49 protein-coding genes and 2 tRNA genes (1 of these 51 only partly in view) are annotated in these 57,498 nt (G+C 61.2%); 38 read left to right on the plus strand and 13 right to left on the minus strand.

Annotation, left to right across the window (positions count from 1 at the left end; genetic code table 11):
* Both AC1DUB_RS19915 and ompR read right to left on the minus strand, forming a co-directional pair.
* On the minus strand, positions 1-180 hold a 180-nt coding region (locus tag AC1DUB_RS19915; RefSeq protein WP_477730949.1), incomplete at its 3' end, for a helix-turn-helix domain-containing protein.
* A gap of 58 nt (positions 181-238) precedes the next feature.
* A complete protein-coding gene (gene ompR, locus AC1DUB_RS19920; RefSeq protein ID WP_011483627.1) occupies positions 239-976 on the minus strand; it encodes an osmolarity response regulator transcription factor OmpR in 738 nt (245 codons plus the stop codon).
* Positions 977-1,350: 374 nt separating this feature from the next.
* Between ompR and AC1DUB_RS19925 the strand changes: the two genes are divergently transcribed.
* Positions 1,351-2,058, plus strand: a complete 708-nt coding sequence (locus tag AC1DUB_RS19925; RefSeq protein WP_477730950.1) for an SIMPL domain-containing protein — start codon at positions 1,351-1,353, stop codon at positions 2,056-2,058.
* 49 nt (positions 2,059-2,107) lie between these two features.
* On the opposite strand, the gene AC1DUB_RS19930 is transcribed toward AC1DUB_RS19925, so the two are convergent.
* A complete protein-coding gene (locus tag AC1DUB_RS19930) occupies positions 2,108-2,551 on the minus strand; it encodes a multidrug/biocide efflux PACE transporter (protein ID WP_477730951.1) in 444 nt (147 codons plus the stop codon).
* A 180-nt stretch (positions 2,552-2,731) separates the two neighbouring features.
* Here AC1DUB_RS19930 and AC1DUB_RS19935 point away from each other — a divergent pair, with 180 nt between their 5' ends.
* Positions 2,732-3,631 (plus strand): LysR family transcriptional regulator, encoded by a 900-nt coding sequence (locus AC1DUB_RS19935; protein WP_477730952.1) that lies wholly within the window; start codon positions 2,732-2,734, stop codon positions 3,629-3,631.
* A gap of 118 nt (positions 3,632-3,749) precedes the next feature.
* On the opposite strand, the gene AC1DUB_RS19940 is transcribed toward AC1DUB_RS19935, so the two are convergent.
* Complete coding sequence (locus AC1DUB_RS19940) at positions 3,750-4,352, minus strand: outer membrane beta-barrel protein (protein ID WP_477730953.1); 603 nt, start codon at positions 4,350-4,352, stop codon at positions 3,750-3,752.
* A gap of 263 nt (positions 4,353-4,615) precedes the next feature.
* Here AC1DUB_RS19940 and AC1DUB_RS19945 point away from each other — a divergent pair, with 263 nt between their 5' ends.
* The 3 genes from AC1DUB_RS19945 (at position 4,616) to AC1DUB_RS19955 (ending at position 7,705) form a co-directional block, all read left to right on the plus strand.
* Positions 4,616-5,461 carry an N-formylglutamate amidohydrolase gene (locus tag AC1DUB_RS19945; RefSeq protein WP_477730954.1) on the plus strand — a complete coding sequence of 282 codons (846 nt, stop codon included), beginning with the start codon at positions 4,616-4,618 and terminating at the stop codon, positions 5,459-5,461.
* Positions 5,462-5,563: 102 nt separating this feature from the next.
* Complete coding sequence (locus tag AC1DUB_RS19950) at positions 5,564-6,610, plus strand: histone deacetylase family protein (protein ID WP_477730955.1); 1,047 nt, start codon at positions 5,564-5,566, stop codon at positions 6,608-6,610.
* On the plus strand, positions 6,611-7,705 hold the full coding sequence (locus AC1DUB_RS19955) for an NAD(P)/FAD-dependent oxidoreductase (protein ID WP_477730956.1): 1,095 nt from the start codon (positions 6,611-6,613) through the stop codon (positions 7,703-7,705). It begins immediately after the preceding gene.
* A gap of 48 nt (positions 7,706-7,753) precedes the next feature.
* On the opposite strand, the gene AC1DUB_RS19960 is transcribed toward AC1DUB_RS19955, so the two are convergent.
* A complete protein-coding gene (locus tag AC1DUB_RS19960; RefSeq protein ID WP_477730957.1) occupies positions 7,754-8,536 on the minus strand; it encodes a 3-hydroxybutyrate dehydrogenase in 783 nt (260 codons plus the stop codon).
* 153 nt (positions 8,537-8,689) lie between these two features.
* Here AC1DUB_RS19960 and AC1DUB_RS19965 point away from each other — a divergent pair, with 153 nt between their 5' ends.
* The 5 genes from AC1DUB_RS19965 to rimO all read left to right on the plus strand — a co-directional run bounded on the left by AC1DUB_RS19965 (position 8,690) and on the right by rimO (position 14,548).
* Positions 8,690-9,619, plus strand: coding sequence for an alpha/beta fold hydrolase (locus tag AC1DUB_RS19965; RefSeq protein WP_477730958.1), 930 nt, complete (start codon positions 8,690-8,692; stop codon positions 9,617-9,619).
* A gap of 50 nt (positions 9,620-9,669) precedes the next feature.
* On the plus strand, positions 9,670-11,940 hold the full coding sequence (locus AC1DUB_RS19970) for a RelA/SpoT family protein (protein ID WP_477730959.1): 2,271 nt from the start codon (positions 9,670-9,672) through the stop codon (positions 11,938-11,940).
* 264 nt (positions 11,941-12,204) lie between these two features.
* Positions 12,205-12,281: transfer RNA gene (locus AC1DUB_RS19975), tRNA-Val, on the plus strand.
* A gap of 279 nt (positions 12,282-12,560) precedes the next feature.
* Positions 12,561-13,052 (plus strand): polyhydroxyalkanoate synthesis repressor PhaR, encoded by a 492-nt coding sequence (gene phaR, locus AC1DUB_RS19980; protein ID WP_477731018.1) that lies wholly within the window; start codon positions 12,561-12,563, stop codon positions 13,050-13,052.
* 86 nt (positions 13,053-13,138) lie between these two features.
* Positions 13,139-14,548, plus strand: a complete 1,410-nt coding sequence (rimO, locus tag AC1DUB_RS19985) for a 30S ribosomal protein S12 methylthiotransferase RimO (protein ID WP_477730960.1) — start codon at positions 13,139-13,141, stop codon at positions 14,546-14,548.
* Positions 14,549-14,768: 220 nt separating this feature from the next.
* Here the strand turns inward: rimO and AC1DUB_RS19990 are convergent.
* Positions 14,769-14,853, minus strand: a tRNA-Leu gene (locus tag AC1DUB_RS19990).
* Between the two features lie 369 nt (positions 14,854-15,222).
* Between AC1DUB_RS19990 and rnr the strand changes: the two genes are divergently transcribed.
* On the plus strand, positions 15,223-17,586 hold the full coding sequence (rnr, locus tag AC1DUB_RS19995; RefSeq protein WP_477731019.1) for a ribonuclease R: 2,364 nt from the start codon (positions 15,223-15,225) through the stop codon (positions 17,584-17,586).
* Positions 17,587-17,637: 51 nt separating this feature from the next.
* The gene (locus AC1DUB_RS20000; RefSeq protein WP_477730961.1) at positions 17,638-18,207 is read left to right on the plus strand and encodes a YggT family protein; all 570 of its coding nucleotides are present in this window, start codon (positions 17,638-17,640) and stop codon (positions 18,205-18,207) included.
* Here the strand turns inward: AC1DUB_RS20000 and AC1DUB_RS20005 are convergent.
* The 3 genes from AC1DUB_RS20005 to AC1DUB_RS20015 form a co-directional block, all read right to left on the minus strand.
* Entirely contained in the window at positions 18,204-19,748 is a 1,545-nt protein-coding gene (locus AC1DUB_RS20005; protein WP_477730962.1) for an NAD(P)H-hydrate dehydratase, read from the minus strand. The genes AC1DUB_RS20000 and AC1DUB_RS20005 overlap by 4 nt on opposite strands.
* Before the next feature lie 100 nt (positions 19,749-19,848).
* Positions 19,849-21,108: a D-amino acid dehydrogenase gene (locus AC1DUB_RS20010; protein ID WP_477730963.1), complete on the minus strand. Its 1,260-nt coding sequence runs from the start codon at positions 21,106-21,108 to the stop codon at positions 19,849-19,851.
* Positions 21,109-21,235: 127 nt separating this feature from the next.
* Entirely contained in the window at positions 21,236-22,609 is a 1,374-nt protein-coding gene (locus tag AC1DUB_RS20015; RefSeq protein WP_477730964.1) for an amidase, read from the minus strand.
* 185 nt (positions 22,610-22,794) lie between these two features.
* On the opposite strand from AC1DUB_RS20015, the gene rpsB reads away from it, so the two are divergent.
* From rpsB to AC1DUB_RS20115, 20 genes are all read left to right on the plus strand, one after another.
* Positions 22,795-23,547 carry a 30S ribosomal protein S2 gene (gene rpsB, locus AC1DUB_RS20020; protein WP_477730965.1) on the plus strand — a complete coding sequence of 251 codons (753 nt, stop codon included), beginning with the start codon at positions 22,795-22,797 and terminating at the stop codon, positions 23,545-23,547.
* Positions 23,548-23,671: 124 nt separating this feature from the next.
* The gene (tsf, locus tag AC1DUB_RS20025; protein ID WP_477718033.1) at positions 23,672-24,586 is read left to right on the plus strand and encodes a translation elongation factor Ts; all 915 of its coding nucleotides are present in this window, start codon (positions 23,672-23,674) and stop codon (positions 24,584-24,586) included.
* A 63-nt stretch (positions 24,587-24,649) separates the two neighbouring features.
* Entirely contained in the window at positions 24,650-25,360 is a 711-nt protein-coding gene (gene pyrH, locus AC1DUB_RS20030; RefSeq protein WP_477730966.1) for a UMP kinase, read from the plus strand.
* A gap of 75 nt (positions 25,361-25,435) precedes the next feature.
* The gene (frr, locus tag AC1DUB_RS20035; protein WP_011483606.1) at positions 25,436-25,996 is read left to right on the plus strand and encodes a ribosome recycling factor; all 561 of its coding nucleotides are present in this window, start codon (positions 25,436-25,438) and stop codon (positions 25,994-25,996) included.
* A 27-nt stretch (positions 25,997-26,023) separates the two neighbouring features.
* Entirely contained in the window at positions 26,024-26,764 is a 741-nt protein-coding gene (uppS, locus tag AC1DUB_RS20040) for a polyprenyl diphosphate synthase (protein ID WP_477718035.1), read from the plus strand.
* Entirely contained in the window at positions 26,764-27,612 is an 849-nt protein-coding gene (locus AC1DUB_RS20045) for a phosphatidate cytidylyltransferase (RefSeq protein ID WP_477730967.1), read from the plus strand. The genes uppS and AC1DUB_RS20045 overlap by 1 nt, the downstream gene beginning before the upstream one ends.
* Positions 27,613-27,621: 9 nt before the next feature.
* Positions 27,622-28,809, plus strand: coding sequence for a 1-deoxy-D-xylulose-5-phosphate reductoisomerase (gene ispC, locus AC1DUB_RS20050; protein ID WP_477730968.1), 1,188 nt, complete (start codon positions 27,622-27,624; stop codon positions 28,807-28,809).
* A gap of 1 nt (position 28,810) precedes the next feature.
* Positions 28,811-30,187 (plus strand): RIP metalloprotease RseP, encoded by a 1,377-nt coding sequence (gene rseP / locus AC1DUB_RS20055; protein WP_477730969.1) that lies wholly within the window; start codon positions 28,811-28,813, stop codon positions 30,185-30,187.
* Between the two features lie 31 nt (positions 30,188-30,218).
* Positions 30,219-32,516, plus strand: a complete 2,298-nt coding sequence (gene bamA, locus AC1DUB_RS20060) for an outer membrane protein assembly factor BamA (RefSeq protein WP_477730970.1) — start codon at positions 30,219-30,221, stop codon at positions 32,514-32,516.
* Positions 32,516-33,022, plus strand: coding sequence for an OmpH/Skp family outer membrane protein (locus AC1DUB_RS20065; protein ID WP_477730971.1), 507 nt, complete (start codon positions 32,516-32,518; stop codon positions 33,020-33,022). Before bamA ends, AC1DUB_RS20065 begins: the two co-directional genes overlap by 1 nt.
* A 50-nt stretch (positions 33,023-33,072) precedes the next feature.
* The gene (lpxD, locus tag AC1DUB_RS20070; protein WP_477730972.1) at positions 33,073-34,128 is read left to right on the plus strand and encodes a UDP-3-O-(3-hydroxymyristoyl)glucosamine N-acyltransferase; all 1,056 of its coding nucleotides are present in this window, start codon (positions 33,073-33,075) and stop codon (positions 34,126-34,128) included.
* Positions 34,125-34,565, plus strand: a complete 441-nt coding sequence (gene fabZ, locus AC1DUB_RS20075) for a 3-hydroxyacyl-ACP dehydratase FabZ (RefSeq protein ID WP_477718042.1) — start codon at positions 34,125-34,127, stop codon at positions 34,563-34,565. The genes lpxD and fabZ overlap by 4 nt, the downstream gene beginning before the upstream one ends.
* Before the next feature lie 16 nt (positions 34,566-34,581).
* The gene (gene lpxA / locus AC1DUB_RS20080) at positions 34,582-35,394 is read left to right on the plus strand and encodes an acyl-ACP--UDP-N-acetylglucosamine O-acyltransferase (protein ID WP_477731020.1); all 813 of its coding nucleotides are present in this window, start codon (positions 34,582-34,584) and stop codon (positions 35,392-35,394) included.
* A 10-nt stretch (positions 35,395-35,404) separates the two neighbouring features.
* The gene (lpxB, locus tag AC1DUB_RS20085; protein ID WP_477730973.1) at positions 35,405-36,559 is read left to right on the plus strand and encodes a lipid-A-disaccharide synthase; all 1,155 of its coding nucleotides are present in this window, start codon (positions 35,405-35,407) and stop codon (positions 36,557-36,559) included.
* Positions 36,531-37,148 (plus strand): ribonuclease HII, encoded by a 618-nt coding sequence (rnhB, locus tag AC1DUB_RS20090; protein WP_477730974.1) that lies wholly within the window; start codon positions 36,531-36,533, stop codon positions 37,146-37,148. Before lpxB ends, rnhB begins: the two co-directional genes overlap by 29 nt.
* Positions 37,145-37,927 (plus strand): TrmH family RNA methyltransferase, encoded by a 783-nt coding sequence (locus AC1DUB_RS20095; protein WP_477730975.1) that lies wholly within the window; start codon positions 37,145-37,147, stop codon positions 37,925-37,927. The genes rnhB and AC1DUB_RS20095 overlap by 4 nt, the downstream gene beginning before the upstream one ends.
* Before the next feature lie 225 nt (positions 37,928-38,152).
* The gene (gene carA, locus AC1DUB_RS20100; protein WP_477730976.1) at positions 38,153-39,358 is read left to right on the plus strand and encodes a glutamine-hydrolyzing carbamoyl-phosphate synthase small subunit; all 1,206 of its coding nucleotides are present in this window, start codon (positions 38,153-38,155) and stop codon (positions 39,356-39,358) included.
* Positions 39,351-42,596, plus strand: a complete 3,246-nt coding sequence (gene carB, locus AC1DUB_RS20105; protein WP_477718048.1) for a carbamoyl-phosphate synthase large subunit — start codon at positions 39,351-39,353, stop codon at positions 42,594-42,596. The genes carA and carB overlap by 8 nt, the downstream gene beginning before the upstream one ends.
* A gap of 101 nt (positions 42,597-42,697) precedes the next feature.
* Positions 42,698-43,174 (plus strand): transcription elongation factor GreA, encoded by a 477-nt coding sequence (greA, locus tag AC1DUB_RS20110; RefSeq protein WP_477718049.1) that lies wholly within the window; start codon positions 42,698-42,700, stop codon positions 43,172-43,174.
* A gap of 162 nt (positions 43,175-43,336) precedes the next feature.
* Positions 43,337-43,792: a DUF4149 domain-containing protein gene (locus AC1DUB_RS20115; protein ID WP_477730977.1), complete on the plus strand. Its 456-nt coding sequence runs from the start codon at positions 43,337-43,339 to the stop codon at positions 43,790-43,792.
* On the opposite strand, the gene folD is transcribed toward AC1DUB_RS20115, so the two are convergent.
* The 3 genes from folD to AC1DUB_RS20130 form a co-directional block, all read right to left on the minus strand.
* On the minus strand, positions 43,789-44,634 hold the full coding sequence (gene folD, locus AC1DUB_RS20120) for a bifunctional methylenetetrahydrofolate dehydrogenase/methenyltetrahydrofolate cyclohydrolase FolD (RefSeq protein ID WP_477730978.1): 846 nt from the start codon (positions 44,632-44,634) through the stop codon (positions 43,789-43,791). The genes AC1DUB_RS20115 and folD overlap by 4 nt on opposite strands.
* A gap of 99 nt (positions 44,635-44,733) precedes the next feature.
* A complete protein-coding gene (locus AC1DUB_RS20125) occupies positions 44,734-45,360 on the minus strand; it encodes a response regulator transcription factor (RefSeq protein WP_477718052.1) in 627 nt (208 codons plus the stop codon).
* Between the two features lie 47 nt (positions 45,361-45,407).
* Positions 45,408-47,972, minus strand: a complete 2,565-nt coding sequence (locus tag AC1DUB_RS20130) for a PAS domain-containing sensor histidine kinase (RefSeq protein ID WP_477730979.1) — start codon at positions 47,970-47,972, stop codon at positions 45,408-45,410.
* Positions 47,973-48,283: 311 nt separating this feature from the next.
* Between AC1DUB_RS20130 and aceE the strand changes: the two genes are divergently transcribed.
* The 5 genes from aceE (at position 48,284) to AC1DUB_RS20155 (ending at position 56,515) form a co-directional block, all read left to right on the plus strand.
* Positions 48,284-51,025, plus strand: a complete 2,742-nt coding sequence (gene aceE / locus AC1DUB_RS20135) for a pyruvate dehydrogenase (acetyl-transferring), homodimeric type (RefSeq protein ID WP_477721649.1) — start codon at positions 48,284-48,286, stop codon at positions 51,023-51,025.
* Between the two features lie 44 nt (positions 51,026-51,069).
* Positions 51,070-52,731: a dihydrolipoyllysine-residue acetyltransferase gene (aceF, locus tag AC1DUB_RS20140; RefSeq protein ID WP_477730980.1), complete on the plus strand. Its 1,662-nt coding sequence runs from the start codon at positions 51,070-51,072 to the stop codon at positions 52,729-52,731.
* 85 nt (positions 52,732-52,816) lie between these two features.
* Positions 52,817-53,410: an MFS transporter gene (locus AC1DUB_RS20145; protein WP_477718056.1), complete on the plus strand. Its 594-nt coding sequence runs from the start codon at positions 52,817-52,819 to the stop codon at positions 53,408-53,410.
* Entirely contained in the window at positions 53,407-55,266 is a 1,860-nt protein-coding gene (gene lpdA / locus AC1DUB_RS20150) for a dihydrolipoyl dehydrogenase (RefSeq protein WP_477730981.1), read from the plus strand. Before AC1DUB_RS20145 ends, lpdA begins: the two co-directional genes overlap by 4 nt.
* A 238-nt stretch (positions 55,267-55,504) precedes the next feature.
* Positions 55,505-56,515, plus strand: a complete 1,011-nt coding sequence (locus tag AC1DUB_RS20155; RefSeq protein WP_477730982.1) for a tripartite tricarboxylate transporter substrate binding protein — start codon at positions 55,505-55,507, stop codon at positions 56,513-56,515.
* 32 nt (positions 56,516-56,547) lie between these two features.
* Here the strand turns inward: AC1DUB_RS20155 and AC1DUB_RS20160 are convergent, their stop codons facing one another.
* Positions 56,548-57,111, minus strand: coding sequence for a C40 family peptidase (locus AC1DUB_RS20160; protein ID WP_477730983.1), 564 nt, complete (start codon positions 57,109-57,111; stop codon positions 56,548-56,550).
* Between the two features lie 309 nt (positions 57,112-57,420).
* Between AC1DUB_RS20160 and AC1DUB_RS20165 the strand changes: the two genes are divergently transcribed.
* Positions 57,421-57,498: the 5' portion of a PQQ-dependent sugar dehydrogenase gene (locus tag AC1DUB_RS20165; protein WP_477730984.1), read on the plus strand. It continues 1,098 nt past the right edge of the window; the window shows 78 of its 1,176 coding nt (coding positions 1-78); its start codon is at positions 57,421-57,423; the stop codon falls past the right edge of the window.

Raw genomic sequence — 57,498 nt, forward strand, 5'->3', positions numbered from 1 at the left:
GCGCTTGCTCCACCGGTCAATGTAGCTGTCGCTGCAGTCCAGCTTGGCGCGAATCTCCGCCCAGGTGAGCCCATCGGCCAGCAGCAGAATCAACCGGGCATGGCGCGCCGAATCGGCTCGGGCGTTCCTCGCTGCAGCTTGCTGTTGAAGTTCCATGCGTTCGCTTTTGGTCAGTTTCATCGCAACCTCCATGGCTACAATGATACTTCCGTTTTAAACGTTACAGTCCACTAGTGTGTCAGTTGGTTCCATCCGGTACAAAAACGTAGCCGATACCCCAGACTGTCTGTATGTAGCGGGGAACGGCTGCGTCCACCTCGATCAGCTTGCGCAGGCGCGAGACTTGCACGTCCAGGCTGCGGTCGAAAGGTTCGAATTCGCGGCCGCGCGCCAGTTGCGCCAGCTTTTCCCGGGAAAGCGGTTGGCGTGGATGGCGCACCAGGGTTTTCAGCATGGCGAACTCGCCAGTGGTCAGTGGCAGTTCTTCGCCGTTTTTATGCAGGGTCCGCAGGCCCATATCGAAGGAAAACGGTCCAAAGGTAATCACTTCCTGGTCGCTGGACGGCGCACCCGGCACTTCGGCCGTGGGCCGGCGGCGCAGCACCGCGTGGATGCGGGCCAGCAGTTCCCGCGGATTGAAGGGTTTGGCCAGGTAGTCGTCGGCACCAACTTCCAGGCCGACGATGCGGTCCACGTCTTCACCTTTGGCGGTCAGCATGATGATGGGCGTGCGGTCGTTGGCGGCGCGCAGGCGGCGGCAAATGGAGAGACCGTCTTCACCGGGCATCATCAAGTCCAGCACAATCAGGTCGACAGCGTCGCGCAGCATGATGCGGTTCAGGGCCTTGCTGTCTTCGGCAAGAATGACTTCAAAGCCCTCTTGGGCCAAGTAGCGGCGCAACAGGTCGCGAATGCGGGCGTCGTCGTCAAGGATGAGAATCTTGTCGGCACGGGCAGTGGGTTGAGCTTGGGTCATAGTCATCCGGTATTTGTAACAGAGCCATTTTGAAGGCTGAAAACGTCCGATGTCTCTTTTTTCACTTCCTTTGACACACTGTTACAAAAGTTGCGGCGAAATGCAAGGGGCACATAGAGTGGATGGGTATGTCATTCAATCTCACGGATGTGATTAAAGGTGACCAAAAGCAAACTTCAACGCTGCCACGCCGTGACTGCGATATGGCCGGACCGGTGTTCGCTCCGGTTTCGCTTCAGGCTTGCCAATGACCGGTGCGTGTGAGCCCGGGCACCTTCACGGTGGGTGGCCGCCTGGGCCTGGAATTGCGCAGTTTCTGTAGACCTGATTTCCACTATTCACTGTTTCTTCACTGCCCGAAAGGTAATCACTTGATGCGTACTCAAAAATGGATAGCTGCTTGCCTGCTCCTGGCAGGCGCTGCAGGCGTTTTGGCTCAAACCACGCCGCGGGAGTCCCCGCAAAATGTGGCGCAGTTGTCGGCCAGCGGGTCGGTAGAGGTACAGCAGGACCTGCTGTCAATTTCAATGAGCACTACGGTAGGCGGCACCGATGCAGGCGCGGTGCAAACCCAGCTCAAGCAGGCGCTTGATACCGCGCTGGCCCAGGCCCGGCAGGCCGCTGCCCCCGGCCAGATGGATGTGCGGACCGGCAATTTCAGCCTATACCCGCGCTATGGCAAGGACGGCAAGATCAATGGCTGGCAGGGTTCCACTGAATTGGTGCTGGAAGGGCGGGATTTTTCACGCATCACCAGCACGGCTGGCAAGATCCAGACCCTGACGCTGGCGAACGTCAGCTTCGCCTTGAGTCGTGAGCAGCGTGCCAGGGTCGAAGGCGAAGCCCAGGCGCTGGCGATCGAGCGCTTCAAGGCCAAAGCCGGCGAGGTATCGAAAAGCTTCGGCTTTAACAGCTACACGCTGCGCGAGGTGGCCATCACTGCCAACGACCAGAGCTATCCCCCTCGTCCGCGCATGATGGCCATGCAGGCCAAGGGCGATATGGCGGAAGCGGCCGTTCCCGTGGAGGCCGGCAAGAGCACGGTACTGGTGAGCGTGAGTGGATCAGTCCAGATGAAGTAGCGGGGTCCCCGCATACCATGCGCCATGCCCCCTTTTCGGGGGAAATTCCTCAGGCCGCCGACAGGCGGTTTTTACGTGCAATCACCACTGCACGCAGGTGATCGTAGATCCAGTTGAAGGCAAAGGTGTAGGGCAGGAAAAACAGCACGATGCCAATGTCCAGCACAAATGCTGCCCACAAGCCGATATCCAGCCACCAGGCGGCCAGCGGCACGACCACCAAAATCAGGCCGATTTCAAACAGCACTGAATGAACGGCGCGGGCCAACAGGGTGCGCCGAAAGCCCAGGCGGCGTTGTGCCCGGTCAAATAGTGCGTTGAACGCCATGTTCCAGGCCATTGCGATCAGCGAGATCATCAGCGTCAGCAAACCCATGTGGGCCAGCGAATAGTCGAGCAGCCAGGTGCCCAATGGCGCGCAAATGGCGATAGCCACCACTTCGAACCCGAAGGCGTGGAAAAAACGTTCCTTGACTGATTTTTGGTGATTCATGGTGCGATTCGATGGCTACTTTTCGCTTTTGCTTTTTTGTCTTAAAGATGATTTGCAAAAGGATTTTCATCGATATTTTGGATATATTTAAATCAATAACCATCTAGAAAATAGATGGATTAATTATTGGATTAACAGATGGAATTGATCATTGATGTGATGGAATGAGGAGACAGGCTGATGCGTCATTCCCCCGAAGCCCTGACGGCTTTTGCCGAGGCCGCCACCTTGGGCTCGTTTTCTGCGGCGGCCCGCAAGCTCGGCAAAAGCCAGTCGACCGTCAGCAGTGCCATTGCCCATCTGGAAATCGACCTGGGCCTGTCGCTCTTTGACCGCAGCAGTCGCAAGCCCACCCTGACCGAGCAGGGGCGGGTGATGCTGGGCAAGGTGCAGGAAATCCTTGCCGCCAGCGACCGGCTGGACCGCGCGGCCAGCCAGTTGGGGGGCGGCCTGGAGGCCCGGCTCAGCGTGGTGTGGTCGGACACCTACCAGTCGGGCCGCTTTGAAGACATGCTGATGGCCTTTGAGCAGCGCTTCCCCGATCTTGAATTCGAGTGCCTGATTGCCGAGCATGGCGACCTGGTGTCGCTGGTGCAAACCGGGCGTGCCCAGATTGGCGTGGTCGCGGCGCAAAACGTTTACCCGCCCGATATTGGCGCGGCCATGCTCGCCGAACAATCGGAGATCACGCTGTTTGTGGCCGCAAACCATCCTCTGGCCGGCCTGAAAGACATCACGCCGGAGGTGCTGGCCAATTTCCGCCAGCTACGGCTGGACACCTACCTGGAGCCGGCCGACCAGGCGGCGCCCTCGGCGCGCCGTGCCTGGTCGGCGCCCAGCTACCTCATGTTGCTGGAAATGGCTGTGCTGGGTTTTGGCTGGGCGGCCATTCCGCGCTGGATGGTGACACGATTCGCCATCGGCAGCCTGCACGAACTCGATGCGCGCGGCTGGCCGCAGCGCGTGCCGGTGGATGCCGTCTGGTCACGGCAACGCCCCTTGGGCCGCGCCGGGACCTGGTTGCTGCAGGAGATGCTGGCGCCGCTGACGCCGCCTGTAAAGGCCTTGTCCAGGAAATAATGAAACAGAAATGGCAAGAACAGAAGAGACAGGAACAAGCGGCCGCTCATGAAAAAGCCTGCAAACCTTGTGTGGCCTGCAGGCTCGGAGTGAAAGGGCGGGAGAGCCCGCCGGTAGCTTAGAAGCGGTAGCGCAAACCGACGGTGGTGGCGCTGATGCGGTCGCGGTCTCCACCGGCGAACTTCAGTTTGTGCTCGTCATACTGCAGCACAGCCGACCAGTTGGGATTGAACGCATATTCGGCGCCCACGCCGTAAGACAGGCCAAAGCCGTTCTCGCTACCGGAGGCAATGCCTGAACCCGGCGCGGCAGAAACACTGGTGCGGCCATACGTCGTCCCGAGCTTGCCCAGCAGGTTGAAGGCGTTGCTCAGCGGGAACTTGCCCACCAGGCTCAGGTTGACGCCTTTGGCCTTGGTATTGCCGCCGGCACGGCTGACGTTACCGAAGTCGGTGTACCCCAATTCCAGACCAAAATTGCTGCTGAAGTAGCTTCCGGCGTAAATGTTGTAGGCGGTGTCGTGTTTGTCTGAGGGGAAAATGCCTATGCCATTGCTCAGCGAGAAGTCAGATCGCCCGGCGTTGAACCCGACGTAACCGGCACCGGGTGAGTAAAAAGAGTAATTGCTGCTCGAACTGCTTTGGGCCTGCGCACCTGTGACGGCTGCCAACGCGGCAACAGCCAGTACGGTGCCTGAAAACATGCGGGTCAATGATTGCATGGTGCTTCCTTCTTCCTTGAGTGGATGGATTGATGACAGCCTCCGGGCGGGAGGCTGTTTGTTATGAAATACCAGCTAAAAATTTAGGTTGAGATTTACGCTGCGGTCGTGGGTATAAAAAGCAAATTTTTGTAGGACAAGCGCCAATTTTGAAAGGACATTTGCGTTTGGTGGGCCGGGCAAGGCTTTACCCGACCCCGCTTCGCGATTCGCTGAAAAGGGCTGATGCGTCATGCCGCAAAGGCTGCTGCTAAAGTTGGGCAATGCAGTTCATCACCCACGTGCCGGGAAGCAGCGCCCTGGTACTCGATTCTCCCCACAGCGGCACTGCTTATCCGCCGGATTTCCTGCCTGCGTGCGAGATGCAGACACTGCGGCAGGCCGAAGACACGCATGTCGAAAAGCTTTATGACTTTGCGCCCGCCCTGGGCGTGCACTGGATCGAGGCCCACTTTCCGCGCAGCTACCTTGACGTCAACCGCAATACCACCGAAGTGGATGTGACGCTGTTTGATGYRCCCTGGCCGGGTCCAGTGGAAACCGATCCGAAAATACTGTCCAAGGTCCGTCTGGGCAAAGGGCTGATCTGGCGCACCACGGATGACGGTGTGCCTATTTATGGACGAAAGCTCGCGGTGGCTGAAGTGCAGGCGCGCATAGAGCAGTGCTGGACACCCTACCACGCGGCGGTCGCGCAAGCCATTGATGCGGCACACCAGCAGCACGGCTACAGCATCCACATCAATTGCCACTCCATGCCCGCCATTGCTTCGAGCCAATCCACCGACTTTCCGGGCGAGAAGCACGCGGACTTTGTGGTCGGCGACCGCGACGGCAGCACGGCCCATGAGGCCTTGTCCGGGCTGATTTGCCAGCACCTGCGTGAACTCGGCTACACGGTGGCTTACAACCACCCGTACAAGGGTGTGGAACTGGTGCGCCGCTACAGCAACCCCGCACAGCACCGGCACAGCATCCAGTTGGAAATCAACCGCAAGCTCTACATGGACGAGACGACGCTTGAGATCGCGCCAGGGTTCGAGGCGCTGAAGGCGCATTTGCGCTCGCTGGTCAATCTTCTGCTGAAAACCGATCCACGCCTGCTTTGATGTTTCCCATGTCTCCGGTCCATACACCCCTGGCAAACAAACGCTGGTGCGGTACCGGGTACCTGATACCGCGTAGCGAATGCCTTCAACCTCCTGGCCGATATGATTACCTTCTTTAACGAGCACCACCAGGCTCACGCTCCTGAATTCGAATTTTTTCGGGGAGAACGTGTGCCGTGCTTTGAGACCCCGGCTCGCGCCGAGTACGTCAAAGCCAGCCTCGCATCCCGTGGCCATACGTTGCGCACTGCGCAGATGGACAGCCGCACGGTGTTGGCCAGAGTGCATGCGCCGCGCTACCTGGCGTTTCTGGAACACGCCTGGCGCGACTGGGCCGCGCAGGAAGCCGGCAATGACCAGCGCCAGCCTTTTCCTTCCGTCTGGCCGGTGCGCACCCTGCGCAGCGATGTAGAGCCCGTGAATTTCATCGCCCGGCTGGGGCTGTATTCGATGGACAACGGCTCGCCGCTCGCTGCAGGTACCTGGATCGCCGCCAAGGCCGGCGCGGATGCCGCCGCCAGCGCGGCCGCTTTGCTGGCCGGTGGAAAAGGCGGTGAACGGGCCGTGTTTTGCTGCAGCCGCCCGCCCGGCCACCATGCCGGGCCGGATTTCATGGGTGGCTATTGCTTTTTAAACAACGCGGCGGTGGCTGCCCAGGCGCTGCGTGATGGCGGCGCGGCGCGGGTGGCCGTGCTCGACGTGGACTACCACCACGGCAACGGCACGCAAAGCATTTTTTACGACCGCGCCGATGTGCTGTTTATCAGTTTGCACGGTGATCCGCTGACCGAATACCCGTTCTACCTGGGCCATGCCGATGAGACCGGGGTCGGCGAGGGCGCCGGGTTCAACCTGAACCTGCCACTGCCTGCGGGATGCACGGCGGCGCGCTGGTTTGACGCGCTGGAGCACGCCCGCCTTCGCATCGCGGCTTTTGGGGCGGACGCGCTGGTGGTTTCGCTGGGGTTGGACACTTTTGCCGAAGACCCGATCTCCAAATTCGCCCTGCAGGTCGGTGACTTCAGCCGCCTGGGCGAGCGCCTGGGCGCGCTTTGCCTGCCGACGGTGTTTGTGCTGGAAGGCGGTTATGCCGCGGCGGCGCTGGGCACCAATGCGGTGAACGTGATTGAAGGCTTTGAGGGCATCTGAATGGACCAGATCGATTGCGTGGTGATAGGTGCGGGCGTGGTGGGCCTGGCGGTGGCGCGCGCGCTGGCGTTGCAAGGAAGGGAAGTGATGGTGCTGGAGGCGGCGGACGCGATTGGCACTGGCACCAGCTCGCGCAACAGCGAAGTGATTCACGCCGGCATCTACTACCCGCAAGGCTCGCTCAAGGCCCGGCTGTGTGTGGAGGGCAAGGAACTGCTTTACACCTATTGCGCCGAACGGGGCATTGGCCACAGCCGCTGCGGAAAACTGATCGTGGCGACCAGCGATGCACAGGTGGCACAACTGCAAGGCATCATCGCCAAGGCGGCGGCCAATGGCGTGCACGATCTGGCACTGCTCACACGCGAAGAGGCGAGGGCGCTGGAGCCGCAACTGGTGTGCGTGGCGGCGGTGCATTCGCCCAGCACCGGCATTGTCGACAGCCATGGGTTGATGCTGGCGCTGCAGGGTGATCTGGAGAACGCCGGCGGCCTTGTGGTCCTGAACTCGCCCCTGGCCCGTGCGGAATGGTCGCAGGGCGCTATTATTTTAATAGCGGAAGACGGCACGGAACTGCAGGCTAAAACCGTGGTCAATGCGGCTGGCCTGCATGCGCAATCCCTCGCCCGGCGGTTTGCCGGGTTGGCTGACAACCATGTTCCGCCCAGCCATTACGCCAAAGGCAATTACTTCACGCTGTCGGGGCGTTCACCGTTCAGCCGACTGATTTATCCGGTACCGGAAGCTGCGGGCCTTGGTGTGCACCTGACAATCGACCTGGGCGGGCAGGCCAAGTTCGGGCCGGATGTGCAATGGGTTAGCGCGCCCGACGACCTGGTGGTGGACCCGGCACGCGGCGAGGCGTTTTATGCGGAGGTACGCAAGTACTGGCCAGCGCTCCAGGATGGCGCCCTGATACCGGGCTACGCCGGCATTCGCCCCAAAATCCAGGCGCCGGACGAACCGACCAAGGACTTTTTGATTCAGGGCCCCGACGTGCATGGCGTACCCGGGCTGGTGAACCTGTTCGGCATTGAGTCACCGGGCCTCACCAGCTCACTGGCCATTGGCAACTACGTCGGCAGATTGCTATAGAGCTTGCTGCACCGGCGGTGTGGATAGCAGGGCGCTTCGAGTTTCAGATTACTGCGCCGCCCAGCCGCCGTCCATGTTCCAGGCAACGCCACGCACATTGTTGCCCGCCGGAGAGCAGAAGAACACCGCCAGCGCGCCCAGCTCTTCAGGCGTGGTGAATTGCATGGAAGGTTCTTTTTCACCCAGCAGTTGCTGGGTGGCTGCCTCGATGGAGAGGCTTCCTGCTGCGGCCCTGGCGTCCACCTGTTTTTGTACCAGGGGCGTCAGCACCCAACCGGGGCAGATGGCGTTGCAGGTCACGCCGCTGGTGGCGTTTTCAAGCGCGGTGACTTTGGTCAGCCCGACAATGCCGTGCTTGGCCGCCACGTAGGCCGATTTTTCCGCGGAGCCGACGAGGCCATGCACCGAAGCGACATTGATGATGCGGCCCCAGCCCTTGCCATTGTCGGCAGCCTGCATGGCGGGCAGTGCCAAGCGTGTGGCGTGAAAGGCGCTGCTCAGGTTGATCGCGATGACCGCGTCCCATTTTTCAACCGGAAAATTCTCTACCCGGGCCACGTGCTGTATGCCCGCGTTGTTGACGAGAATATCGACCTGGCCGAACTGGGAGGCGGCAAATTTCATCATGTCTTCAATGTCGGCGGGCTTGCTCATGTCGGCGCCGTGGTAGGCCACTTTGACGCCCAGCGCCAAGATCTCCGCCTTGGGTCCGTCCACATCGCCAAACCCATTGAGGACGATGTTGGCGCCCTGAGCAGCCAGGGATTTGGCAATGCCCAGGCCGATGCCGCTGGTGGAGCCGGTGACGAGAGCTGTTTTACCTTTGAGCATGGTGTTTCTCCGGATGATTTACGATGGTTGTCATGAGATTCAAACGGCGCCTGCAGGCAGCGTGTCCAAAAAATTCTCAAGCAATTATCGAGCCTTTCAAATCAAGCCCCCTGTACCCAATAACTGAAACCACTGAAGCGGACCACCTGCACCATGACTGAACCCAGCCTGAACCACGTAACTTGCCCGGATGCCTCGGGAGGCCATCGCATGGCCTATTGGCAGTGGGGCCAGCCCGATGCCGGGCATGTGGTGGTGTGTGTGCACGGCCTGTCGCGCCAGGGGCGTGACTTTGACGTGCTGGCGCAGGCACTGTGCCGGCAAGCCGAGCAGGCTGCGCCAGGATCCGGCGGCCTTCGTGTGGTCTGCCCCGATGTGGTCGGACGGGGTGAAAGCGACTGGCTGAAAGATCCCATGGGCTACCAGTTGCCGGCTTATGCGGCTGACATGCTGCTGCTGCTGGCCCATTTGCACGCCCGTGCGCCCATCACGACGCTGGATTGGGTAGGCTCCAGCATGGGCGGGCTGATCGGCATGGGGGTGTGCGGCCAGCCGGGTCTGCCCTTGCCTGTTCCGGTGCGGTGCCTGGTACTCAATGATGTCGGTCCCGCCATTGAGTGGAATGCGATTGTGCGGATTGGCACCTACCTGGGCCAGGCGGGGCATTTCGGCTCGGTACAGGAGGCGGCCGACGCGATGCGGGCCGTTTCCTCCAGCTTTGGCCCGCATACCCCCGAGCAGTGGCTGGCGTTATCGCGCCACATGGTCAAACCGGTGTCGCAGTCTGCTGACAGCAAGTGGCGGCTGCATTACGACCCGGCGATGGCGGTGCCGTTCAAACTGGCTACCGAGGCTTCCACGCTCCAGGGCGAAGCCATGCTCTGGAAGCTTTACGACAATATTTCTGCCCGGACGCTGCTGATACGCGGTGCGCTGTCCGATCTTCTGAGCTCCGGGACGGCCCATGCCATGACGCAGCGCGGTCCCCGTGCCCGTTTGGTGGAGTTTGAAGGTATCGGACATGTCCCCACGTTGATCGCGGACGATCAGGTCGCGGTGGTAACGGATTTCCTGCTTGGCTGATACCGCGATCATGCGGGATGAGTCCCGGGCAACCATTTGATTGAGTTTTCATGAAAAGCAATGTGCTGGGGCCGGATGGCCCCACGGCCCCCAAGGGGCCCAACGCCTCCATCGTTACGGCCACGGCCGACAGCCTGCCCGACCAGCCGAATGCGCTGGCGCGCGCGCGTGCATTTGCCGAGCCGCTGATTGCCGGTGAGACGCTGGATACCGGCGAGAACATCCTGGCGCACGCTGATGCGGTGGCGGCCATCCTGAAGGGCATTGGCGGCTCGGAAGCCATGCAGGCGGCCACCTACCTGGTGCATGCCTGCCAGCATCTGACCAAGCCGCAGGAAGTGATTGCCAAGGCATTCGGCGCCAACTATGCCGCACTGGCGATAGAAACGACCAAGCTGGTTCATGTGCAGCGGCAGGCCCGCACGGCAGATGCCAAGGCGCAGCTCCTGGACGACCCGGCGGCTCAAACGGAGAATGTGCGCAAGATGCTGCTGGCGTTTTCGCGCGATCTGCGCGTGGTCATGCTGCGGCTGGCTTCGCGCCTGCAGACCTTGCGCCATTACGCGGCAACCCGGCAGGCGGCCCCGCCCGCGCTGGCTCATGAGTCGCTGCACGTGTTTGCGCCGCTGGCCAACCGCCTGGGCATCTGGCAGATCAAATGGGAAATGGAAGACCTGGCTTTCCGCTTCCTGGAGCCTGAGACCTACAAGCACACGGCGCGGCTGCTCGATGAAAAACGCGTTGAACGCGAAGGGTTCATGGAGACCTTGCGCGCGCAGCTTGAGCGCGAGTTGAACCAGAACGGCATTGCAGCGCTGGTGCAGGGGCGGCCCAAGCACATCTACAGCATTGTCAAGAAGATGCGTGGCAAGTCACTCGGGTTTGATCAGGTGTTTGACATCCGTGCCTTGCGGGTGATTGCGGCGGATATCAACGGCTGCTATGCGGCGCTGGGTTTTGTGCATTCGCGCTTCACGCCCATTGGGGGTGAATTTGACGATTACATCGCCAAGCCCAAATCCAACGGCTACCAGTCCCTGCACACCGTGGTGCGAGACGACGCCGGCCGGGCGGTCGAAATCCAGATACGCACCCAGGCCATGCACGACCATGCCGAGCATGGCGTGGCTGCGCACTGGGCCTACAAGGAGGCCGGCACCAAGGGCTACAGCGGCGTATCGGCCAGCAGCGAGTACGACGCCAAGATTGCCGTATTGCGCCAGCTGCTGGCTTGGGAGCGCGACCTGTCGGGACCGGCGGCCCAGCGGGCGCGGGAGGCCAAGCAAGGCCTCTTCGAAGACCGCATTTACGTGCTCACCCCCGACGCCGCCATTGTGGAGTTGCCTCAGGGCGCGACAGCGGTGGACTTTGCCTACAGCGTGCACACCAGCCTGGGGCACCGCTGCCGCGGCGCGCGCATTGATGGTGCCATGGTGCCGCTCAACACACCGCTGCAAAACGGCCAGACGGTGGAGGTGGTCACCGCCAAGGAAGGCGGCCCCTCACGCGACTGGCTGAATCCCGAACTGGGCTTTCTGGCCAGTCACCGGGCCAAGTCGAAAGTGCGTGCGTGGTTCAATGCGCTGGCCATGGAGCAAACCGTGGCCAAAGGCCGGGAGGCGGTTGAAAAACTGCTCCAGCGAGAGGGCAAGACCGCCATGAAGCTGGACGACCTCGCCTTGCAGCTGGGGTTCAAGACGGCGGACGATCTGTTTGAGGTGGTGGGCAAGGACGAGTTGTCGCTGCGCACCATAGAGAACATGCTCAGGCCGCCAGAGCCGGTGCTGTCGCAGGATGACTACCTGCTGGCCAAAAAAGCACGCCAGCCCGACAAGTCCAGCCAGGCAGGCAAGGGCGGCAAGGGGAGTGTGCTGGTGGTCGGCATTGATTCGCTGCTGACCCAATTGGCCAAGTGCTGCAAGCCCGCACCGCCGGACGAAATCCTGGGTTTCGTCACCAAGGGTAAGGGCGTGAGCATTCATCGCAGTGACTGCAGTAATTTTCGCAACATGGCCAGCGGAAGTCCTGACCGCGTGATTGAAGTGCAGTGGAGTTCACCCAAAACACCGGATGGTTCGGTCTACCCGGTAGATGTGGCCGTGGAGGCTGCAGACCGGCAAGGGCTGTTGCGTGATATTTCCGAGGTGTTTGCCAAGGAAAAAATGAATGTGATCGGCGTGCAGACACAGTCGGTCAAAGACAACCGCGGCGGCACGGCCTGGATGACATTCACCGTGGAGGTTGCACAGTCGGGCCGCCTCAATCAGGTGCTTGGCCTTGTGGCCGAAGTGGCCGGCGTGCGCTCTGCCCGCAGGCGCTGAGTTAGCGTCGAAGCTAACGCAGCAAGCGAACGTGGGGGCTCTTCATCCCAGCAGGGGCCGCGGGACTGGCTTTGCCAGACCGCAGGCGCAGCGGCCCCCTCGGGGGACAGAGAGCTACACGCAGTGAGCGAACGTGGGGGCCAGTTTTCCGCCGGGCCGCCCCAAGGAAAAAGCGCCCCCTCGGGGGGGCAGAAAGCTACACGTCAGTGAGCGAACGTGGGGCCACATTTCTCTCTGCTACAATACGAGCTTCGAACAGTCCTTAGGCGCGTAGCTCAGCTGGTTAGAGCACCACCTTGACATGGTGGGGGTCGTTGGTTCGAGTCCAATCGCGCCTACCAATCCTTCGTAAAGGTTGACCCGGAAATACTGCATCACTCTGTTGGTGCGGCCATTTACACAGGGTAAACCAAGGGGATTGTGTATATCCGGACTTCCTAGAATGTACCGAACCCTGTCGCTTTGACGCAGGCCGTCATTCAGAGGAGTATCCAGTGCAAAAAAGAAAATCCACCAGCCCGAAACCGGGTGTGCTGCCTTCGCAGGGCCCGTCCCTGGAAGAGGGCGCTCCTGACGCCAAAAGCGGCAAGGCCGCCCCTGTCGAGGCTGTAGCACCGCGGGTGATCAAGAAGTACCCGAACCGGCGGCTGTACGACACCGAAACCTCCACCTACATCACGCTGACCGAAGTGCGGCAACTGGTGATGGACAGCGCGCCGTTTGTGGTGCGTGATGCCAAGAACAATGAAGACCTGACGCGCAGCATTTTGCTGCAGATCATTCTGGAAGAAGAGACCGGTGGCGCGCCGATGTTCACCGAGGCCGTGCTGGCCAACATCATCCGTTTTTACGGCAATGCAATGCAGGGCTTCATGGGCGCCTACCTGGAGAAAAACGTTCAGAGCTTCATGGACCTGCAGGTGAAGATGGCCGAGCAGTCCAAGGGGCTGAGCCCTGAAAAGTGGGCGCAGTTCCTGAATGCGCAGTCACCCATGATGCAGGGCATGCTGGGCACCTATGTCGAACAGTCCAAAAATGTTTTTACGCAGATGCAGGAGCAAATGCAAAAGCAAAGTGAACAGATGCTGTCGGCTTTTGGCCTGAAGCGCTGAACATTCAGTTTTCTGCCTGATGCGCATGCAGGGCCATAGCGGCCCTGTCCGCTCCCGGCTCTGCCTGCTCTGAGACAATAGAGGCCATGAGCGAAGTACTTTCCCCGATGACAGCAATCTCCACCAAACCGGCCCCCCGCGTCGGGTTTGTCAGCCTGGGCTGCCCCAAGGCGCTGACGGATTCCGAATTGATACTCACACAATTGAGTGCTGAGGGCTATCAGACGTCCAAGACTTTTGAGGGCGCCGACCTGGTGATCGTCAACACCTGCGGCTTCATTGATGATGCCGTCAAGGAGAGCCTGGACACCATCGGCGAGGCGCTGGCAGAAAACGGCAGGGTCATCGTGACGGGTTGCCTGGGTGCCAAGGGCGGCGAGGGGGCTGGCAACCTGGTGCGCCAGATGCACCCCAGCGTGCTGGCTGTGACCGGCCCGCACGCCACGCAAGAGGTCATGGATGCGGTGCACCTGAATCTCCCCAAGCCGCATGACCCGTTTGTGGACCTGGTGCCCAATGCGTTTGGCATTGCGGGCATCAAGCTCACACCGAAGCACTATGCCTACCTGAAGATCAGTGAAGGCTGCAATCACCGCTGCACCTTCTGCATCATTCCCTCCATGCGCGGCGACCTGGTGTCGCGACCCATCGGTGATGTGCTGAACGAAGCACGCGCGTTGTTTGAAGGGGGCGTGAAAGAACTGCTGGTGATCAGCCAGGACACCTCCGCCTATGGCGTGGATGTGAAATACCGCACCGGTTTCTGGGATGGCAAGCCGGTCAAAACCCGCATGCTGGAACTGGTCCAGGCGCTGGGCGATATTGCCGAGCCCTATGGTGCCTGGGTTCGCCTGCACTATGTCTATCCTTACCCCAGCGTCGACGAAGTGCTCCCGCTGATGGCCACCGGCAAGGTCCTGCCTTATCTGGACGTGCCTTTGCAGCACAGCCACCCCGATGTTTTGAAGCGCATGAAACGCCCGGCCAGCGGCGAGAAAAATCTTGAGCGCATTGCGCGCTGGCGCGAGATTTGCCCCGAAATTGTGATCCGGAGCACCTTTATTGCCGGCTTTCCGGGCGAAACCGAAGCTGAATTCGCGCACCTGCTGGAGTTCATGCGTGAGGCCCGCATCGACCGCGCAGGTTGCTTTGCCTACAGTGCGGTGGAAGGCGCTACCGCCAATGACATTCCCGGCATGCTGCCGCTGGAGGTGCGTGAAGAGCGGCGGGCGCGCTTCATGGCCGTGGCTGAGGAGGTTTCAAGCCAGAAGCTGCAGCAGCGCGTCGGCGCCACAATGCAGGTGCTCGTCGATTCAGCGCCGGCCTTGGGCCGCAAGGGCGGCACGGGCCGCTCGTATGCGGACGCACCCGAGATTGATGGTGTGGTCAAACTGCTGCCGCCCGAGAAAATCAGCAAGACACTCAAGGTGGGTGAGTTCACCCGGGCCCGTATTGTCGGAACCCAGGGCCACGACCTGGTGGCCATACCGGTCTGATTCATTTCCCGCTTCAGCGGTGCGGTTTTTCAGCCGCCCCATGCGCACCAGCTTGCGCGCCTATATGGCGGACGAAAATAGCGTATGAATTCGGATTCGGGCGTTTTTTATTGGCCCGATCACGAAGTCAATCACGATTGCGGGCAGCGGCCCAAAAGCAAAAAAGGCCACTGGTGAGAGTGGCCTTGATTTGGCTGTACTTGCGTACGTTGAGTAATTTTGGTGCCCGGGAGAGAACTCGAATCTCCACATCTTGCGATACACGGACCTGAACCGTGCGCGTCTACCAATTCCGCCACCCGGGCACAGCAAGCAGTGTACCATTACATCGGCGTCCTATCGGGTTGACCCCCGAAAATATTTCAAATTTCAGCTGGAAATCCGGTGTTTTCTCGGCGCTTCCAAATTGCAAGGGCCGCAGACTGCCAGCCAGCTCGATGAAATCCTGCGGATGATGCCGGTGTCGCAAAGCGCCCACTGCAACAGCGGTATATCCCGATTTAAGGGCACCGCTTTTTATTAACCATGGCCAGTATCTGATACAAACATATACATGGATTCAGACGTGGCCAACCCAGCTTCAAGTCCGCGGGTTTCCATAACCCGGTTTCACGGCCTGCCGCCTGTTAGGCTGTAGGCTGTTGCCAGTGACGCTTCACGAAAAGAGATTTCTTATCAAAACAACGCATCAAAATTCCGGCGCATCGTCCGGGCTCCTCGCTGAATTCGAGGGTACGGTTTCCGGCCACCGCGACGGCCATGGTTTCGTTCTGCGCGACGACGGCGAACCGGACATTTACCTGCCGCCCAACGAAATGCGCGCGGTGCTGCACAAGGACCGCGTCAAGGCACGCATCGTGCGGCACGACCGGAAAAACCGGCCCGAAGGACGCGTCACCGAAATCATCGAGCGCTCGCCCAACCCCATCATTGGCCGTTTGCTGCAGGAAAGCGGTGTCTGGCTGGTAGCGCCCGAAGACAAGCGCTACGGCCAGGATATCCTGATCCCCAAAGGGGCGACGGGCACGGCCAAGAGCGGCCAGGTCGTGGTAGTGCAACTGACCGAGCCGCCCGCACTGTTTGGCCAACCGGTGGGGCGGGTGGTGGAAGTGCTGGGTGAAATTGACGATCCAGGCATGGAAATCGAGATCGCCGTGCGCAAATACGGCGTCCCGCATGAATTCAACGACGAAGCGTTGGCCCTGGCGCGCACCCTGCCCGACGCGGTGCGTCCGGCGGATAAAAAACACCGGGTAGATCTCACCGACATTCCCCTGGTCACCATTGACGGGGAGGATGCCCGCGATTTTGACGATGCCGTCTACTGCGAGCCCGCCAAAGTGGGGCGTGGCAAGGGCTGGCGACTGCTGGTGGCGATTGCAGACGTGAGCCATTACGTGGAGACCGGCAGCGCCATTGATATTGATGCGTATGACCGGGCCACCAGCGTGTATTTTCCGCGCCGCGTGATTCCCATGCTGCCGGAAAAATTGTCGAATGGCCTGTGTTCGCTCAACCCCACCGTCGAACGCCTGTGCATGGTGTGCGACATGCTGATCAATACCAAGGGAGAGGTTCACGCCTACCAGTTTTACCCGGCCGTGATGTTTAGCCATGGTCGCCTTACCTATACCGAGGTGGCTGCCATCCTGGCCAACACGCGCGGTTCCGAAGCCGCACAGCGCAAGGCACTGGTTCCGCACTTGCTGAATCTGCACGATGTGTACCAGGCCCTCCTGAAGGAGCGGGGCGTGCGCGGTGCTGTCGATTTCGAGACCACCGAGACGCAGATCGTGTGCGACGAGGCAGGGCGCATCGAGAAGATCGTGCCGCGCACCCGCAACGTGGCGCACCGCCTGATTGAAGAAGCCATGCTGGCGGCCAATGTGTGTTCGGCCGACTTCATCGAGCAAAGCAAGCATGTGGGCCTTTACCGCGTGCATGAAGGTCCGACCCCTGAAAAGAAGGAGATGCTGCGCAACTACCTCAAGGCGCTGGGCGTGGGCATGACCATTGGCGAGGAGCCGACCCCCGGTGAGTTCCAGCAGATTGCCGTTGCCACCAAGGACCGGCCCGATGCGCAGCAGATCCACTCCATGCTGCTACGCTCCATGCAACAGGCTATTTACACGCCGATCAACAGCGGGCACTTCGGCCTGGCCTATGAGGCCTATACCCACTTCACCAGCCCCATCCGTCGTTATCCCGACTTGCTGGTGCACCGCGTGATCAAGGCAGCGCTGACCAAGTCCAAATACCAGTTGCCGGTGTTGCCCACGCCGGGCGAGGCCGAGGCCAAGCTGTCCAAGCGGCTGGCCTCCCGTGTCAAGGATCCGTCGGAAAAACCAAAAAAAATCAGTGCCGACCAGCTGGCCTGGCAGGCAGCCGGCCTGCACTGCAGCGCCAATGAGCGGCGTGCCGACGAGGCTAGCCGTGACGTTGAAGCCTGGCTCAAGTGCAAGTACATGCGTGAGCACCTGGGCGAAGAGTTTGGTGGTGTGGTGACGGCGGCAACGGGTTTCGGCATCTTTGTCACGCTGGACGCCATGTATGTGGAAGGCCTGGTGCACATCACCGAGCTGGGCGGCGAATACTTTCGCTTTGACGAGGCCCGGCAGGAGCTGCGCGGCGAGCGCACCGGCATCCGCTACGCGATTGGCACGCGGGTACGCGTGCAGGTCAGCCGTGTCGACCTGGATGGCCGCAAGATTGACTTCCGCCTGGTGCATGAGGGCGAGGCGTTGCTGGGCCGGGCCATTAAGGACAAGACCGGCGGCCATGCCGGGGAGTTGCCGGCGCAGGAGCGGGGTACTTCTTCGCGCAAGGCAGGGGGCGCGCGTGCGGGCAAGGGCGCAGGAAAACGCTCCGAGGCGCGCTCCGGCGGCCGCGGCACGGGTAGCGGGACCGCAAGGCGAGACGCCGTCTCGGACCGAGGCGCCGACAGGACACCCGAATCGCCGATACAGGCACTCAAGGCTGCGGTGAAAAAATCGGTCGGCAGTGCCAGCCGGAAGCAGGGCAAAAAACCCCGCCGCTGACATTTTCTCCCCGTCCTGCTTTTTTAATCCTTTTGGCTCGCCCCAAAATTTATGCTGATCCGCATTCTGGCCTTCCTGCTTGAGACATTTTTCTTCCTGCTGATCGCCGCCGCGCTCTTGCGCGCCTGGATGAACTGGGTGAGGGTCAACATGAGCGCACAGCCGGGCCGCTTTGTCATGGCGGTGACGGACTGGCTGGTCAAGCCGCTGCGGCGTGCGCTGCCCAAGGCGCTGACCCGGTCCCGGGTGGACTGGGCGAGTGTGCTGGCCGCCGCCTTGCTGGCGCTGGGCTACGCCCTGCTGTGGGGGCTGCTGTTTGGTGTGGTGCTTGGCGCGACCTCCTGGGCCTCTGCGTTGGGGCCCGCAGCCTTCCTGAGCCTTCTGGCGTTTGCGCTGAAGATGCTGATCCGGGTGGCGTTGCAGACGCTGTTTATTCTGGTACTGGGCTATGCCATCATGTCCTGGATTCAGCCCGGCTCACCGGCGTATGGCTTGCTGGCCCGCCTTGCCGAGCCGCTGTTAACGCCGCTGCGGCGTGTGATTCCCACCGTCGGTGGGCTGGACCTGTCAGCACTGGTACTGCTGCTGGTACTGCAAATCGGCTTGATGGTGCTGGTCTAGCGGGCGTTGCCCGCCAGCGCCGACGCAGTCAGCGTCACGCCCGGCCGGCGGGTGACCCATTCGTCGGCCAGGTTTCCATGGGTAAATACAGCACAGCAGGCCGCTTCAAAAGGGCCTTGTCCACCTGCCATGGCGGCTCCGATCATGCCTGCCAGCACATCGCCGGTGCCCGCGGTGGCCAGCAAGGCGTTGCCGCTCGCGTTGATAAAAGGGGGCTGGCCCGGCGCGGCGATGACACTGCCCGAGCCCTTGAGTACCACAGCACACTGAAACCGGCTGGCCAGTTGCCGGGTCGCCGCAAGGCGGTCGGTCTGCACCCCGGAGGTGGTCGTGCCGAGCAAACGCGCGGCCTCCAGCGGATGAGGCGTCAGCACCGTACTGTGCCCGCGGTAATGGCGTGCACTCAGCAGGGTTTGCAGCTGTGGGTCCCCGGCAATCGCATTGAGCGCGTCAGCGTCCAGTACGACCTGCGGGGCGGCTGACAGAATTTTGGCCAAGACGGGTTTGACCGCTTCGCCTCCACCGCACCCGCACACCACGACCTGCTGCTTCAGGTTCAGCGCTTCGGGGCTGCGGAACATGAGTTCTGGCTGCGCCGGATCAACATTCAGGGAGACCTCGCCGACGCCGGCGAGCAGGGCCACATACACCCGGCCGGCGCCCGCATGCAGTGCCGCTCGGGCGGCCAGCAGGGCGGCACCCGTCATATGCCTGCCGGAGGCGGATTCACCGCCCACGATGGCGACATCGCCAAAGCTGCCCTTGTGGCTGGCGTGGGCCGCACCCGCTCGCGCGGATTGCGCCGCCCGATCCGCGCCCAGAAGCCAGGCGTCAGGCACTGTCGCCAGTGAGGGGGGAGCTGCAACCCCCAGATCATCGAACCAGACCTGGCCGGCCAGGTCGCGCCCGCTGGCGGTGAACAGGCCTGGCTTGAGTGTCAAAAGGCTCAAGGTGAAAAGATCATTTGCCGTGGCGAAACGCGAGCCGTGTGCTATTGGTTTTGCAGCGTTTGTGGTGCCCGTATCAGCATCCAGCCCGGTCGGTACATCCACGGCCAACCGTGGCGCGGCGCTGGCTTGCATCGCATCCAGCCATTGCTGCATCAAGCCCGTGCCAGCGCGAGCCGGCTCCAGCCGGGCGCCAATACCCAGCAGGGCATCGATGCAGAAATCAAAATCCTCCGGGGGCTGAGCCGACATCGGAACGCCCGCCGCAAGGGCCCGCTGTCGGGAGGCATCGGCATCCGGCGGCAGGCTGGTTTTTCCGGGCGGCAGGCCGGTCCAGGTGACGACCACCGTCTTGCCCCACTGGTGCAGGTGCAGGGCGGCTTCGAAGCCGTCGCCACCGTTGTTGCCGGGTCCGCAGGCGACCCAGATGCGCCGCGCATGCGGAGCCAGCGCCAGCGCAAGGCGGGCCACCGCGAGGCCTGCCCGCTGCATCAGCGTGTGCGGGGTCAGGCCGGCCGCTGCGTGCAACTCAAGCTCGCGGGTGGCTGCCACGCTGTAAAGCGGCTGGCTGACGGCGCTGGTGATTTTCTGCATCGGATGGTGCATCGGATGATTGTGCGGTCTTATGGCGTTCGCGGTTGATACTTTCAGACAAAAGGAGTCGGCATGGACGGGCGCTGGCCGTCCTGCGCTTTCAGCCCAGACGGCTGATGTCCAGCCCCTGCATGTCGATGTCTGCGGGCCTGCCTGCCATCAGGTCGGCCAGCGCCCGCGCACTGCCGCAGCTCAGTGCCCAGCCGCTGGAGCCATGGCCCAGGTTGAGCCAGAGGCCGGGAATGCCGCTGTCGCCGATGATGGGCGGGCCATCGGGCAGCATCGGCCTGGCGCCTTTCCATTCCTGCACGCTGGCCCCCTTGTTGGAGAGCTGGGCCGCACCGGGAAACCAGTCTTGCAGCACCTTGTACAAGGTCTGGATGGAGGAGGCTCGCTTGTGGTCAAGCGAGCCTCCGATTTCGGCGCTGCCCGCCACGCGCACGCGGTTGCCCAGGCGGGAAATCGCTACCTTGTAGCGCTCGTCCATCAGCGCGCTGCGCGGCGCATTGAGCGGCTCGCGGATAGGCGCGCTGATGGAGTAGCCATAGACGGCAGTCATCGGAATGTTCAGGCCAAGCGGTCGAAGCAGCTCAGCGGAGGCCAGGCCGGCGCATATGACGATGGAGTCAAAGCGGTACGGTGTGTTGTCTCCTGCTATGAAAAGCGTAGCTGGTTGGGTAGTATCCAGTCGGGCTACCGCAGTGTTGAATACGAAATCCACACCGATGCGCTGGGCTTCGTTCTTCAGCAGCAGGGCAAACTGCCGGCAATTGGCAACTTCATCGTCGGGCAGATGCACCGCGCCCAGAAAAGCGGTGTCAGGGTTGAGCGCGGGTTCGATCTGGCGCACCTCGTGAGCACCGATTTCCCTGAACGCCACGCCAGCCTCGCGCAGCATCTGCAGACCAGGCTGCACCAGCTTGCTGTCTTTTTCAGAGCGAAGCAGCACCATGTACCCGGGGCTGCCGTCGTATTCGAGCTTCAGTTCCTCCGTGAGCTGATGCAGCCTTTCGCGGCTGTAAAACGCCAGGCGCTGCAGCCGAGCGCGGTTGGCCAGGTAGCTTTCCAGTTTGCAGGCGCGAGACCACTTCCACATCCAGGCGATGTCGCGGCGCGAAAGCGGCAGGCCGAGCTTGACGGGGGCGTGGCGGCTGAACAGGTAGCGGATGACCTTGCCCGGCATGCCTGGTGCGGCCCAGGGTGTGACATACCCCGGCGCCACGACACCGGCGTTGGCGAAGCTGGTTTCCTCCGCTGCGGCGCTCCGACGTTCAATAACGGTCACCTCGTGGCCGTCTGCCGCCAGTTCATAGGCGGTGGTGATGCCGATGATGCCGGCACCGATGACAGCCACCCTCATGCGGACATGCCGTGGGCAACACRGGTAATGGTGAGGGCGATGAGATGGCGGGAAATCTTGGTGTGCATTGTTTTATCGGTAAAGCGGGCTGCAAGCCCAATATAGCGGGGCCAGCCAGCGACTGTTTTTACAGTGAAGCAGCCAGGGCCGTCTCGACCTGCAGCGCCAGGTCCAGCACCGGGTCGTCGTGCAGCGCTGCGTGCCAGAGCATCAGGCCAACCGGCAACTGGCCGGGGGTGTGGCAGGGCAGCGAAATCGCGCAACCGTCGAGCATGTTGACCACGGCCGTATTGCGGAGCAAAAGCCCATTGACCCGGAAGAATTCCTCGTCATCGTGCAGCACGCTGGCGATTGCCGGCGCCACGAGGGGCACGGTGGGAGAGAGTGCCGCGTCAAAGCCGCCCAGCCGGGCTTCCATGCGGATGATCCATTGCCGGCGGGCGGCGACAAGGTCAATGTAGTCGGCCGCGCTCATCTGGGCGCCGCGCAGGATGCGCAGCGCTACCCGGGAGTCGTACTCGGCCTGATGCGCGGCGATCAGCGTCCGGTGCCATGCATAGCTCTCGGCAGCCGAGAGGCCCCCGGTCGCATTGATGGCCGGCAGTTCGCTGATTTCTTCGAGTGCGATTTCCTCGATGCACGCACCGGCCTGGCGCAGCACACGCAGGCTCCGCTCGAACGCATTGGCGACGGTGCTGTCCAGGCCATCCTGCATTTGGGTGCGGGCCACCGCGAGCCGGCAGGCGGACAGGGGCTTGCCGGCCAGCCTCACGGCGCGCGCCGCCAGTACCTCATGCACGGTGACCGCGTCGCGTACCGAACGTGTCAGGGCGCATACCGTGTCCAGGCTGGTGGATAGCGGCAGGGCGCCGCTGGTTGGTACCAGACGCGCCGTGCTTTTAAAACCCACAATGCCGCATAGCGCCGCCGGGATGCGGATTGAACCGCCCGTATCCGACCCAAGCCCCACCATGGCCGCCCCGGTGGCAACCGACACGGCGGCGCCTGACGAGGAGCCGCCCGGGATCCGCTCTGTGGCGGCGTCTGCCGGATTGACAGGGGTGCCGTAATGCGGGTTGATGCCCACGCCCGAGAAGGCAAATTCCACCATATTGGTGCGGCCGGCAATCACGGCACCTGCCGCTCGCAGCCGCGCAACGGCGGGGCAGTCTTCAGCGGCGGGTGGGGCGTTGGCGAGCACGGTCGAGCCGGCGGCGGTGGTCTGGCCGGCCACGTCAAACAGGTCCTTGATTGACACGGGAATGCCGGCCAAGGGCAGAGCCGGCTCATTGAAGGCCGCTCCGACAGGCTCGGCCTGGGGTGTTTTGGCGGTCAAAAGCGGGCTGGCTGCAAGGCTGCCCGGCATGAATACGTGCCGGCAGACCTCGCTTTGGGCGATGCTGGCGGCGCGCTCGAGGATCTCCGGTGGGCTGGTCTGGCCCGTTCTCAGGGCGTGGCGCGTGACGTGAATGTCGGCGGGAAGAGCGCTGGAGGTGTGCATCTGGGTGAGTGGGTAAGAGGGCGGGGCAGGAGGGTGTTATACTCGACAGGCTTTGCAAATGACGATTTTGTTGTTCGCAAAGTCAATCGCAAATCAGCCACTCAAGGTGTTGCCCGGAAGATCTCGGAAAAAGAGATATTACGGGCGATAAGCGCTGATTTTAGACACAACCTTTGGAGTTTTATATGTCGACAAGCATGCGTGAAATGCTGGAAGCTGGCGTCCACTTTGGTCACCAAACCCGCTTCTGGAATCCCAAGATGGCCCCCTACATTTTTGGCCATCGCAACCGTATTCACATCATCAACCTGGAAAAATCGCTGCCGATGTTCCAGGATGCGATGAAATTCGCCAAGCAGCTGTCCGCGAACCGCGGCACCATCCTGATGGTTGGCACCAAGCGCCAGGCCCGCGAAATCGTCGCTACCGAGGCCAAGCGCGCCGGTGTTCCCTATGTTGACCAGCGTTGGCTGGGCGGCATGCTGACCAACTTCAAGACGGTCAAGACCTCGATCAAGCGCTTGAAAGAAATGAAGGCCCAGCAGGAAGCCGGCCTTGATTCCATCAGCAAAAAAGAGCAGCTCACCTTCAAGCGCGAAATTGAAAAGCTGGAAAAAGACATCGGCGGCATTCAGGACATGAACGCACTGCCGGACGCTATTTTCGTGATTGACGTGGGCTTCCACAAAATCGCGATCCTGGAAGCCAAGAAGCTGGGCATTCCCCTGATCGGCGTGGTTGACTCCAACCATTCCCCGATTGGCATCGACTACGTGATCCCCGGCAACGACGACTCGTCCAAGGCTGTGGCCCTGTATGCCCGCGGCATCGCCGATGCAATCCTCGAAGGCCGTGCCAACGCCGTCAACGACGTCGTCAAGGCGGTCTCCAGCGAGAGCTCTGATGAGTTTGTGGAAGTGGAAAACGCAGCGAACTGATAGTTTCGGCGCTGCGCCAGACGCGAAAAAGGGGCTCGCGTAGCCCCTTTTTCACAACTTAAGCATTAAAAAGGGCGTGGCTTTGTCGCCGCGCCCCTGTCAACACGACAAACGGAGAATCAAAATGGCAATTACTGCAAGCATGGTCGCTGAACTGCGCGCCAAAACCGACGCTCCCATGATGGAGTGCAAAAAAGCACTGACCGAAGCCGAAGGCAACTTCGAAAAAGCCGAAGAAATCCTGCGCGTCAAGCTGGGCAACAAGGCCGGCAAGGCCGCTTCCCGCGTGACTGCTGAAGGCGTGATCGCCTATCACAGTGAAGGCGGCATTGGTGCGCTGGTCGAGATCAACTGCGAAACCGACTTCGTGACCAAGAATGACAGCTTCCTGGCTTTTACCCAGGCCGTGGCTGAGGGCATCGTCAAGAACAATCCGGCTGATGTGGACGCCATTGGCGCCATGGCCCTGTCGCTCGACGGTTTTGGCCCGACGGTGGAAGACGTGCGCAAGGGCCTGATCGGCAAGATCGGCGAGAACATGAGCGTGCGCCGTTTCAAGCGTTTTGCCGGCAGCAAGCTGGCCTCTTACCTGCACGGCACGCGCATTGGCGTGGTGGTCGAGTTTGACGGTGACGAAACTGCCGCCAAGGACGTTGCCATGCATGTGGCCGCGATGAAGCCGGTGTCCCTGTCCAGCGCGGATGTTCCCGCTGACCTGGTCGCCAAGGAGCGTTCGGTGGCGGCTGCCAAGGCTGCTGAAGACGCGGCCAAGGCCCAGGCCGAAGGCAAGCCGGTTCAGTCCGCTGAAATTGTTGCCAAGCGTATCGATGGCGGCGTGCAGAAGTACCTGAAAGAAGTCAGCCTGTATAACCAGAGCTTTGTCAAGAACGACAAGCAGACGGTTGAGCAGATGCTCAAGGAGCGCGCCACCACGGTCAAGTCCTTCACGCTGTACGTGGTGGGCGAGGGCATCGAGAAAAAGGCGGACGACTTTGCTGCCGAAGTTGCGGCCCAGATAGCTGCAGCCAAAGCGGCCTAAGCAACTCAGCCCTGCCGGAAGGCCGCTAAACTTCAGATCAACCCAATTACGGAGAGCCCTCACATGCCAGCCTACAAGCGGATCTTGTTAAAACTGTCAGGTGAGGCCTTGATGGGGGACGATGCCTTTGGCATCAACCGCGCCACCATCGTGCGCATGGTGGAAGAAATTGCCGAGGTCACCCGCATGGGTGTCCAGGTGGCGGTGGTGATCGGCGGCGGCAACATCTTCCGTGGCGTTGCGGGTGGCTCGGTCGGCATGGATCGGGCGACAGCAGACTACATGGGCATGCTGGCGACCGTGATGAACGCGCTGGCTCTGGGCGACACCATGGACAAGGCGGGCCTGATTGCCCGCGTCATGTCGGCCATTGGCATTGAGCGCGTGGTCGAGCCCTATGTGCGGCCCAAGGCGCTGCAGTACCTGGAAGAAGGCAAGGTCGTCATTTTCGCGGCCGGCACAGGCAACCCTTTCTTTACGACCGACACGGCCGCTGCGCTGCGCGGCGCCGAAATTGGGGCTGAAATCGTCCTGAAGGCGACCAAGGTCGATGGCGTGTATACGGCGGATCCGAAGAAGGATCCACAGGCCACGCGCTACGCCAACATCACTTTCGATGAGGCGATGGGCAAGAACCTCGAAGTCATGGACGCTACAGCGTTTGCCCTGTGCCGCGACCAGAAGCTGCCGATCAAGGTTTTCAGTATTTTCAAGCACGGAGCGCTCAAGCGCGTGGTGCAGGGTGAGGACGAAGGAACCCTGGTTCACGTTTGATCCCGGCTCCCCGGCCATCGGCCGTGTTTTCATACTTCTTGGACTTTTTGCAGATAACAATCCGGAGATTCGACCATGAGCATTGTTGAAGTGAAGCAGAATGCAGAGCAAAAAATGCAGCAGTCRGTGGATTCGTTCAAAAACAGCCTGACGAAAATCCGCACCGGCCGCGCCAACCCTGGCTTGCTGGACACCGTTCATGTGGACTACTACGGCTCCATGGTGCCCATCAGCCAGGTGGCCAATGTGTCCCTGCTGGATGCCCGCACCATCAGCGTTTCGCCGTGGGAAAAAGGCATGGGCGCCAAAATCGAAAAGGCCATCCGCGACTCAGACCTCGGGCTCAACCCTGCGGCGCAGGGCGACCTGATTCGCGTCCCCATGCCGGCCATGACCGAAGAGCGACGCAAGGAGCTCACCAAAGTCGTGAGGGCAGAGGGCGAGCACGCCAAGGTGGCCGTTCGCAACTTGCGCAGGGATGCCAATGAGGGCGTCAAGAAATTGCTCAAGGAAAAACTGGTGTCGGAAGATGACGAGCGCCGCGCGCAGGATGAAATCCAGAAGTTCACCGACCGTTTCATTGCCGAGGTTGACAAACTGGTCGCCGGCAAGGAACAAGACATCATGGCGGTTTGACACCATCGTGTCTGGCCTGAATTGACCATGGCCATCCCCCCTCCCACTGTTCCGCACCACGTGGCCATCGTCATGGATGGCAATGGTCGCTGGGCGACCAAACGGTTTTTGCCGCGTATCGCCGGGCACAAGCAGGGCGTAGATTCGCTGAGCCGTTGTGTCCGCGCCTGCCTGGAGCGCGGCATTGCCGTGCTGACGGTTTTTGCGTTTTCATCGGAAAACTGGAACCGGCCGTTCGAGGAAGTGTCCAGCCTGATGGAACTGCTGGTCCTGTCCTTGTCCCGTGAGGTTCCCAATCTGAACGCCAACGGGGTGCGGCTGCATTTCGTGGGAGACCGCCAGCGGCTCTCGGAAAAAGTTCAGGCTGGGCTGGCCCAGGCCGAACACCTGACTTCGGGCAACCATCGCCTGATTTTCAACGTGTGCTTCAACTATGGCGGGCGCTGGGACATCGCGCAGGCGGCGCAAAAGTTGGCCAGCAGGGGAGAACCGATCACCGAGCTCGCACTGGACCGCGCCATGGCGCTGGCTCATGTGCCCGATCCCGACCTGCTGATTCGCACGGGCGGCGAGTTGCGTATCAGCAATTTTCTGCTGTGGCAGGCTGCGTACTCCGAACTGCATTTTTCGGACAAGCTCTGGCCTGAGTTTGATGAAGCTGCGCTCGACGAAGCGATTGCTGTTTTTCGCACCCGTGAGCGCCGTTTTGGCCAGACTTCGGCGCAGGTCAGCGGGAGCGGCAAAAAAACTACTCCAAAGGCCGCCTGATGCTCAAGCAGCGTGTGATCACGGCAATTGTCCTGCTGGCCATCTTGTTGCCCGCGCTTTTCTACCAGACACCCGTACCTTTTAGCGTTGTGGCACTGGCGCTGATGGCCGCCGGCGCCTGGGAGTGGGGCCGTCTGAATGCGTTGGGGCAGGGCGGCTCGGTGGGGCTTGCGGCGCTGTGTGTGCTGGCCTGCGGGCTATCCTGGTACGGCGGCCTGCTCGATAAACCTTTGCCCCTGCTGTGGGCCGCCGCGGGTGCGGCCTGGGTGCTGGCCGGTGCCTGGCTGTTGCGCAATGGTGTGGCTGGCTGGCCCCGCATTCCGACGGCCGTGCGCCTGGTGGGTGGCTTGCTGGCGCTCTGGCTGGCCTGGCTGGCAGTGGCCCAGGCCCGTGTGATCGGTGTCAATTTTCTGCTGTCGGTGCTGCTGCTGGTTTGGGTAGCCGATATCTTTGCCTATTTTGCGGGGCGCACTTTTGGCGGCAAGTTCAGCAAGGGCAAGCTGGCGCCTTCCATCAGCCCTGGCAAAAGCTGGGAGGGCGTTTGGGGCGGCATGGCGGGTGTGGTGGCCTTGTCGCTGGCCTGGGTGACCTTGGGTGCCTCAGGTGCTGGCGCTGGTCAGACGCTGTATGCCCGCCTGATGGAACGCCATGGCATCATGGTGATGCTGCTGGCGGTGGTTTTTCTGGCGGCCATGAGCGTGGTGGGCGACCTGGTCGAGTCGCTGATCAAGCGCAGTGCGGGCGTGAAGGACTCCAGCGCCTTGCTGCCTGGCCACGGAGGGGTGCTAGACCGTGTCGATGCCCTGTTGCCGACCCTGCCGCTGGCCATGATGTTGGCCACTCTTTAGGCTTGTTGCATGTCTTTCAAAAAGCAGCGTATCACTGTTCTGGGCTCAACCGGCTCCATTGGCGTCAACACGCTTGACGTGATTGCCAGCCATCCGGAGCGCTTCGAGGTGTTTGCGCTCAGCGCGGCAACCCAGACCGACCTGATGCTGGCGCAGTGCATGCAGTTCAGGCCGCAGTATGCCGTCATGGTGAGCGAGCCACATGCCCGCCTGCTGGCTGAAAAGGTCAAGGAAAATCAGCTTCCCGTCCAGGTCTTATGGGCGCCGGATGCGCTGGACATGATTGCGTCTCATGAGCTGGTGGATACTGTGATGGCCGCCATTGTGGGTGCGGCCGGCCTGGCGCCCTGTATGGCCGCCGCCAGGGCGGGCAAGCGCCTCTTGCTGGCCAACAAGGAAGCGCTCGTGGTCGGTGGCGAAGTGTTCATGCAGGCGGTTCACGCGGGCGGCGCGCAGCTGTTGCCGATCGACAGCGAACATTCGGCCATTTTCCAGTCCCTGCCGGAAGATCCGGCCAGCTGGCCGCAACGCGTCGAGAAAATCATCCTGACAGCGTCCGGCGGGCCTTTCCGGACCCGGGAGCCGGGCAGTCTGCGGCATGTGACGCCCGATGAAGCGTGCGCGCACCCGAACTGGGTGATGGGGCGCAAGATATCGGTTGATTCCGCCACCATGATGAACAAGGCCCTGGAGGTCATCGAAGCCAAGTACCTGTTCGGCCTGACACCGCAGCAGATCGAGGTGGTGATCCATCCTCAAAGCATTATTCACTCCATGGTGCAGTACCGCGATACGTCAGTCGTGGCGCAACTGGGAACGCCCGACATGCGGGTGCCGATCGCCTATGGCCTTGCCTGGCCGGACCGCATCACGTCGGGTGCCCGGGCGCTGGATTTCACCACCCTGGCGACCATGACGTTTGAGGTGCCCGACCATGAGCGGTTTCCGGGGCTGCCGCTGGCCTGGGAAGTCCTCAATGCACCGGTGGGCAGCACGGCGGTGCTCAATGCGGCCAATGAGGTGGCGGTGGCTGCGTTCCTGGAGAGGCGGATCCGCTTTGACCGCATCCACCATGTAAATCATGCAACTTTGGATGCCGTGGCGGTCTCAGACGTGAACGATATCGAGGGATTGCTGGCGCTGGACGCGCGGGCGCGCCTTGTTGCCAGTCAAATCATTGAACGTCTGGAGCCATGACATGTTGACGCTGCTTGCCTTTGTGGCCGCTCTTGGCATCCTGATCACCGTGCACGAATACGGTCACTACCGGGTGGCCGTAGCCTGCGGCATCAAGGTGCTGAAATTTTCCATCGGTTTTGGCAAGCCCATTTACACCTGGCGGCTCAAAAACAAGCCCACGGAATTTGCGATAGGCATGCTGCCGCTGGGCGGCTACGTCAAAATGCTCGATGAGCGCGAGGCCCCGGTTGATCCGGCCGAACGCCATCTCGCCTTCAACACTCAGCCCCTGAAGGCCCGCGCGGCTGTCGTGGCCGCCGGTCCTGCTGCCAACCTGCTGCTGGCCGTGCTGATTTACGCCATCGTCAACTGGAGCGGCTTGCAGGAGCCCAAGGCCGTTCTCGCCAGTCCCGTGGCGGGCTCCCTGGCCGAACGGGCCGGGCTGCGCGGTTTCGAGACCGTCCAGCAGGCCGCTTTTGAGGGCGATGAGTTGCAGACGGTCCGCTCTTTTGAGGACCTTCGCTGGCGGCTTACGCAGGGTGCGCTGGACGGACGCGACCTGCAGCTGGTGCTGGGAAACGAGGCGGGCACCTCGTCACGTACTGTCATGCTGGAGCTCAGCAAGCTCGATGCGGCCGAGGCCGATACCCAGCTATTCCGGAAGATCGGCATTCTGGGACCGTGGACGCGCCCTGTGATCGGCCAGGTCATGGACGGCGGCGCGGCGCAAAAAGCCGGTCTGCGGGCGGGTGACGTGGTCCTGCGCGTGGGAGATACCGCCATTGTGGACGGACAGCAGCTGCGCGAGGCCATACGGGGCTCTGCGTGGTCCTCCAGAGGCAACGCCCCGGCAATTGCACCGCAGGACTGGCAAATCCAGCGGGCCGGCCAGACGCTGGTGCTGCAGGTCACCCCCGAGATCAAGCGGGAGGGTGGGGCAGCGGTTGCGCGAATAGGTGCTTATGTGGGGAGTCCCCCCGAATTTGTGACGGTGCGCTATGGGCCGCTCGACGGTTTGTGGCAGGGCGTTGTTCGCACCTGGGAAGTGTCCCTGCTCACGCTCAAGATGATGTGGAAAATGGTGATCGGCGAAGCCTCGCTCAAAAATCTGAGCGGGCCGTTAACCATTGCGGATTACGCCGGCAAGTCGGCCAGCCTGGGCTGGAGCGCCTACCTGCTGTTTCTGGCGCTGATCAGCGTGAGCCTGGGCGTCCTGAATCTGCTGCCGCTGCCGGTTCTGGATGGTGGGCACCTGATGTATTATCTTTGGGAGGGGATTACGGGTCGAGGCGTGTCTGATGCCTGGATGGACCGGCTGCAACGCGGTGGCGTTGCGATCCTGTTGGGCATGATGTGTATTGCCCTTTTTAATGATGTCACCCGGCTATTGGGCTAACACCAAGACCCAGGCCAATTTCATACATTTCATGCAAAAACAATTAAATAAATTCAAAATTCGTGCGGTCTGTGCCATTGCCGCTGGTTTGTTTGCTGTCAATGCCGCCTGGGCCGTTGATCCATTCACGGTTCGTGATATCAGAGTTGAAGGTTTGCAGCGCGTTGAACCTGGAACGATTTTTGCCTCGCTTCCCTTTCGTGTCGGTGAAACCTATAACGACGAAAAAGGCTCCACGGCCATTCGTGCGTTGTTCGGGCTCGGTCTGTTCAAGGATGTGCGGCTCGAAGTCAACGGCGACGTGCTGGTCGTCATTGTTGAAGAGCGTCCTACCGTAGCCGATGTTGACTTCGTCGGCACCAAGGAATTCGACAAGGAAGCGCTTAAAAAGGCGCTTCGCGATGTTGGCATTGCCGATGGCCAGCCTTTCGACAAGGCCCTTGCGGACAAGGCCGAGCAGGAACTCAAGCGCCAGTACATCAACAAGAGTCTGTATGGCGCGGAGGTGGTCACCACGGTGACACCGATCGAACGCAACCGCGTGAACCTGACCTTCAGCGTCGTCGAAGGCGACGTGGCAAAAATCAAGGAAATCCACATCACCGGCAACAAGGCGTTCAGCGAGTCCACCCTGCTGGGCCTGTTTGACCTTGACACCGGCGGCTGGCTCAGCTGGTACACCAAATCCGACCGTTATTCCCGGGCCAAGCTCAATGCGGATATTGAAACACTGCGCTCCTACTATCTGTCGCGCGGTTACCTTGAGTTCAAGGTCGATTCAACCCAGGTGGCGATCTCTCCAGACAAGCAAAGCATCGCAGTTACCGTCAACATCACCGAGGGTGAACGCTTTGTGGTCTCCAGCGTGAAGCTCGAGGGCGATTACCTGGGCAAGGAAGAAGAATTCAAATCCCTGGTCACCATCAAGCCGGCAGAAGCCTACAACGCCGATGCCGTGGCCGAGACCAAGAAGGCCTTTATCGACTATTTCGGGACGTTCGGATTTGCCTTTGCCAGGGTTGAAGCCGTGCCTGAAATTGACCGGGTCAATAATCGCGTGGCTTTCGTGCTGCAGGCGGAACCGTCCCGCCGGGCCTATGTGCGGCGCGTGAATGTGTCGGGCAACAACCGCACGCGCGATGAGGTGGTGCGCAGGGAGTTTCGCCAGTTTGAGTCTTCCTGGTATGACGGTGACAAAATCCGCCTGTCGCGTGATCGCGTTGACCGCCTGGGCTTTTTCAATGAGGTGAATATCGATACCCAGGAAGTGACGGGTACGGCCGACCAGGTTGATGTCAATGTTTCCGTGGTTGAAAAACCCACCGGCAACCTGCAGCTTGGCGCGGGCTATTCAAGTGCCGACAGCGTTTCCCTGCTGTTCGGCATCAAGCAGGAAAACGTTTTTGGCTCGGGCAACTACCTGGGTATTGAAGTCAATACCAGCAAGTCAAATCGTCAGATGGTCCTGAGCACCATCGACCCGTATTTCACGGCCGATGGCATCTCCCGCACCATTGACGTGTATGACCGCACGTCCAAGCCGCTGTCTGGCCAGGGCGGTGACTACAGCCTGAAGACGAGGGGCGCAAGCATCCGTTTCGGCGTTCCCTTCACCGAGAACGACACGGTTTATTTCGGCAGTGGTTTCGAGGCCCTGACGATCGTGCCGGGAACCAACCTTCCCGTGAGCTACCAGACCTATGCCAATCAGTTCGGCTTCAAGAGCAACTCCATTCCCCTGACGGTCGGCTGGTCGCGTGACAACCGGGACAGCGCTCTGGTGCCCACTTCGGGCCGGTTCCAGCGTTTGTATGGGGATTGGGGTGTTGCGGGCGATATCAAGTTTGCGCGCGCCAATTACCAGGTTCAGCAGTACATTCCGCTGAACAAGCAGTTCACGGTCGCGCTGAACGGCGAGGTGGGCTGGGGCAAAGGCCTCAGCGGACAGCCTTACCCGCTTTTCAAGAACTACTACTCGGGTGGCTTGGGATCGGTGCGCGGGTTTGAGCAGAGTTCCCTGGGTCCCCGTGATGCCTCGGATCTGGCGACAGGCGGTCCGAAGAAACTGACGCTCAATGCCGAGCTTATCGCGCCATTCCCGGGCGCCGGAAACGACCGCACGCTGCGTCTTTACGGTTTTGTCGATGCGGGCAACGTATTCGGCGAAAAAGAGAGCTATCGCGTCAATGACCTGAGGGCTTCTGCCGGCATCGGCATCAGCTGGATTTCTCCGGTGGGCCCCCTGCGAATTGCCTATGCCATGCCAATACGCAAGATGACAGGCGATAGAATAGAACGGTTGCAATTCCAAATTGGTACATCTTTCTAATGAAGCATTTTTCAACCAAAATTTTCCTGGGCTGCGTCATCGCATTGGCGGGGTTTTCCGCCAGTGCGCAGGAGTTCAAGGTTGGGGTTGTCAATCTGGACAGGATTTTCCGCGAGGCCAATTCCGCCAAGGCCGCCCAGACCAAACTGGAGCAGGAGTTCAGCAAGCGCGAGAAAGAACTGAACGACAGCGCCACGCAGCTGAAAACCCTGTCGGACAAGTTTGAACGTGAGGCGCCCACGCTGGCCGAGAGCCAGCGCAACACCCGTCAAAAGCAACTGGTCGACCAGGACAGGGATTTTCAGCGCAAGCGCCGCGAGTTCCAGGAAGACCTGAACGCCCGCAAGAACGAAGAACTGCAGCTGGTGATCGAGCGTGCCAACAAGGTGGTCAAAACACTGGCTGAAACCGAAAAGTACGACCTGATCCTTCAGGAGTCGGTGTACGTCAATCCAAAGCACGATATCACCGACAAGGTGATCAAGGCGCTGAACGCTTCCCGTTAACTGCGGGGTGTGTTCACCACCAGCATCGTTGTGAAAATGGCAGGCGCAGTGTGACGCTCCGTCTTGCCGATATTGTTCAGTCGCTGGCCGCAACGGCGCCTGCCGAGCTGATTGGCAGTCCTGATGTGGAGATCGAGAAGCTCTCCACGCTGGACGCCGCCGGCCCCCGCGACCTGAGCTTTCTCAGCCACCCTAAATATGTCGCCAAACTCGCGCAGTCGGCTGCCGCCTGCGTGGTGGTGGCTCCCGCTGCCCGGGAGGCCGCGATCCGTCGTGGCGCCTGCATCGTGGTGGACAATCCTTACCATTACTTTGCCCTGATCACCCAGCTCTGGAAGCGCCGGCACGGGTCGCAGGCCGCACCGCACATTCATCCCAGCGCGTTTATTGATCCTGCGGCCACGCTGGCGCCGGGTGTTTCTGTGGGGGCGTTTGCCTGCATTGCTGCCGGTGCCGTGATTGGTGTGGGCGCGCGCATAGCGGAGCATTGCGTCATTGGGCAGCATGTGCATATTGGCGCTGAAAGCCGGCTGTCGGCCCGCGTGACAGTGGCAGATGGCTGCCACATTGGCGAGCGTTGCATCGTGCATCCCGGCGCGGTGATCGGTGCTGATGGTTTTGGCTTCGCACCGCATGATGGTCAATGGATCAAGATCGAGCAGCTTGGTGCGGTGAAGATCGGCAATGATGTGGAGATCGGCGCCAACACCTGTATTGATCGGGGAGCCTTGCAAGATACGGTGCTGGAAGACGGCGTCAAGCTTGATAACCTGGTGCAGATTGGCCATAACGTGCGGATCGGCAAGCACACCGCCATGGCCGGTTGTGCCGGTGTGGCGGGCAGTGCCACCATCGGCGCGCATTGCACGGTAGGCGGAGGCGCCATTGTGCTGGGCCACCTGAGCCTGGCTGATCACGTGCATATTTCGGCAGCGTCTGTCGTGACGCGCTCCATTTTGAAGCCCGGCCATTACACCGGCCTCTTTCCTATCGACGACAATACCGCGTGGGAAAAAAATGCTGCCACGCTCAAGCAGCTTCACGTCTTGCGGGAAAGACTCAAACAGGCAGAAAAATCGCTGTCGAACATTCAAGAAAAATCATGATGGATATTCACCAAATTCTCAAGCAGCTGCCGCACCGTTACCCCATTTTGCTGGTCGACCGCGTGCTCGAAATCGAAAAGGGAAAGAGAATCAAGGCCCTCAAGAACGTCACGATGAACGAGCCGTTTTTCATGGGGCACTTCCCTCACCACCCCGTGATGCCGGGTGTGCTGATGCTTGAAGCCATGGCACAGGCCGCTGCCCTGCTGGCGTTCGAAACCCTGGGCGTGACACCGGATGACAAGACGGTGTACTACTTTGCCGGGATTGATGGCGCGCGCTTCAAGCGGCCGGTCGAGCCCGGTGACCAGCTCATCATGGATGTGACGCTGGACCGCATGAAGGCCGGCATCTTCAAATTCAAGGGTGTGACGCGCGTGGGTGAGGCCATCGCCTGCGAGGCCGAGTTGATGTGCACCATGCGCACCATTGCCTGAAGGTGGCTTGAAAGACATGACCGCGCCAGTTCCCGCGCCGGGCATTCATGCCACGGCCCTTGTCGATCCACTGGCCCAGCTGGACAGCTCGGTCAGTGTCGGCCCTTACACGGTCATCGGTCCCCATGTCAGGGTGGGGGCAGGCACCACCATCGGGGCTCACTGCGTGATCGAAGGCCACACGACGATAGGCCGCGACAACCGGATTTTCCAGTTCAACTCACTTGGCGCGATTCCGCAGGACAAAAAGTACGCGGGCGAACCTTGCGAACTGGTCATTGGCGACCGTAACACCATCCGTGAATTCTGTACTTTCAATATCGGCTCGCCGGGTGACAGCGGTGTGACGCGCGTCGGCGACGACAACTGGATCATGGCTTATGTGCACCTGGCGCATGACTGTGTGGTGGGTAACCACACCATCTTCGCCAACAACTCCCAGCTGGCCGGTCACGTGCACGTGGGTGATTGGGTCATTCTGGGCGGTTTTACCGTGGCGCATCAATTTGTCCGGCTGGGCGCCCACAGCATGACGGCCATGTGTTCGCTGCTGTTTGCCGATTTGCCGCCATTCGTGATGGCGCAAGGCCAGCCCGCGCAGGCGCGGTCGATGAATTTTGAGGGCCTGCGGCGCCGCGGCTTTTCTGCCGGACGCCTTTCGGCCGTCAAGGCCATGCACAAAGCGCTATACCGGGATGACCTGACGCTGGATCTGGCCCGCGCCCGGATCGGTGAGTTGGCCGACAAGCACCCCGAAGCAGCTTCCGATGTCCAGATGATGCTGTCATTCCTGGCGCAAACTTCGCCGCAGCGCGGCATTGTCCGGTAGGCCGGCCTCCATGAGCACGGCACCCAGGATTGCCATGGTTGCCGGAGAAACTTCCGGTGATTTGCTGGCGGGCTTGCTGCTGGACGGCCTGCGTGCGCGTTGGCCTGGCCTGCAGGCCAGCGGCATTGGCGGGCCGCAAATGGCCGGGCGCGGCTTTCAGGCCTGGTGGCCGCACCACAAGCTGGCCGTGCGCGGCTATGTGGAGGTGCTGCGTCATTACCGTGAGATCGTCGGCATACGCGATCAGCTGAAACAGCGCCTGCTGGATCAGCGCCCTGATATTTTCATCGGCGTGGATGCCCCCGACTTCAATCTTGACCTGGAGGCCACGTTGAAGGCCCAAGGCATCAAGACCGTTCATTTTGTCAGCCCCTCCGTCTGGGCCTGGCGTGCGGACCGTGTCGAGAAGATACGGCGCAGCGTGGACCACGTGCTGTGCATTTTTCCGTTTGAACCGGCCTTGCTGGCTTCCCATGGCATCGCGGCAACGTATGTCGGCCATCCGCTGGCCAGCGTGATTCCCCTGCAGCCGGACCGACCCGCCGCGAGGCGCAAGCTGGGCCTGCAGGATGACGACGTGGTCATCGCCATCTTGCCGGGCAGCCGCAAGTCCGAGATCCAGTATCTGGCCGAAAGGTTTTTCAGGGCTGCAGCCTTGGTGAAGCGAGCGCAACCAGCCATCAAATTCATAGTGCCCGCCGTCCCCTTGCTGAAATCGTTGATCGAGCGGCTGGCCGATGCGGCCGGCATGCGGGCCACCCTGCAAATCATCGAAGGCCAGTCGCACACCGTGCTCGCCGCTTGCGATGTGACCTTGATTGCCAGCGGTACCGCCACATTGGAAGCGGCTTTGTTCAAGCGCCCCATGGTGATTGCCTACAACATGAACTGGCTGTCGTGGCAGATCATGCGGCGTAAAAAGCTGCAGCCCTGGGTCGGCCTGCCCAATATCCTGTGCCAGGATTTCGTGGTGCCCGAGCTGCTGCAGGAGGCGGCGACGCCCGAAGCGCTGGCCGCCGAGCTGCTGCAGTGGGTGGATGCAAAATTAACGGCTCCTGACAAAATAGCGGCTGTCGAACAACGATTCATGGCGCTGCATGCCGAGCTGCAGCGCGATACTTCCCAATTAGCGACCGATGCGATCCAGCAAATTCTTGAAAGCTGAACAAACACCCCTGTCCTGGGACACTCCCGGCCTCGTGGCCGGTGTGGACGAGGCCGGACGGGGCCCGCTGATGGGCCCGGTGGTGGCTGCGGCTGTCATCCTTGACGAACTCAATCCCATCAAGGGCCTGGCCGACTCCAAAAAACTCACGCCGCAACGGCGCGACGAGCTGTACGACCAAATCCGCGCCAAAGCGCTGTGCTGCTCCATTGCGCTGGCCACCGCTGAGGAAATAGACCGCCTGAACATCCTGCAGGCCACCATGCTGGCGATGAAACGTGCAGTGGAGAGCCTGCGCCTCAAGCCCAACAAGGTGCTGGTCGACGGCAATCGCCTGCCCACGCTGGTCATCCTGTCGGAGGCCGTGATCGGAGGCGACGCCATTGTGCCGGCCATCTCGGCTGCGTCCATTCTGGCCAAGGTCTACCGTGACCGCTGGTGCGCCGAGTTTCACCTCGAATACCCGCAGTATGGCTTTGCTGCCCACAAAGGGTATTGCACAGCTGAGCATCTGGCGGCGCTGCGCGAGCATGGCGCCTGTCCCCAGCACCGCCGGTCTTTTGCGCCGGTAGCCGAGGTATTGCGGTGAGTGCTGGTCCCGGCGCTGTCACGCACATCACGTCACGCGACAACACGCTCATCAAGGAATTGCGCAAGCTGTCGCAGGACAGCACGGCTTACCGCAAGCAGGGCCGCGTCTGGCTGGAGGGCGACCATTTGTGCCGTGCCGCGCTCATACGCGGGCAGAAGCCATCGATTGCGATTTTTTCGGAGTCTTTTTGGTCATCAGTTCCTGCCGAATGGTCGCGGGCAGCTATCAAAAACATAGTAATTCCGGATGCGTTGCTGCACGAAATCAGCGGGCTGGAATCGCCCGCACCCATGGGTTTCGTGCTGGACCTGGCGGTGGCCGGCGGCCTGGAGCCGGGCGCAGCCTCCGTGATCCTGGACCGGGTGCAGGATGCCGGCAATGTCGGCTCCATCCTGCGCAGCGCGGCGGCTTTCGGTTTTGGCCAGATCATCGCCCTGAAGGGCACGGCAGCCCTGTGGTCACCTAAAGTGCTGCGGGCCGGCATGGGTGCTCACTTTACCCTCCACTTGGTGGAGGGTGTGGAGCCTGACGCCCTGGCGGCGCTGAGCGTTCCCATTGTGGTCACCAGTTCCCACCTGGGCAGCTTCCTGCACCAGCAGAAACTACCCCAGCCTTGCGCCTGGGCCATGGGCCACGAAGGGCAGGGCGTGAGCGACGACCTGATGGCCCGATCGGTCCTCAAGGTGCGCATAGACCAGCCCGGCGGCGAAGAATCGCTGAATGTGGCCGCCGCCGCCGCCATTTGCCTGTACGCGAGCGCCACGGCCCGCCGCTGAGCGGAGGCCCTAGGACATTCACCCTTCCGGGGGCCAAAGAGCTGCTGTCAGTCGCTAAACTGGGAGGCCACGTTCACCTCCTCAGGCTATAATCAGTGGCTTTTCAAATCACAGCTTCGCCCGAGCGCATACCAAGCCAACACCCTCACAAAAGCAGCCCGCAAGAGTCTTAAGAGACGTTTCTTGTGCATGCTTGGGCGAACCGTAACCAACCCGGAGAACCCAGTGCTTTTGTCTCTACAGGGAATATCAGGAAAACCCCCTCACGCCATCCTGGCGCTCGCAGACGGCACGGTCTTTATCGGCAATTCGATCGGAGCGCCAGGCTCCACGATCGGCGAGGTGGTGTTCAACACCGCCATGACCGGCTACCAGGAAATCCTCACGGATCCGAGCTACTGCCAGCAGATCGTTACCCTTACCTATCCGCATATCGGCAACTATGGCATCAATGCCGAAGACATCGAGGCGGAAAAAGTCCATGCCGCCGGCCTGATCATCAAGGACCTGCCGCTGCTGGCCTCCAATTTCCGCATGTCCATGACCTTGTCACAGTACCTGGTCAAGGAGGGCACGGTGGCCATCGCCGGCATCGACACCCGCCAGCTTACGCGCCTGCTGCGCACCAATGGCGCACAAAACGGGTGCATTCTGGCACTACCTGAAGGTGAGGAGGTCAGCCAGCCCGCCATCGAAAAGGCCGTGGCAGCCGCGCGCGGCGCGCCCAGCATGGCCGGCCTGGACCTCGCCAAGGTCGTGTCCGTCAAGCAGACCTACGAGTGGACGCAAACCGAGTGGAAACTGGTGAACCTGGAAGGCAAGCCGGGGTACGGTGTGCAGATCACGCCCAAATTCCACGTGGTGGCCTTTGACTTTGGCGTCAAGAAAAACATTCTGCGCATGATGGCCGAGCGCGGTGCGCGCATCACGGTGGTACCGGCACAAACACCTGCCGCCGACGTGCTCAAGCTCAAGCCCGATGGCATTTTCCTGGCCAACGGCCCGGGTGATCCGGAACCTTGCGACTACGCCATTGCCGCCGTGCGTGAATTGATCGAAACCGGCATCCCGACCTTCGGTATTTGCCTGGGCCACCAGATCATGGCGCTGGCCAGCGGCGCCAAAACCTTCAAGATGAAATTTGGCCATCATGGCGCCAACCATCCGGTCAAGGACCTCGACAACGGCCGTGTCAGTATCACCAGCCAGAACCACGGTTTTGCAGTGGACGAGAAGAGCCTGCCCGCCAACCTGCGGCCCACGCACATCAGCCTGTTTGATGGCACGCTGCAGGGCCTGGCCCGCACCGACAAGCCGGCGTTCTGCTTCCAGGGACATCCTGAGGCATCACCCGGTCCGCATGACATTTCGTATTTGTTTGACCATTTCACCGCGCTGATGGAACAGGCAGGGGAGAAGAAAAATGCCTAAGCGCACAGACCTCAAATCGATCCTCATCATTGGCGCCGGCCCCATCATCATTGGCCAGGCCTGCGAGTTTGACTATTCCGGCGTGCAGGCCTGCAAGGCCTTGCGCGAAGAAGGCTACAAGGTCATCCTGATCAACAGCAATCCGGCCACGATCATGACCGACCCGGCCACGGCCGACGTGACTTACATTGAACCCATCACCTGGCAGACGGTTGAAAAGATCATCGCCAAAGAGCGTCCCGACGCGATCCTGCCAACGATGGGTGGCCAGACTGCACTTAATTGTGCGCTGGACTTGTGGCACCACGGGGTGCTTGAAAAGTACAAGGTTGAGCTTATTGGTGCCAAGCCCGAAGCCATCGACAAGGCTGAAGATCGCCTGAAGTTCAAGGAAGCGATGACCAAGATCGGTCTCGGTTCAGCCCGCTCCGGCATTGCGCACAGCATGGATGAAGCCTGGGCGGTGCAAAAGACCGTGGGCTTCCCGACGGTGATCCGCCCCAGCTTCACGCTGGGCGGCACCGGCGGCGGCATTGCCTACAACCCGGAAGAGTTTGAAGTCATCTGCAAGCGTGGCCTGGAGGCCTCGCCGACCAACGAGCTGCTGATTGAAGAGTCGCTGCTGGGCTGGAAAGAGTACGAGATGGAAGTGGTGCGCGACACCGCGGACAACTGCATCATCGTCTGCTCGATTGAAAACCTGGACCCCATGGGCGTGCACACCGGCGACTCCATCACGGTCGCGCCAGCCCAGACGCTGACCGACAAGGAATACCAGATCCTGCGCAATGCCTCGCTGGCTGTGCTGCGCGAGATCGGGGTGGACACCGGCGGCTCCAACGTGCAGTTCTCGATCAACCCGGTCGATGGCCGCATGGTGGTGATCGAGATGAACCCGCGCGTTTCACGCTCCTCGGCCCTGGCTTCCAAAGCCACGGGTTTCCCGATTGCCAAGGTTGCGGCCAAGCTGGCCGTGGGCTACACGCTGGACGAACTGCGCAACGAAATCACGGGCGGCGCCACCCCCGCGAGCTTTGAGCCCAGCATCGACTACGTGGTCACCAAGATCCCGCGATTTGCCTTTGAGAAATTTCCGACTGCCGATTCGCGCCTGACCACGCAGATGAAATCCGTCGGCGAGGTCATGGCCATGGGTCGGACCTTCCAGGAGTCCTTCCAGAAGGCCCTGCGCGGACTGGAAGTCGGCGTGGACGGCATGAACGAGAAGACCCAGGACCGCGAAGTGCTTGAGAAAGAGCTCGGTGCGCCGGGACCTGACCGCATCTGGTATGTGGGCGATGCCTTTGCGCAGGGCATGAGCGTGGACGAAGTGTTTGCACTGACCAAGATTGATCCGTGGTTCCTGGTGCAGATCGAGCAGATCGTCAAGATCGAGTTGGAGCTTGAAACCACCTCGCTTGACAAAATTGACGCTGTCACGCTGCGGGCGCTCAAGCAAAAGGGCTTTTCCGACCGGCGCCTTGCCAAGCAGCTCAAGACCACCGACACCGCCATCCGCGAAAAACGCCGCGAGCTCGGCGTGCGGCCGGTCTACAAGCGCGTGGATACCTGCGCCGCCGAGTTCTCCACCAACACGGCCTATATGTACTCGACCTACGAGGCCGAGGGCAGCGAGTGCGAAGCCGCGCCAACCGATAAAAAGAAAATCATGGTGCTGGGCGGCGGGCCCAACCGTATCGGGCAGGGTATCGAGTTTGACTACTGCTGTGTGCACGCGGCCCTGGCCATGCGCGAGGACGGCTACGAGACCATCATGGTCAACTGCAACCCCGAGACGGTGTCCACCGATTACGACACATCCGACCGCCTCTACTTCGAGCCCCTGACGCTGGAAGACGTGCTGGAAATTGTCGACAAGGAAAAACCGCTGGGTGTGATCGTCCAGTACGGTGGCCAGACGCCCCTGAAGCTGGCGCTCGACCTTGAAGCCAACGGCGTACCGATCATCGGTACCTCGCCCGACATGATTGACGCGGCGGAGGACCGTGAGCGCTTCCAGAAGCTGCTGCATGAACTCAAGCTGCGCCAGCCGCCGAATGCCACCGCACGTACCGAACCCGAGGCGCTGGAAAAGGCCGCTGCCCTGGGTTACCCGCTCGTGGTGCGCCCCAGCTATGTGCTGGGCGGCCGCGCTATGGAGATCGTGCACGAGCAGCGCGACCTGGAGCGCTACATGCGCGAAGCCGTCAAGGTCAGCCATGACTCGCCGGTGCTGCTGGACCGATTCCTCAACGATGCCATTGAATGCGATGTGGACTGCCTGCGCGACAGCGGGGAAAACGGTTCGCCAGGCCGCACCTTCATTGGCGGCGTGATGGAGCATATCGAACAGGCCGGCGTGCACAGCGGTGACTCGGCCTGCTCCTTGCCGCCTTATTCATTGCGAGCCGAGACGGTGGCCGAGATCAAGCGCCAGACCGCCGCCATGGCCCAGGCCCTGAACGTCGTCGGCCTGATGAACGTGCAGTTCGCCATCCAGAACATCGACGGCAAGGATGTGATCTACGTGCTGGAGGTCAACCCCCGCGCGTCGCGCACCGTGCCGTTCGTCAGCAAGGCCACCGGCATCCAGCTGGCCAAGGTGGCTGCGCGCTGCATGGTCGGCCAGTCGCTGGCGTCGCAGGGCATCAGCAACGAGGTCACGCCGCCTTATTTCAGCGTGAAAGAGGCTGTCTTTCCCTTTGTTAAATTCCCCGGTGTGGACACCATTCTTGGCCCCGAGATGAAGTCCACCGGTGAGGTGATGGGTGTCGGCAAGACCTTTGGCGAGGCCTTTGTGAAGTCGCAGCTCGGCGCGGGCACCAAACTGCCAACGTCCGGCAAGGTCTTCCTGACGGTCAAGAACAACGACAAACCGCGTGCGGTGGAGGTGGCGCGAGCTCTCGCGGCACTGAAGTTCGAGCTGGTGGCCACCAAGGGAACGGCCGCCGCCATCCAGGCGGCAGGTATTGCCTGCACGGTGGTCAACAAGGTTGCCGAAGGCCGGCCGCACGTGGTGGACATGATCAAGAACGACGAGATCGCGCTGGTCATCAACACCGTGGAGGAGCGGCGCAATGCGATTGCCGACTCGCGGCAGATCCGCACCTCGGCGCTGCTGGCCCGTGTGACTACCTACACCACCATTGCCGGCGCGGAAGCGGCTGTGGAAGGCATGAAATACCTGGACAACCTGAACGTGTATTCAGTGCAGGAACTCCACGCGCAACTAGGCTAATTACCGGCTGGCTTGCGCAGGTTTTGCATTAAACTTGGATTTGAATAAACACTCCGCCGCCAGGTGACTGGTGGCGGTTTCGCTTTTGCTGGAGCAAAAACATGGCAACCATACCAATCACCAAGCGTGGTGCAGAAAGTCTCAAAGCCGAGCTGCACAGGCTCAAAACCGTTGACCGCCCCTGGGTCATCAATTCGATTTCCGAGGCGCGTGCCCAGGGAGACCTGAGTGAGAACGCCGAGTACGACGCGGCAAAAGACCGCCAGGGTTTTATTGAAGGGCGCATCCAGGAAATCGAAGGCAAGCTGTCGGCGGCCCAGATCATCGACCCAGCGGAACTTGACGCGGGCGGCAGGGTGGTGTTCGGTTCCACGATTGAGCTGCAGGACGAGGATTCGGGCGACACCGTGACCTACCAGATCGTGGGCGAAGACGAGGCCGATATCAAGCATGGCCGCGTCAACATCAGCTCACCGATTGCACGCGCCTTGATTGGCAAGGACGAGGGCGACACGGCTGAAGTGCAGGCGCCGGGCGGTGTGAGGCGCTATGAAATCGTGGCGGTCATGTACATATGAGCCCCCACGGTCGCTCACTGCGTGTAGCTTCCTGCCCCCCGAGGGGGCCGCTGCGCCTGCGGTCTGGCCAAGCCAGTCCCGCGGCCCTTGCTTGCGAAGAGAGTGCCTCGCCGATCGCGCACCCGCTGCAGCTCAAAGCTTCGGCTTGAAGGTGCCGCGCCCATGAAACACCGTGTTGCTGTCATGCTGGCCGCGCTCTGGTGGGGCAGTCTCACCGGTTTGGGCTTTGTGGTGGTGCCCCTGCTGTTCATGCACCTAGGCAGCCCGGCTGCCGCCGGCGCCATGGCCGCCAAACTCTTCAGTGCGCAGACCTGGTTCAGCACGGTGTGCGCCATGCTGATGCTGCTGGTTTTCAATAAAAAAGACGATCCGGCCACGGCCGTTTATGCGGCGGCGGCCACAAAATTTGTAGTGGCAGGGCTATTGCTGGCCCTGCTGGTGGAGTTTGGCGTGGCGCCGCGTATCGTCAGTGCCCGGGCCGAGGGTGCCAACCTCAAGCTCTGGCATGGCCTGGGAAGCGCCATGTACTTGGGCCAGTGGTTGTGCGCGGGCTTGAGCCTTTGGCGCTTGAGCCAGCCGGCCGCAGGCGCCGCGTCGGCAGCATCCAGCCCCGATTAAAGGCGTTCGGCAGATTCCAGCGTGTTGACCAGCAGCATGGTGATGGTCATGGGGCCGACGCCACCGGGTACCGGCGTGATGTAGCTGGCCACCTCCTTGACGCCTTCAAAGTCCACGTCGCCGCAGAGTTTGCCTTCGTCGTTGCGGTTCATACCCACGTCAATGACGACCGCACCCGGCTTGACCATGTCGGCGGTCAGCATATTGCGTTTGCCGACAGCTGCCACGATCACGTCGGCCTGCAGTGTCATGGCCTTCAGGTCTTTGGTGGCGCTGTGGCAGATCGTCACCGTGGCATTTTTCTGCAGCAGCATCATCGCCATGGGTTTGCCCACGATGTTGCTGCGGCCGATGACCACGGCGTGCTTTCCCCGCAGATCGCAGCCGATGCTCTCCAGCATCTTCATGCAGCCATAGGGCGTGCAGGGCCAGAAACCTGGCTGTCCGACCATCAAGGCGCCCGCGCTGGCCACATGAAAGCCGTCGACATCCTTGCCGGGGGTAATCGCTTCAATGACTTTGTGCGCATCGATTTGCGCAGGCAGCGGGAGCTGAACCAGTATGCCGTGGATGGCAGGGTCCCTGTTCAGCGCGTCGACCCGCGCCAGCAGATCCGCCTCGCTGAGTGTGGCGGGGTATTTTTCGAGGACGGAATGCACGCCGTTGTCCTCGCAGGCCTTGACCTTGTTGCGTACATAGACCTGGCTGGCCGGGTTTTCGCCCACCAACACGACCGCCAGGCCCGGCGTGATGCCGCGTGCGCGCAGGGCGGCCGCGCGCCGGGCGACCTCCGCACGCAGTTGTTTGGAGAGGGCATTGCCGTCAATGAGTTGTGCGGTCATTATTTCAATTCTCTAAGTAAAAACGCCCGCTAGTCCAGGAACTACGGGCGCAAGCGGCTATAAAAAGTGTAGCGGCTGGGAATTTGGGTCCGGTGGCTCTCAGGCCTTGGGCGCGCTGGAGCCCAAGGCTATTTTGAGCAGATCAGCCACGGTATTGGCATTGAGCTTTTCCATGATGTTGGCGCGGTGCGCCTCGACCGTCTTGATGCTGATGCCCAGGTCGTCGGCGATCTGCTTGTTCAGGCGGCCTGCCACGATGCGTTCGAGTACCTGCGCTTCGCGCGAGGTGAGCTTGGCCAGCAGGGCGTCGCGGCTGGCGGACTGCTGGTGGTCGCTGAATGCTTCCTTGGCCTGCTCCAGCATTCGCTCGACCAGATTGACCAGTGCTTCTTCCTGAAAAGGCTTCTGGATGAAATCCATGGCGCCTTTTTTCATGGTGTTGACCGCCATGGGAACGTCGCCGTGGCCGGTGATGAAGACGATGGGCAATGGCGACTTGCGCTCGACCAGGCGATCCTGCAGTTCCACGCCGGTCATGCCGCCCATGCGGATATCAACGATCAGGCAGGCCACTTCCCGCGCATCGTAGCGGCTCAGAAATGTTTCAGCCGAGTCGTAACAGCGCACCCGGTAGTCCTTGCCTTCGAGCAGCCACTGCAGCGAATCGCGCACGCCCTCGTCATCATCAACAACGTAGACAGTACCTTTTTTGGGAATCAAGCTCATGCCAAACTTTCTTTCGTGAACTTCTCGAGAGTATTCCTGAAGGGGCTTCAGTGAACGCCGGTATCCTTGGCCGCTACAGTATCGCTAGCAGAGGGCGCTGGTGAAAGCAGGGGCGTCACGGGGATCCAGAAAGTAAACCGGCACCCCACCACTTCGTCCCCATTGTAGAGGTTCTCGGCCTCCATCCTGCCCTGGTGGGACTCGACAATGCTGCGGCACAGTTTCAGGCCGATGCCCATGCCCTCGGCCTTGGTGGAATAGAAGGCTTCATAGAGCCGTGCCTTGACTTCCGGCGACAGGCCGTGGCCTGAGTCAAGGACCGAAAACTCCACCACGCTCTGGTCCTCAATATGCTTGGGCACGACGCGCAATTCAACGCTGCGGCGGGCGGTGGGCAGGTGCGCCTGCTCAATCGACTCGGCCGCATTTTTCATCAGGTTGATCAGCACCTGCTCGATCAGGATGGGGTCCACCATGACAGGGGGCAGGCGGGCGGCGATGTAGTGGCTCAGCCGCACATGATGACGCCTGAGTTCGATGTCGGCCAGTTCCATGGCATTGCTGACCATGGTGGCCACATCGGCCGCCGTGCGGTTGGGCTCGCTGCGTTTCACAAACGAGCGGATGCGCTGGATGATCTGGCCGGCGCGATGCGCCTGCCGGGCGGTCTTGTCCAGTGCGACCAGCAGGTCCTCGTTGCTGATTTGCCGGCCTTTGATGCGCGATACCATGCCGTTGCAATAATTGTTGATGGCGGTCAGTGGCTGGTTGAGCTCGTGGGCCACGCTCGATGCCATTTCGCCCATGGTGATGAGCCGGCTCGCAGTCTGGGCGCGTTCGTTTTGCTGCGCGGCCTGTTCTTCGGCATGGCGCCGCGGCGTGATATCGGTCGCAATCACCATTTGCGCCAGGCGGCCGTCCACCCAGGTGAGGTAGCGCGAACGCACTTCCAGCCACTTGCCCAGGTCGGGCACAAAGATCTCGGCGTTTTCCGTCTGGGCGGTGGTCAGGGTGTCGGTGGGGAATCCGGCCATGCCGTCCACTGGATCAATGGCGTCCTCGGTAGGCATGGCCGCCGGCACGCCGGCCTGCGCGATCAGATTCATGTGCCCGGACACCTCACCGCCAAACCAGGACCGGTAAAGCTTGTTGGCAAACAGCAGTTCTTCACTGCCCAGCGGCGCCACGGAGACTGCTGCATCAAGCCCTTCGAGCACGGTGGTGAAGCGTTCATACGAGGCCGACAACTCTTCACGAATGCGCTTGGGCTCGGTGATGTCCGTCATGGACGTCATCCAGCCCGTCTGTTGCCCGCGCGGATCAATCAGCGGTGACACATACATCCGGGCATCAAAGATCTGGCCGTTTTTGCGTTTGACACGGACTTCGAATCCACCGGGAGGCGTTCGGCCATGCAATTCGTCGTCAAGCCGTGCCATCAGGATGTCGAGCTCTGCTTCAGGCCAGTGCGGAAAGGGTGGTGTGCGGCCCACGAGCTCATTTTCGGTAAAGCCCGTCATCTGGCAGAAAGCCGGGTTGACATAGGTAATGCGGCCCTGCAAATCCAGCGCGCGCATGCCGGTGAGCATGGAGTTTTCCATCGCGCGGCGAAAGTTGGTCTCGGATATCAGCGCCTGCTGCGCCTGGACACGGCGGCGGGTGTGACGCCAGGTGCCCAGCAGCATCCAGACGGTCAGGGCGCTGAGGGCGCTGACCAGCCAGAAAAATCCGCTGCCCACCACACCCAGCGAGGCACGGTAGCCTTCGGCGCGTATCAGCAGCCCATTGCCCACGGGAGAGACGGGGATTTCGTATTCGGCCGCGGCGTCGGACCAGGGCAGCAGCCGGGCCGCCGGATTGCGCCGGGGTGGCAAGTTGCCAGCCAGCACCAGGTTTTTATCATTCACCAGGGTCACGGCGTATTTGGCGGTCACTTCGGTCGGTACACCGAAGCGCAGCAATCCGTCAATGGAGTATTCGCCCATGATGACGCCGTCAAATTTTCCCTGGTCGTCGAGCGGTACCTGCAATTGCAGGGTAGGGACGTGGCCGCTGTTTTCGTTGGCCACCAGGGGGCGGGAGTACACCGGCTGGCGCAGGTCTCGCGCCAGCTCATAGGTGCCGTCCGTCTCGCCGACCTTGAGCTGCTCGCCCGCGCTGCGCGACTGGCTCGGGTGGGCGCTGGGCGATGCATAAGCGACCTTCACCCGGCGTTTGCTGTCGACCCACGTTACCGCCATCAGTTCGGGGTACTGGTTGACCAGCGATTCCGCCTGGACGATGAACTCTTCGGCGTCCACCTCCTTGTTCGATACATCCCGGCCAATGCGCATGAGCTGCTCCTGCCTTTCGAGCAGTCGCAGGCGCAGCCTTTGCTGGGCGTATTCGACATCGCGTTTGACGGCCTGCTGTTCCCGGTCTATTTCCTCAATTCGCAGGTAGCCGAAGGCCGCGATGACGGCCGCCAGGAAAAGTACCACTGCCAGCAGCGGACCCAATGTAATGAAGCGGTCCTGCCGCGATGGTGACTGTTTGCCCCACCATCGGTGCCAGAAAGCGAGGGAGGCGGGACTCGCCGCAGCGGTGTCGGAATAGGGAGCGGGTTTGGACATAGGGCAATCTCGCAGTTTAAGGGAGATGTTCCAGGCGAGCTTGCGTGATGGTGATCTTTCGGGGTGAACTTCGGCCCCGATTGCTGGCATGCAAGGTTTGCGCCCGGGTTTTCGCCGGACTGGCCGCGAAATAGCATTTCCATAATATGAAATCAAGAAGCACTATTTGAAATTTCTTAAATATTATGAGAAACTAGAGACTTGAATCTAATTTGCGTTTAAAACACGCCTTAGAGACAAGTTAGACACAAGCTTTGTGCGCAGCCCCAAAGTTGTGGATCAGGTTAACTAGCGTTACTCAGGAGACAAAAATGGCTGCCAATCCAAATGAAGCCGGTGCTGACAACTTACGCACCGCCGCCAACGACGCCTTGGGCGAAGACGCCCTGGACAAAGACAAACAGGAAACCCGGGAATGGATGGACGCGCTCTCAGCGGTCATCGAGAGCGAAGGCCCTGAACGTGCCCACTTCCTGTTGGAGCAACTGCTCGAACATGCCCGCCAGAAAAGCATTGACATGCCTTTTTCGGCCAACACCGCTTACGTCAACACCATAGAAACCGACCAGGAAGAGCGCTCCCCCGGCAACCTCGAAATTGAAGAGCGCCTGCGCGCCTACATGCGCTGGAATGCCATGGCCATGGTGGTCAAGGCCAACCGCCTGCACCCTGCGGATGGGGGCGATCTGGGTGGCCACATTGGCTCATTTGCTTCGCTGGCCAGTCTCTTCGGCGCTGGCTTTAACCACTTCTGGCATGCCGAGAGCGAAAACCACGGCGGCGACTGTCTCTACATCCAGGGGCATGTGTCGCCGGGCGTGTATGCACGCGCCTACATGGAAGGCCGCCTGACGGAAGAGCAGCTGCTGAATTTCCGCCAGGAAGTCGATGGCAAGGGGCTTTCCAGCTACCCGCATCCCAAGCTGATGCCCGAGTTCTGGCAGTTCCCGACGGTCTCGATGGGCCTTGGTCCCCTGATGGCGATTTACCAGGCGCGCTTTCTCAAATACCTGCACGCCCGCGGCATCGCCAACACCGAAAACCGCAAGGTGTGGGTGTTCTGCGGCGACGGTGAGATGGATGAAGTCGAATCGATGGGCGCCATCGGCCTGGCTGCGCGCGAGAAGCTCGACAACCTGGTGTTTGTCATCAACTGCAACCTGCAGCGTCTAGACGGCCCGGTCCGCGGCAACGGCAAGATCATCCAGGAACTCGAAGGCGAGTTCCGCGGCGCCGGCTGGAATGTCATCAAGCTGATCTGGGGCAGTAACTGGGATCCATTGCTGGCGCGCGACAAGGACGGCGCCTTGCGCAAGGTCATGATGGACACGCTGGACGGCGACTACCAGGCCATGAAGGCCAACGACGGCGCTTACGTGCGCAAGCATTTCTTTGGCCAGAACCCCAAGACGCTGGAGATGGTCTCCAAGATGAGCGACGACGACATCTGGAACCTGCGCCGTGGCGGCCACGATTCGCAAAAGGTTTATGCGGCCTTCCATTCGGCCGTCAACCATACCGGCCAGCCCAGTGTGTTGCTGATCAAGACCGTCAAGGGTTTTGGCATGGGCAAGATTGGCGAGGGCAAAAACACGGTGCATCAGACGAAGAAGCTGACGGACGATGACATCAAGATTTTCCGCGACCGCTTCAACATCCCCATTCCAGACAGCCAGCTGGCCGACCTTCCGTTTTACAAACCCGCTGACGATACGCCCGAGATGCGCTACCTGCATGAGCGGCGCAAGGCCCTGGGCGGCTACCTGCCGCACCGCCGCGTCAAGGCCGACGAGAGCTTCACCGTGCCCGCGCTGGAAACCTTCAAGGCCGTACTCGAGCCGACCGCCGAAGGCCGTGAAATTTCCACCACGCAAGCCTACGTGCGCTTCCTCACCCAGCTGCTGCGTGACCAGGCGCTCGGCCCGCGCGTGGTGCCTATCCTGGTCGATGAAGCCCGCACCTTCGGCATGGAAGGCCTGTTCCGCCAGGTGGGCATCTACAACCCTGAGGGCCAGAAGTACACGCCGGTCGATAAAGACCAGGTGATGTATTACAAGGAAGACATCAAGGGTCAGATCCTGCAGGAAGGCATCAACGAAGCCGGCGGCATGAGCAGCTGGATCGCGGCGGCCACCTCGTACAGCACCAACAACCGGATCATGGTCCCGTTTTACGTGTACTACTCGATGTTCGGCTTCCAGCGCGTCGGCGACCTGGCCTGGGCGGCGGGCGACATGCAGGCGCGCGGCTTCCTGTTGGGCGGCACCTCCGGGCGTACCACGTTGAATGGCGAGGGCCTGCAGCACGAAGACGGCCACAGCCACATCCTGGCGGGCACGATTCCCAATTGCATCAGCTACGACCCGACCTTTGCCCATGAGGTGGGCGTCATCCTGCACCATGGCTTGAAGCGCATGGTGGAAAAGCAGGACAACGTGTATTTTTACCTCACGCTGCTCAATGAAAACTATCCGATGCCAGGCCTCCAGCCCGGTACCGAAGAGCAGATCATCAAGGGTATGTACCTCTGCAAGGAAGGCGCCAAGCTCACGCCGCGCGTGCAGCTCCTGGGCTCCGGCACCATCCTGCGTGAATCGATTGCCGCGCAGGAACTGCTTGAGAAAGAGTGGGGTGTTGCCGCCAACGTGTGGAGCTGCCCGAGCTTCAATGAGCTGGCCCGCGACGGCCAGAACACCGAACGCTGGAACCTGCTGCACCCGACCGACAAACCCCGCGTGCCTTTTGTGGGCGAGCAGCTCGACAAGCACGCCGGCCCCGTTGTGGCATCGACCGACTACATGAAGGCTTACGCCGAGCAGATTCGGCCGTTTATCCCCAAAGGGCGCACCTACAAAGTGCTGGGCACCGATGGATTTGGCCGCAGCGATTTCCGCAGCAAACTGCGCGAGCACTTTGAAATCAACCGCCACTACATCGTGGTTGCGGCCTTGAAGGCGCTCAGCGAAGAAGGCACGGTTCCGGCTGCCAAGGTTGCCGAAGCTATCAAAAAGTACGGTATCAATGCCGACAAGATCAATCCCCTTTATGCCTGATGCAGGTTTGACGCATCAGCCAGCAAGCAATCGGAGACAACAATATGGCAGTGGTAGAAATTCAAGTTCCTGATATTGGGGATTTCGACGAAGTAACGGTTATTGAGTTGCTCGTCAAACCGGGTGACACCGTGAAGGCCGAGCAATCGCTGATCACGGTGGAGTCCGACAAGGCATCCATGGAGATTCCGTCCAGCCAGGCTGGCGTGGTCAAGGAGCTCAAGGTCAAGCTCGGAGACAAGGTCAAGCAAGGTTCTGTCGTGCTGACGCTGGAAGCGTCAGCCGGCGCTGCGCCGGCACCGGCCGCAGCGGCAGCTGCACCGGCGCCAGCCACAAGCAGTGCCCCGGTATCGGCGCCTGCCCCCGCACCTGCGGCCGCCCCGGCAGCAGCTGTCGGCCCGGTCGAAGTCCGTGTGCCCGACATCGGCGACTTCAAGGACGTGTCCGTCATCGAGGTGCTCGTCAAGCCGGGCGACACCATCAAGGTCGAGCAGTCCCTGGTCACCGTGGAGTCCGACAAGGCCTCGATGGAAATTCCGTCGTCGGCTGCGGGCGTGCTCAAGGAGCTCAAGGTCAAGTTGGGCGACATCGTCAACATCGGCGACCTGCTGGCCGTGCTGGAGGGCACCACGGCAACTGCCGGAACACCGTCAGCACCAGCGCCGGCTGCGCCAGTCGCCGCTGCACCTGTTGCTGCGCCAGCCGCCGCGTCGGTCAGCGCACCGGCTGCCGCAGCCTTGCCAGCGCATGAACCCGCCACGGCCCTGCAGGGCAATTTGCCGCACGCCTCACCGTCGGTGCGTAAATTCGCCCGCGAGCTTGGCGTGCCCCTGGCAGAGGTCAAAGGCTCGGGCCCGAAAGGCCGCATCACACAGGACGACGTGCAGGCCTTCACCAAGGCCGTGATGGCCGGCGATACCCGGACCCAGGCGCAGGCCGCCAAGGCGCCCGCAGCCTCCGGTGGCGGCGTGGGTCTGGACTTGCTGCCGTGGCCCAAGGTCGACTTCACCAAGTTCGGGCCGGTCGAGCGCAAGGACATGTCCCGCATCAAGAAGATCAGCGGCGCCAACCTGCTTCGCAACTACGTGATGATCCCGCACGTCACCAACCATGACGATGCCGACATCACCGAGCTGGAAGCCTTCCGCGTTTCGACCAACAAGGAAAACGAGAAGGCAGGCCTGAAGGTCACCATGCTGGCCTTCCTGATCAAGGCCAGCGTTGCGGCGCTGAAGAAATTCCCCGAATTCAATGCCTCGCTGGACGGCGACCAACTGGTTTACAAGCAGTACTACCACATCGGTTTTGCCGCCGACACGCCCAACGGGCTGGTCGTTCCCGTGCTCAAGGATGCCGACAAAAAAGGCGTACTGCAGATCAGCCAGGAAATGGGCGAACTCGCGAAGAAGGCGCGCGACGGCAAGCTCACGCCCGCCGAAATGCAGGGCGCCAGCTTCACCATCTCGTCGCTGGGCGGCATTGGCGGGCGTTACTTCACGCCCATCATCAACGCGCCGGAAGTCGCCATCCTCGGCGTCTCCAAGAGCCAGATGGAACCTGTGTGGGATGGCAAGGCCTTCCAGCCGCGCCTGATGCTGCCCATATCGCTGGCCTGGGACCACCGCGTGATCGACGGCGCCGGCGCCGCGCGCTTCAACGCCTATCTCGGACAAATCCTCGCCGACTTCCGCCGCGTCCTGTTGTGATGGCCCCCACGCTTTTCACTTCGTGTAAGGCGCTGCCCCCCGAGGGGGCGGTGCTTGCTTGGGGCGGCCCGGCGCTGCGCACGTCATGACAACACTTGTAGTCGTCAAGAAGGCGGGCCAGATTGCCATTGCCGCGGACACACTGGTCACGTTCGGCGATACCAGCCTGACCCACCGGTTTGAGGCCAACAGCAAGATATTCAAGGTGGATGCGCCCGTGGTCGGCCCGAGCTACATCGGGATGGCGGGCACGGTGGCGCACTTTCCCGCACTGCGCAAGGCCATGGCCGCGCTGCCCAAGGAGCAGCTCAGGCTGGGGTCCCGCGACGAAGTGTTTGACACCTTCATCAAGCTGCACCCTCTGCTGAAAGACACGTTTTTCCTGCAAACCAAGGAAGACGACAACGACCCTTACGAGTCCAGCCAGTTCACCGTGGTGATTGCCAACGCCAGCGGCATTTACGGCCTCTACAGCTACCGTGAAGTCTTTGAGTTCAAGGAGTTCTGGGGCATTGGGTCGGGTCGCAGTTTTGCGCTGGGGGCCATGCACGCCTGCTGGGACAAGGCCAAAACCGCCCGCGAAGTGGCCATGGCGGGTATGAATGCCGGTTGCGAGTTCGACAAGAACTCCGCTGGACCCGTTGAAGTATTTACTCTCAAATTGAAAGCCTCCAAATGAGCGCATCTTCGAGTCTCATCGATATCAAGGTACCGGACATTGGCGACTTTGACGAAGTGTCCGTGATTGAAGTGCTGGTCAAGGCCGGCGACACCATCAAGGCCGAGCAGAGCCTGATCACCGTGGAAAGCGACAAGGCGTCGATGGAAATTCCGTCGAGCCAGGCCGGCGTGGTCAAGGAAGTCAAGGTCAAGATTGGCGACAAGGTCAAGCAGGGTTCCGTGGTGCTGACCATTGAAGGCACGGCCGCGGCGTCTGCACCTTCTTCCCCGCCCCCTCTGGGGACTGCCGGCGCAACTGCCGCCGCGCCCCCACCCCAACCCTCCCCCAAAGGGGGAGGGAGTGACGCACTTTCCGCGCCCGTTGCCAGTAGCTACTCCGACACGGCAGACCTCGACTGCGACGTGCTGGTGCTGGGCGCGGGCCCTGGCGGCTATTCGGCTGCGTTTCGCGCTGCCGACCTGGGCCTCAAGGTCGTGCTGGTGGAGCGCTACGCGACCCTTGGCGGCGTCTGCCTCAACGTGGGCTGCATTCCGTCCAAGGCGCTGCTGCATGTGGCAGCCGTCATGGATGAAGTCAGGCATTTCGACAGCCTGGGCGTGAGCTTTGGCGAGCCGGTACTGGACATCAACAAACTGCGCACGCACAAGGAAAAAGTCGTCGGCAAGCTGACGGGCGGGCTCGCCGCCATGGCCAAGATGCGCAAGGTCACCGTGGTCCGCGGTTACGGCAGTTTTGTGGGGGCGCACCATGTCGAGGTGCAGGAAACCTCGGGTGCCGCGCAAGAGACCACCGGCAAGAAGCAGACCATTGCCTTCAAGCATTGCGTGATTGCCGCAGGCTCGCAAGCGGTGCGCCTGCCTTTCATGCCCGAGGACCCGCGCGTGGTGGACTCGACGGGTGCGCTGAACATGAAAGAAGTGCCCAAGCGCATGCTGATTCTTGGCGGCGGCATCATCGGCCTGGAAATGGGCACGGTCTATTCCTCGCTGGGCGCGCGCCTGGACGTGGTTGAGATGCTGGACGGCCTGATGCAGGGCGCGGATCGTGACCTGGTCAAGGTCTGGCAGAAGATGAATGCACCGCGCTTTGACAACATCATGCTCAAGACCAAAACGGTGGCGGCCAAGGCGACCGCGGCTGGCATTGAAGTCAGCTTTGAAGGCGAGGGCGCTCCCGCACCGCAAACCTACGACCTGGTGCTGCAGGCCGTGGGCCGCACGCCCAACGGCAAAAAGATCGCGGCTGAAAAAGCTGGCATCACCGTGACCGACCGCGGCTTCATCCCCGTCGACATCCAGATGCGCACCAACGTGCCGCATATCTTCGCGATTGGCGATGTCGTGGGCCAGCCCATGCTGGCGCACAAGGCGGTGCATGAAGCGCATGTGGCGGCTGAAGTGATTGCCGGCGAACTGCAGGGCAACAAGGAACTGGCGAGCGCCGCTTTCAATGCCCGCGTGATCCCGAGCGTGGCTTACACCGACCCTGAAATTGCCTGGGTCGGCCTGACCGAAGACCAGGCCAAGGCGCAGGGCATCAAGGTCAAGAAAGGCCTGTTCCCCTGGACGGCCTCGGGCCGCGCGATTGCCAACGGCCGCGATGAAGGTTTCACCAAGCTGCTGTTTGACGACAGCCCCGAAGCGCATGGCCATGGCAAGATCCTCGGCGGCGGCATTGTGGGCACGCACGCCGGCGACCTGATTGGCGAGATTGCCCTGGCGATTGAAATGGGCGCGGATGCCGTCGACATTGGCAAAACCATTCACCCGCACCCTACGCTCGGTGAGAGCATGGGCCTGGCGGCCGAGGTGGCGCATGGCAGCTGTACCGATATTCCGCCGGCGCGCAAGTAAGCAGCCCTGCTAACCCCCTACCAGCCCGGACCTTCGCAGGTCCGGGCTTTTTTTTTGCCGCCGGCTTTCCGGACAGGCGCATTGGGCGGCCTGAACTCAGTGGTATTTAGATCAGTTGTCTTTTATCCGGTTTCACGGCTTTTCCGGTCACGCCCCATGTCATCCGCTCTTGTGGTGCAAACCCGATGGCTGTCGCAAGCCGCCTGGCCGAGAATGGCTGCTCTTATCTGGAGAAGCCATGTCCGAAGCCCGGTCCGTTGGTCGTTTCGTGGGTCGTTTGTCACGCCGCCATTTCAACCTGGCCATCACGGCCGGCGCCAGTGCGGTGTGCGCGCCGCTGTTTGCCCAGCCTGCCTGGCCGAACAAGCCGATACGCCTGATCGTGCCTTACACGCCCGGTGGCTTCACCGACCAGATGGCGCGCATCGTTCAGGTCGGTCTGCAAAACCGCCTGCAGCAAGCCGTCACGGTGGACAACAAGCCCGGCGCCAACAGCATCATTGGCGTGGACATGCTGGCCAAGGCCCCGGCCGATGGCAGTACGTTTGCGGTGGTCATCGCGGCCTATGCCGCCAACACCACGCTGTACCCCAAACTTCCTTACGACCCGCGCAAGGATTTGACCGGCGTTTCGCTGATGGGCGTGTCGCCGCTGCTGGCCGCCGTCAACAACGACGCACCTTTCAAAACCGCGAAAGAGCTGATTGACTACGCACGGGCCCATCCCGGTAAGGTCAGTTTTGGCTCATCCGGCAATGGCTCGGCTGCGCACCTGACCACCGAACTGCTCAAGTCCCTCACCAAAACCTACATGGTGCACATTCCCTACCGCGGCGCCGTGCCGGCGCTCACCGATTTGATGGGCGGGCAGATCCAGCTGTTTTTTGATGCCGCCACCGGACTGATCAACCAGGGCAAGGCCGGCAAGGTCCGGCTGATTGGCGTGTCCAGCGACCGCCGCCTGCCGGCTGTGCCCGACGTGCCGACCTTCATCGAGCAGGGATTTGCCGGCTTCACCGGCAGCACCTGGGCCGGCATGCTGGCGCCGGCAGCTACGCCCAAAGACATCATCAGGCGTATGTCAGAAGAAGTTGGGCGCATCATTCGCAGCGATGAAACCCGGGCCCGGCTGGACGCCATGGGCACTTTTGCTGCCGGGGGCACGCCGGAGGAATTTGATGCGTTTATTGCGGCTGAAACGGCCAAATGGGCGAAGGTGATCAGAGATGCCGGCGTCAAGGCCGACTGATCAATAGACAGGCAGGCGCTGCCTGCGCGGACCTATTCGCCAGCCGGGTTGGCTGGCGGCGCGCTGCCTTGCACGCGGCGGGCGCCATCAAAGCGGCGCGCCCAGTAATCGACGCCCATGCTCTCCACCCGGACTTCAGCGCCCGGCTTGGGGGAGTGGATGAACTTGCCGTCGCCAACGTAAATGCCCACGTGGCTGAACGCGCGCCTCAGGGTGTTGAAAAACACCAGATCGCCGGGCTGCAAGTCGTTTTTGTCAATGCTTTGAGTGGCCGCAGCCTGCTGCTCAGCCTTGCGCGGCAGCAACAGGCCCACGCTTTGCTCATAAATGGCACGCACAAAACCGCTGCAGTCAAAACCGGTTTCAAGGTTGTTGCCGCCCCGTTTGTAAGGCACGCCCAGGAAGCCCATGGCATTGACGACCAGCTCGGACGCCCTGTCGCGGACGTTCTGGCGAACCTGGTCAATTCGGGTGAGCAGGCCCTTGTCGGCCAGCAGCCTGTCCATGTCGTCAGCAGAGTTGCCGGGCGCTGCGTGTGCACTGACCATCAGCAAGGCGGCAGAGACAATGACGAGGGCAGGGGCAAACATTCGCATGGCGTGGAGCTTACTTGAAGGATTGGTCTTGCGTCAATCTCATGTTGTTTCTTGATTGCGATTACAACCCATTGATTTGTAACGACTTAAAACGACTCAATACGACGATAAAGCATCTTCTAATGAGAAAGTGCTATGTTTGCTTACGAAAACGTTTGCATCGGAGCCCGATGCGTTCACTGGCCCGAGCGGAAAAAACAAGCCCGCCGTGGGATTATCTGGTCGGGAAGCCACGTGAAAAAATTGATTCCAGGCCGTCATCCGTCACCCAGACAATGGACGCCGGGAAGGCTATTGAGGGAGAAAAATATGGCATTAACCGGGTTGAAACAGGCATTTTTAGCTATTATTTTTGCAGCAATTTTCACGCCAGCACTGTCGGCTCGC

It is taken from the genome of Polaromonas sp. P4_F9 (genome assembly GCF_056401235.1).

What these genes read in the sequence shown, in the direction of transcription:
- lpxB (WP_477730973.1), top strand. Translation starts at nt 35,405, where the DNA reads ATGAGCACGGCACCCAGGATTGCCATGGTTGCCGGAGAAACTTCCGGT.
- rnhB (WP_477730974.1), top strand. Translation starts at nt 36,531, where the DNA reads ATGCGATCCAGCAAATTCTTGAAAGCTGAACAAACACCCCTGTCCTGG.
- aceE (WP_477721649.1), top strand. Translation starts at nt 48,284, where the DNA reads ATGGCTGCCAATCCAAATGAAGCCGGTGCTGACAACTTACGCACCGCC.
- folD (WP_477730978.1), bottom strand. Translation starts at nt 44,634, where the DNA reads ATGACCGCACAACTCATTGACGGCAATGCCCTCTCCAAACAACTGCGT.
- AC1DUB_RS19970 (WP_477730959.1), top strand. Translation starts at nt 9,670, where the DNA reads ATGAAAAGCAATGTGCTGGGGCCGGATGGCCCCACGGCCCCCAAGGGG.
- uppS (WP_477718035.1), top strand. Translation starts at nt 26,024, where the DNA reads ATGGCCATCCCCCCTCCCACTGTTCCGCACCACGTGGCCATCGTCATG.
- bamA (WP_477730970.1), top strand. Translation starts at nt 30,219, where the DNA reads ATGCAAAAACAATTAAATAAATTCAAAATTCGTGCGGTCTGTGCCATT.
- fabZ (WP_477718042.1), top strand. Translation starts at nt 34,125, where the DNA reads ATGATGGATATTCACCAAATTCTCAAGCAGCTGCCGCACCGTTACCCC.
- pyrH (WP_477730966.1), top strand. Translation starts at nt 24,650, where the DNA reads ATGCCAGCCTACAAGCGGATCTTGTTAAAACTGTCAGGTGAGGCCTTG.
- AC1DUB_RS19950 (WP_477730955.1), top strand. Translation starts at nt 5,564, where the DNA reads ATGATTACCTTCTTTAACGAGCACCACCAGGCTCACGCTCCTGAATTC.
- AC1DUB_RS20065 (WP_477730971.1), top strand. Translation starts at nt 32,516, where the DNA reads ATGAAGCATTTTTCAACCAAAATTTTCCTGGGCTGCGTCATCGCATTG.
- lpxA (WP_477731020.1), top strand. Translation starts at nt 34,582, where the DNA reads ATGACCGCGCCAGTTCCCGCGCCGGGCATTCATGCCACGGCCCTTGTC.
- AC1DUB_RS20125 (WP_477718052.1), bottom strand. Translation starts at nt 45,360, where the DNA reads ATGAGCTTGATTCCCAAAAAAGGTACTGTCTACGTTGTTGATGATGAC.
- AC1DUB_RS20130 (WP_477730979.1), bottom strand. Translation starts at nt 47,972, where the DNA reads ATGTCCAAACCCGCTCCCTATTCCGACACCGCTGCGGCGAGTCCCGCC.
- aceF (WP_477730980.1), top strand. Translation starts at nt 51,070, where the DNA reads ATGGCAGTGGTAGAAATTCAAGTTCCTGATATTGGGGATTTCGACGAA.
- AC1DUB_RS19955 (WP_477730956.1), top strand. Translation starts at nt 6,611, where the DNA reads ATGGACCAGATCGATTGCGTGGTGATAGGTGCGGGCGTGGTGGGCCTG.
- AC1DUB_RS20045 (WP_477730967.1), top strand. Translation starts at nt 26,764, where the DNA reads ATGCTCAAGCAGCGTGTGATCACGGCAATTGTCCTGCTGGCCATCTTG.
- AC1DUB_RS20015 (WP_477730964.1), bottom strand. Translation starts at nt 22,609, where the DNA reads ATGCACACCTCCAGCGCTCTTCCCGCCGACATTCACGTCACGCGCCAC.
- AC1DUB_RS19960 (WP_477730957.1), bottom strand. Translation starts at nt 8,536, where the DNA reads ATGCTCAAAGGTAAAACAGCTCTCGTCACCGGCTCCACCAGCGGCATC.
- AC1DUB_RS20005 (WP_477730962.1), bottom strand. Translation starts at nt 19,748, where the DNA reads ATGCAGAAAATCACCAGCGCCGTCAGCCAGCCGCTTTACAGCGTGGCA.
- AC1DUB_RS20010 (WP_477730963.1), bottom strand. Translation starts at nt 21,108, where the DNA reads ATGAGGGTGGCTGTCATCGGTGCCGGCATCATCGGCATCACCACCGCC.
- rpsB (WP_477730965.1), top strand. Translation starts at nt 22,795, where the DNA reads ATGTCGACAAGCATGCGTGAAATGCTGGAAGCTGGCGTCCACTTTGGT.
- AC1DUB_RS19965 (WP_477730958.1), top strand. Translation starts at nt 8,690, where the DNA reads ATGACTGAACCCAGCCTGAACCACGTAACTTGCCCGGATGCCTCGGGA.
- AC1DUB_RS19935 (WP_477730952.1), top strand. Translation starts at nt 2,732, where the DNA reads ATGCGTCATTCCCCCGAAGCCCTGACGGCTTTTGCCGAGGCCGCCACC.
- carB (WP_477718048.1), top strand. Translation starts at nt 39,351, where the DNA reads ATGCCTAAGCGCACAGACCTCAAATCGATCCTCATCATTGGCGCCGGC.
- AC1DUB_RS19940 (WP_477730953.1), bottom strand. Translation starts at nt 4,352, where the DNA reads ATGCAATCATTGACCCGCATGTTTTCAGGCACCGTACTGGCTGTTGCC.
- AC1DUB_RS19930 (WP_477730951.1), bottom strand. Translation starts at nt 2,551, where the DNA reads ATGAATCACCAAAAATCAGTCAAGGAACGTTTTTTCCACGCCTTCGGG.
- tsf (WP_477718033.1), top strand. Translation starts at nt 23,672, where the DNA reads ATGGCAATTACTGCAAGCATGGTCGCTGAACTGCGCGCCAAAACCGAC.
- AC1DUB_RS20115 (WP_477730977.1), top strand. Translation starts at nt 43,337, where the DNA reads ATGAAACACCGTGTTGCTGTCATGCTGGCCGCGCTCTGGTGGGGCAGT.
- AC1DUB_RS19925 (WP_477730950.1), top strand. Translation starts at nt 1,351, where the DNA reads ATGCGTACTCAAAAATGGATAGCTGCTTGCCTGCTCCTGGCAGGCGCT.
- ompR (WP_011483627.1), bottom strand. Translation starts at nt 976, where the DNA reads ATGACCCAAGCTCAACCCACTGCCCGTGCCGACAAGATTCTCATCCTT.
- AC1DUB_RS20155 (WP_477730982.1), top strand. Translation starts at nt 55,505, where the DNA reads ATGTCCGAAGCCCGGTCCGTTGGTCGTTTCGTGGGTCGTTTGTCACGC.
- AC1DUB_RS20000 (WP_477730961.1), top strand. Translation starts at nt 17,638, where the DNA reads ATGCTGATCCGCATTCTGGCCTTCCTGCTTGAGACATTTTTCTTCCTG.
- AC1DUB_RS20160 (WP_477730983.1), bottom strand. Translation starts at nt 57,111, where the DNA reads ATGCGAATGTTTGCCCCTGCCCTCGTCATTGTCTCTGCCGCCTTGCTG.
- ispC (WP_477730968.1), top strand. Translation starts at nt 27,622, where the DNA reads ATGTCTTTCAAAAAGCAGCGTATCACTGTTCTGGGCTCAACCGGCTCC.
- rimO (WP_477730960.1), top strand. Translation starts at nt 13,139, where the DNA reads ATGAGCGAAGTACTTTCCCCGATGACAGCAATCTCCACCAAACCGGCC.
- lpdA (WP_477730981.1), top strand. Translation starts at nt 53,407, where the DNA reads ATGAGCGCATCTTCGAGTCTCATCGATATCAAGGTACCGGACATTGGC.
- greA (WP_477718049.1), top strand. Translation starts at nt 42,698, where the DNA reads ATGGCAACCATACCAATCACCAAGCGTGGTGCAGAAAGTCTCAAAGCC.
- AC1DUB_RS20145 (WP_477718056.1), top strand. Translation starts at nt 52,817, where the DNA reads ATGACAACACTTGTAGTCGTCAAGAAGGCGGGCCAGATTGCCATTGCC.
- rseP (WP_477730969.1), top strand. Translation starts at nt 28,811, where the DNA reads ATGTTGACGCTGCTTGCCTTTGTGGCCGCTCTTGGCATCCTGATCACC.